The organism is Citrobacter sp. LJND-P06 (assembly GCF_058188415.1).
This window is the reverse complement of the sequence record NZ_CP187317.1, coordinates 4430880-4488550: the sequence shown is the minus strand read 5'-3', so window position 1 is coordinate 4488550 and position 57671 is coordinate 4430880. Positions and strand designations below refer to the sequence as shown.

Below are 57671 nucleotides of genomic sequence, written 5' to 3'. Positions count from 1 at the left end.
TGGCGGATTGTGATGAGCGCGCATTGGTGTATTGGCGACAATAGGTTGTATTCACTCCCCAGCCCTGAAGCTCGCTGATAAGCGTTTTTCCACAGCTATCGTCGCCCAGTCGCCCAATGAAGTCGACTTCAATCCCGAGCCTGGCAATCGCAACCGCCGCAGTCGCTGCTGGCCCACCTCCTGTCTCAAGATATTGACTTGACTGATACTTACCACCTCCATCAGGCAAAGTGTTCAGAGAATAAATGCGATCCTGAACGGCGATTCCGACGCAAGCAATTCTGGTCATATGTGTTTGGTCCTGTGTGAAGTTGTCTTGTTTTGTTCATTTTAATGACATAAATGATCAAATTAGTGACGCACCTCTAGTTCTTAGTCATAAATTACAAATATGCTCAAAAACAGACGAAAATGACTTTTTATTTGTAATTATTTTGTCAACCAGAGACAGGAGATCGTTCATGACCACCATTGCATTCCTGGGATTGGGCCAGATGGGTAGCCCAATGGCCAGTAATCTGTTGCAAAAGGGGCATGCTTTACGCGTATTTGACGTTAATCAGCAGGCCGTCAATGAGTTAGTCCTACAAGGGGCAACCGCTGCTCAAACACCTGCTGAAGCAGCTAAAGGTGCAGAGTTCATCATCACCATGCTGCCAAATGGCGACATTGTTCGGCAGGTGATGTTGGGCGATTCCGGGGTGCATGAAACAGTATCCCATGATGCGTTAGTTATCGATATGTCCACCATCCACCCCCTCCAGACGGATGCGCTGATCAGTGAGTTGAAAGTGAAAGGCATCAGCATGATGGATGCCCCGGTCGGCAGAACTTCAGTAAATGCTATTGATGGCACATTACTGATTCTTGCGGGCGGTACGCCTGAGCAAGTCGAACAGGCGCGTCCAATTCTGATGTGTATGGGGAATGAATTGGTAGAAGCAGGCGGCCCGGGAATGGGGATCCGTGTGAAGCTGATTAACAACTACATGAGTATTGCGCTGAACGCGCTGTCGGCAGAAGCCGCAGTCCTTTGTGAGTCTCTGGGTCTTAGCCTGGATGTGGCGATTAAGGTCATGAGTGGAACTGCCGCAGGCAAGGGACACTTTACGACAACCTGGCCTGGGAAAGTGCTGAAGGGGGATCTGTCTCCGGCATTTATGGTGGACCTCGCACTGAAAGATCTGCGCATTGCCGTTGATGTTGCACACCAGACCGGCGCGCCGTTGAACATGGGTATTGCGGCAGAAGCCTACTACACCACGGCCAGCGAAAACGGCAGAGGGCGCCAGGACTGGAGTGCGTTGTTATCTCAGGTTCGCCAGCAGGCTGGCCGTCCGGATTCACTTTAAATTTAAAACATTCACAGGAGTTACTATGTCTTCCCAAAATACCCCGTACACGCTGAAAGATATTTCTCGCCCAGGTGGTGGATTCGCTATGCTGGCCGTTGATCAACGTGAAGCCATGCGTCTGATGTTCGCCGCGTCCGGACACCCAAAACCCGTTGCCGATAGCGTGTTAACTGACTTTAAAGTCGCCGCAACACAGATCCTTTCTCCTTATGCTTCGGCGGTTCTGGCAGATAAACAGTTTTGTCTTGATGAAATTGTCTCTCAGGGAGCCGTGGCGGATTCATGCGGCCTGATCGTTGCTGCTGACCACTTTGTGCCTGGCAATGGCATTCCGGTTGATAGTGTTGAAATCGACAAAACGGTTGATCCGCATCAGGCGCGTCAGATGGGCGCAAAAGCGATGAAACTGTTGGTGCTGTGGCGGGAAGATGAGCCAGCAGAAGTGCGTCTGGCGATGGTCGAAGAATTTGTAGAGCGCTGCCGTAGCGCCGGGTTGGTGAGCATTATTGAACCTGTAGTGCGCCCGCCTCGGAAGGGTTGGGAATTTGACAAAGAAGCTGCCATTGTTGCGGCGGCTGCAGAGCTTGGCGGTACGGGCGCCGATCTCTACAAGGCAGAAATGCCATTAGGTGGTAAAGGCGATGAACAGACGTTACTGGCTGCGTGCCAGAAACTTAACGACCAGATGAAGATGCCCTGGGTCATTCTCTCATCTGGCGTTGATGCGGATGTCTTCGGGCGTGCGGTTCGCATTGCCATGAAAGCTGGCGCTTCAGGATTCCTGGCCGGGCGTGCCGTGTGGGCTTCTGTCGTCGGGGCGAAAGATCCGCAAACGATGTTGCGTGATGTTTCCGTTCCACGTCTTCAACGCCTGGCGGAAATTGTTGATGAAGGTATCGCGCAACGCTAATCACCCAATCATAACGATTCTGGAGAATAACAATGGATAAAATTACCCAGGTTTTATTTTCTGATATTGGAAAAGTCACCACCCAGTACGTGGAAGTGCCGCACCAGGAACTGAAACCACATGAAGTCCGCATTGCTCCTGTGTTTTATGGAATATGCGGCTCTGATCTGCACGTCCTGAAAGGGGGGCATCCATTCGCGAAACCTCCTGTTGTGCCAGGGCATGAAATTGCGGCACGCGTAACGGAGGTGGGGAGCGAAGTGACCCACATTCACGCGGGCGACCATGTTGTTGTCGATCCGATTATGGCCTGCATGGAGTGCCGTGCATGTAAGGCGGGGCGCTTTAATCTCTGTGAACCACCTCAGGTTGCAGGCTTTCGTGCACCAGGATTTGCCCGTTCACAGCATATCGTCCCTGCCCGGAACTGCCACGTTGCCCCCGCGTCTTTACCGCTGAAAGTTCTGGCCTTTGCTGAACCGGCAGCCTGCGCGCGTCATTGTGTAAACCGTATGCCGCAAGCCTCGCTGGAGAGCGTGTTAGTCATCGGGGCCGGAACCATTGGACTCTCTATTGTTCAGGCATTGCGCATTATGGGTGCGGGAAAAATTACCGTTATCGAACCCGATGAAGCCAAACGCGCGCTGGCATTAAAGCTCGGCGCCGCAGATGTCTGGGCACCAGGCGAGCTTGATGCGGATGTTCGTTTCACGGGCGCAATTGATGTGGTTGCGGCTCAAGCCACGATTAACGATGCATTCATGCGCGTGTATGCGGGCGGTACGGTGGTGTGTATGGGCGTGCCGAGTGGGCCTCGCGAAATCCCACTTCCGATGATGCAACGCTTTGAACGTGATTTGCTCAATTCCGGCATGTATATACCAGAGGATTTTGATGCCGTTATTGAGTGGTTGGCGGATGGTCGGTTTGATACCAGTGAACTGGTCACCGATTTGTTCCCTGTCGATGATGCGGCGAAGGCATTTGAACGCGCGCAGCAAAATGACTCAATAAAAGTCATGCTGCAGTTCGCTGAAGATTGATGGTGTAAACCTCTGTCTGGCGCTGCGTAACAGCAGCGCCACCCTACAACAATGAAGAAGGACACTGCGATGAGTCAAATCACCAGTCCTGCACCATACTCAATCGGTCGTCCACAGGATGTGATTGATATTGTAAATAAAAACTCAGCAGTTAATACCAGCATCGGTGTTATTTTTATCGCATTGGGTGGCATTCTAATTGATGCGTATCAGGCTGCGATGGTGGGTTTTGGTAATAAGTACATTGCAGCCGAGTTTGGTATTTCTCCGGGTCTGGCGGCGACAGTTAACGCTTCCGTGTTAGTGGCCGCACTGATTGGCGGGCTATTAGCGAACCGTGTCATTAACCGCTTTGGTCAAAAGCGTGCATTTATCATCGGAATGGGGTTGTGCACGATCGGGGCAGCTTCCGTCGCCATTGCGCCTAATATCTGGTGGGTGCTGGTATGCCGTGTCGTGATGGGCTTTGGGTTAGGTATTGATTTCCCACTGGCCACAAACGCTGTGGCAGAATTACGGGGATCAACATCGAAGAAGACCGGCTCGTCAGTTAACCTTTGGCAAATGGCCTGGTATGTTTCAACCACCGTTGTTTACCTCGTTCTGCTTCCGTTGCTTCTTTCTGGTATTGCTGAAGAACAACTTTGGCGCTACGGAATTTTCGCGGGTGCCATCTTTGCCGTCATTATCATGATCCTGCGTTACTTTTTTATCGGTGAATCTGCGATGTGGGCTGCAAGGGTCGGTCGCTATGAAGAAGCCTGCGGGATTCTGGAAAAACGCTATGGCGTTAAAGCTCAGGTTGCTAAGTTATCGAAATCAGATGCTACCTCTGCTGAAAAACCAGAAAGTAAATTTCGTGGCGGTTATGGCATCTTGTTCAATTCGCGCTACCGTAAACGCACCATTCTTGGCTGTGTCGTGGCAACCATGCAGGCCTGGCAATATAACGCCGTGGGCGTTTATTTGCCGCTGACACTGGCGGGAATACTGAGTGGGGGATTAACCGGCGCATTAACGGGTTCCGCGGTAGTGAACGCACTTTGTGGGGTCACCGGCGGCTTAATCGGCTCGCTCATTCTCCAGCGATTGGGAACACGTCTCCAGTCCATGTATGGATTTGCGTTAGTGACCGTGGCGCTGCTGGCGTTAGGTGCCCTGGCAACCACAAGTCCCTGGCTTTCCTTAAGTCTGCTGGGCACGATTATATTCTTCCACTCTGCCGGTCCTGGCGGATTAGGAATGACCATTGCAACACTCTCTTACCCACCCACTATACGACCCACTGGTGTCGGGTTTGCGCGTGCCATCATGCGTACAGGAGCCATTGCCGGGCTTATCTTCTGGCCTATGTTATGGGGGGCGTTGAAGACTGAGGCGTTTTACTGGCTGGCGATTGTCCCTTTCCTTGGATTCCTTACCTGTGTGTTGATTAAGTGGGAACCGCTGGGAGCGAATGTCGATGCTGAGGATGAACAGGTATTAGCGGAGTTGGAAAAATAATCACAATGCGCGTCGGCTTCTGCCGACGCGCTGATTCATAAAACGCTATACCCATAAAGTGGTTTCGTTCTGCAGCTTTCTCGCCGAGATGGAGAGGAAAATTATGTCTGAAAAATTACCTGGATCGAGTGAAGGGCTATCCGGCAAAGCCATGAGACGTGTCGTCATGGGAAGCTTCGCTGGTGCGTTGATGGAGTGGTATGATTTTTTTATTTTCGGAACAGCAGCAGGACTGGTTTTTGCTCCTCTGTTCTTCCCTGACAGCGATCCCTTTATTGGTCTGATTGCCGCCTTTGCTACCTTTGGCGTGGGCTTTTTAACCCGCCCGTTGGGTGGCATCGTTTTTGGCCATTTTGGTGATAAAGTCGGGCGAAAAATAACGCTGATCTGGACTCTGGGTATTGTTGGGACTTCAACCTTTTTAATCGGTTTTATTCCAACATATCAGGAGATTGGCATTTGGGCTCCGCTCATTCTGATGGTACTTCGCCTGATACAAGGATTTGGCCTTGGCGGAGAATACGGCGGTGCGGCGTTGATGACGATAGAGTCTGCGCCGGAGGAAAAACGTGGATTTTTGGGCTCGTTGCCGCAAACGGCAGCTTCAGTGGGCATTATGCTGGCTACAGGGGTTTTTGCGCTCTGTAATCATTTTCTGACCCAGGAACAATTTCTTTCCTGGGGATGGCGTATTCCATTTTGGTTATCTGCTGTGATGCTGATTGTCGGTATGTTTATACGATTGCATACCGAAGAAACCCTGGATTTTCAAAAACAAAAATCGGTTGAGACACACGATAAAGCACCATTGCCGCTGATTGAACTCTTCCGCAAGCACCCGCGTAATATTCTACTTGCAGTGGGAGCGCGGTTAGCAGAAAGTGTTTCATCAAATATTATTAATGCTTTTGGCATTGTTTATATTTCCAGCCAACTGGCGTTATCAAGGGATGTACCATTAACAGGTATGCTTATCGCTTCAGCGATTGGTATTTTTTGTTGCCCTTTGGTTGGATGGCTTTCCGACCGGGTTGGTCAGCGTAAATTATATTTGTTCGGTGCTGGTTTTTGCATCCTGTTTGCATTTCCATTTTTCTTACTGCTGGATACAAAAAGTACACTCATTATTTGGTGCAGTATGATCCTGGGCTATAACTTTGGCCCAACGATGATGTTCGCCGTGCAACCTACACTGTTCACCCGCATGTTTGGTACCCGGGTTCGCTATACGGGTCTTTCTTTTGCCTACCAATTTTCCGCAATTCTTGGCGGCTTAAGCCCACTTATCGCATCAAGCCTACTCGCGCTAGGCGGAGGTGAGCCATGGTATGTGGCATTGTTCCTTTTTGGTATTTCAATCCTCTCATTTATTTGCGTCTGGCTTATCGAACCACATTCACACGATAACCCCGATGTGAAAAAACAATTAAAACCTTACCGATATATCAGGGAGTAACGACATGAATGAGCACCAGCAAGCGCTACAACACGCTTTTGACGCCACCTGGCCCGGCCCTATGGGCGATCCCGTACACCTGGAAAATAAACATATTTGCCTGCGGATTTATCCCCATGATGGGGCAAGGATAACGTCATTACAGGCATTCGGTTTTGAGGTTTTGCGACAGTGGGAACCACAACGCAAAGCATTCCAGTATGGGTGCTTTCCGATGGTGCCCTGGGCTGGACGTCTCGGGTATGCGACATTGAACGTTAACGATCAACGTTATGCCTTACCCGCGAATAAACCGCCTCATGCACTGCACGGTATGGCATGCTACTCATCATGGGAAATCGTCGAGCATAAAACGGATACGCTGATGCTGCGAATGCCGCTTGGTTCTCCATGGCCCTGGTCGGGTGAGGTTCTGCAAATACTGACGCTTAAAGAGAATTCGCTGGTCTTACGCCTTGAGATCCACTCAATGGCGGAATCCTTCCCTGCATCTGCGGGCTGGCATCCATGGTTTGTCAAACAGTTGAATCAACAGAATAGCGACGGTCAATTACAGGTCGTTTTTGATGCGGACTGGCAGGAAGAAGCGGGAAGTGACGAGCTGCCGACAGGCAGAAGAACGTCGCCTCAGCCAGGGCCGTGGGACGACTGTTTTGGTTTTTCTGCCGGGTTAGATGTCAAATTGCAATGGCCAGGAAAATTGAGTTTGAACATGACATCGGCTGCACAAAGCCTGGTAGTCTTTGATAAACAGCCCGATGCGACATGCGTTAATCCGCTCACCCAGGCGCCGAATGCGATTAACCTCACTCCGCAGTTTGTCACGATGGATGCTCCTCTGGTCATTGAATCATGTTGGCAGTTTACTCAATTGGCTTAACGTATCTCATTGAAATAAAAAGAGACTGAACGTAAGCTTGTTATTCTCAGCACACTCCATGGCAGTGCATATTTTATGTCTATGTCCTGGTGGTGTTTCATAAAAGAACCGTCTGCAAAGGCGGTTCCCTTCACATTTTTTATAAATAGATAATCTTCCTGGTATTTCTTGTAAAATTCCTAAGGGAATTATTCTGCGTTCATATGTGTATTTCATCTCCGTTGTTTTATAAGCTTTTTATTAGTCAGAAACACAATTATGTATCTTACATAATTTTCCTATAAGAATAATGCAAATATATAAACGGCAATTTTAAATTTGTCATTTTATTGTTACTGACTATTTATTGACTTATTTCATGGCTAATAGTATTTAGTAAAAAGCTTAAAGCATTTATCGATATGGCTGATTCTTCATTTATTTAAAAATGAACAGGCATTCTATTGTTTAAAGATTTTTTGGCTTTCAATAGCTTTCGATGCTTATTGCCAGGACGTTGTCGCTGGAAATTATTCAACAGGATGTAATATATGAGAATACGACTCTCACCGCTGGCGCTGGCCGTTTCACTGGGCCTCAGCACTATTTCCGCCGTCTCGTTTGCAGAAGATGACGGGGTCTACAATGGTTTCGTCTACTGGAATGAAAATTTTGGCGATCGTTATACGATTAATGGCGCCGATAAAAGTGGATACCAGGGATCCGCCATCTATAAAAACAAAGACAATGGTACACCCGGCGATATCAGTACCGGTATGATTTTTGGCGACAATCTGACAGCGACGACCAACGGTTTTCTTCGTTCCGGGCAAGATGTGGTCATGACCAAAGCGGGCGATAATATTCAGGGTTCCATTGTTATTGGTCATAATGCGACGCTAACCGCAAAAACAAGCTCCAGTGACGGAATTAACGTTGGTTACTCCAATGGGTCTATTCAGGTCATTGTCGGCGATCACCTGACCATAAACGCTGCGGGTATGGGGGTGAGAGCAAACCTTGGGCAATCGGATAACGTTAATAACGTTATTGTCATCGGCGACAATGCCCAAATTACGACGACCGGGTATGGGGCCAACGACAGCGATGGCAATGGCTATGGTGTTTACGCCGGAAACCGTGAAAGAACGACAACCGCGACGGATGCCGAAAACTCCCTGCAAAAGGGGAGCGCTAAAGTCATCATTGGCCGCGACAGTATGATTACGACCTCTGGCACGTCGTCCCACGCTGTGTTTGCCAACAAAGGGGGTCAGGTCATCCTCGGTGATAATGCCACGATAAGAACGAATAATAAGTCGACCTCTGCAACGGCAATCGCCAATGGCATTAATGCAGAAGCCGGTAAACAGGTGAATACCGAAGGTGGCAAAATCTCGTTGTTAGGCGGGGTTAATGTCTCCACTGCTAAAGCGACAGCCTGGGCTATCTCGTCGACCGGTTTAGGTTCAGAGGTGCGTTCCTGGAACCCTGATGCCAGTACTGACACCGCTGGACTGTTTGCCATTGAAGGCAATATTCGGGCAGATAATCAGGGTGTTATTGCGCTGAATATGATTGACGATTTGCGCGAAGTTGATGGTGAAACTGTCTTGCAGCCCAGCGTCTTTAATGGCAATGCGATGGCGACAAATCAGGGGGTTATCACGCTTTCCCTGCGTGACCAGACTCAGATGACGGGTGACGCCAATGCGGCTTCGTCAGGGATTGTGAATTTGGCGCTTACCGACGCCGCAATGCTTGATGGCAGCGTGAACGCCAGCGACAACGGGACGGTGAACCTGGCACTCGCGAGCAGCAGCCGATTTACGGGAACGGCAGATACGAGTACCAGCACAGGTATCGTCAATACAACGCTCAGTGATGATGCTATCTGGTCGATGACCGGCGATTCAGTCGTCACTACACTGGCACTTAATGACCGCTCCACGTTGCGATTCAGCGCACCTGACGAAGGCGCTCCTTTGGCACCCAAGACACTGATTGTTGAAGGTAATTATACGGGTAATGGCGGGACGCTGGTACTCAACACTGTGCTTGAAGGCGATGAATCCTTAACCGATAAACTGATCGTAAAAGGGGATACTGCCGGTAATACCCATGTCGGTATTAACAATATCGGGGGGATGGGCGATCTGACCCTTAATGGTATTGAGATTGTGCAGGTTGAGGGTAACTCCAGCGGTACTTTTGCCAAAGCCGGGCGTATCGTGGCGGGTGGCTATGATTATGATGTGGTGAAGAATGCCAGTAACTGGTATCTCACCAGCCAATTGAGTCCGGTCGATCCTGACCCGGAACCCGACCCAGAGCCAGGCGATCCCGATCCGGTCGATCCTCCAGCGCCACCGGGGCCTGTTGATCCCGTTGATCCGCCAGCACCGCCGGGGCCGGTTGACCCTGTTGATCCGCCTGCGCCTCCAGGCCCGGTCGACCCGGTGGAACCACCAACACCTCCGGCCCCCGAGCCCGGTGAACATCAGTATCGCCCGGAATTTGGTACCTATCTGGCGAACAACTATGCGGCCAATACCCTGTTTATCACCCGATTGCATGACCGTCTGGGAGAAACGCAATATACGGACATGCTGACAGGCGAACGGAAAGTGACCAGCCTGTGGCTGCGCAACGAAGGGGGGCATACCCGCTTTACTGATGGCAGCAACCAGTTGAAAACCAAAGCGAACCGCTATGTGATGCAGATAGGGGGTGACCTGGCGCAATGGAGCAGTGATGGTCTGGATCGCTGGCATCTTGGCGTAATGGCGGGTTATGCCAATCAGAAAAGTAAAACGCAAAACACATACACCGGGTATGCATCCCGCGGTCATGTGAATGGCTACAGTGCAGGTCTGTACGCAACCTGGTATGCAAACGAAGCGGATAAAACAGGAACCTATCTGGACAGTTGGATTTTGTACAACTGGTTTGATAACACCGTGAGCGGCGATCATCTGGCCAGCGAGAAATACAAATCAGACGGTATTACGGCCTCTATTGAAGGCGGTTACAGCTTCCTGGTAGGGGAAAGTGAGCGTGCAAGTTACTGGATCCAACCCAAAGCACAGGCTATCTGGATGGACGTGCAGGCCGATTCGCACCGCGAAAGCAACGGCACTCAGGTGAAAGACACAACAGACGGCAACCTGATGACCCGACTCGGCGTGCGTGCATACCTGAAAGGTCATAACGCGATTGACGATGATAAAAACCGTGAGTTCCAGCCGTTTGTAGAAGCGAACTGGATCCACAATACCCACAACCAGAGTGTCCGGATGGGGGCCATTCAGGATGAAATCAGCGGCACTAAAAATATCGGCGAATTGAAAGTCGGGGTTGAAGGGCAAATTAACCCGCGCCTGCAGGTGTGGGGCAACGTCGCACAGCAGGTTGGCGACAACAGTTATAGCGATACTGCGGCTATGTTAGGTGTTAAGTACAGTTTCTAAACGCGACACCAGGGAAAACAAGGCGATGCATAGCATCGCCTTTTTCAGATATGACCGTTACCGGTTTCACGATGTGACACATAGTCAAACCTCTCCTTTCCCGCTACAGTTATTCATCCACGGCTAGCAAGGAGAAGAACATGCTCTATATCTTTGACTTAGGTAATGTGATTGTCGATATCGACTTCAACCGCGTGTTAGGCACCTGGAGCGATCTGAGCCGTGTCCCGCTGGCGTCGTTGAAGCACAGTTTTACGATGGGAGAGGCCTTTCGCCAGCATGAAAGGGGTGAAATAACCGATGAGGCTTTCGCCGAGGCGATTTGTCATGAAATGGCGCTGCCGCTGAGTTACGAACAATTTTCTCATGGCTGGCAGGCCATTTTTGTCGGTATTCGCCCTGACGTGATTGGCATTATGCAAAAGCTGCGTGAGCAAGGGCATCGCGTTGTCGTTCTTTCTAACACCAACAGATTGCATACTACATTCTGGCCGGACGAATACCCGGAAGTTCGCCAGGCCGCCGACCATATTTATCTTTCCCAGGAACTGGGAATGCGTAAACCGGAAGCGCGTATTTACCAGCATGTCCTGCAGACAGAAGGTTTTTCTGCGGATGATGCCGTCTTTTTTGATGATAACGGCGATAATATAGAAGGGGCTAATCAGTTGGGGATCACCAGCATCAGGGTGACCGACAAAACAACCATCCCGGACTATTTCGCGAAGTTGTTATGCTAAAAAACGTTCACCAAAAAGCCAGGCATCATACGCGTCCAATATGGGCCTGGCTTAAGTTATTGTGGCAGCGCATTGATGAGGACAATATGACGACCCTGGCCGGGAATCTTGCCTACGTCTCATTGCTCTCATTAGTGCCCTTCATTGCTGTTGTTTTTGCCCTTTTCGCTGCATTTCCCATGTTTTCTGACGTGAGTCTTCAACTGCGTCACTTTATCTTCTCCAACTTTCTCCCCGCGACGGGGGATGTCATTCAGCGTTATATCGAACAGTTTGTCGCCAATTCCAACAAGATGACGGTGGTGGGCGCCTGCGGGCTGATCGTGACGGCGTTGTTACTGATGTATGCTGTTGATAGTGCGTTAAATGCCATCTGGCGCAGCAAGCGCACGCGTCCAAAAGTCTACTCTTTCGCCGTTTACTGGATGATTTTGACGCTGGGCCCGCTGCTGGCAGGCGCCAGCCTTGCGATCAGCTCATATCTACTCTCCCTTCGCTGGGCCAGTGAACTCAATAGCGTTATCGATGATGTGCTGCGCATTTTTCCGCTTTTGCTTTCCTGGATCTCGTTCTGGTTGCTGTATAGCGTTGTCCCCACCATCCGCGTTCCAAACCGGGATGCGATAGTCGGGGCGTTTGTCGCCGCCATCCTGTTTGAAGCAGGGAAGAAAGGATTTGCGCTCTACATCACCATGTTCCCCTCTTATCAGCTCATTTACGGCGTACTGGCGGTGATCCCAATTTTGTTTGTCTGGGTTTACTGGACGTGGTGTATCGTCTTGCTTGGGGCAGAAATAACTGTCACTCTCGGGGAATACCGCAAACTCAAACTAGCCGCAGAACAAGAAGAAGCAGACCAACCATGATTGCATTAATTCAGCGCGTAACCCGTGCCAGCGTCACCGTGGAGGGAGAGGTGACGGGTGAAATTGGCCCAGGACTTTTAGTGTTATTGGGTGTCGAAAAGGATGATGACGAACAGAAAGCGAACCGCTTGTGCGAACGCGTACTGGGCTATCGAATTTTTAGCGATGCCGAAGGCAAAATGAACCTGAACGTGCAGCAGTCAGGAGGCAGCGTGCTGGTGGTTTCACAGTTTACGCTGGCCGCTGATACCGAACGCGGTATGCGACCGAGCTTCTCAAAGGGTGCCGCGCCGGATCGCGCAGAAGCGCTATATGAATACTTTGTTGAGCGTTGCCGCCAACAGGAAATGAACACGCAAACCGGGCGTTTCGCTGCCGATATGCAGGTTTCGCTGGTTAATGATGGCCCCGTGACGTTCTGGTTACAGGTATGAACCAGCTTCCGGTGTGGCCGCGGGTAACAAGAGAGAGTACAGCTATGTATCACCTTCGAGTACCGCAAACAGAAGAAGAATTAGAGCGTTACTATCAGTTTCGCTGGGAAATGCTGCGTAAACCTCTGCATCAGCCAAAAGGCTCAGAACGAGATGCCTGGGATGCCATGGCGCATCATCAGATGGTCGTGGACGAAGAGGGGAATCTGGTCGCTGTTGGCAGGTTGTATATCAATGCCGACAACGAAGCCTCTATCCGCTTTATGGCCGTTGATCCTGCGGTGCAGGAGAAGGGGCTGGGAACATTGATGGCGATGACCCTGGAATCCGTGGCGCGCCAGGAAGGGGTAAAGCGCGTTACGTGTAGCGCCCGTGAAGACGCGGTCGAGTTTTTCGCCAAACTGGGTTTTGTGAATCAGGGCGAAATTACCACGCCGCAAACCACACCGGTTCGACACTTTTTAATGATTAAGCCTGTTGCCACACTGGATGACATTCTGCACCGCGGCGACTGGTGTGGGCAGCTACAGCGCGCCTGGTACGAACACATCCCTCTGAGTGAGAAAATGGGGGTGCGAATTCAGCAGTACACCGGGCAAAAATTTATCACCACCATGCCTGAAATGGGCAACCAGAACCCGCATAAAACCTTATTTGCCGGAAGCCTTTTCTCTCTGGCAACGCTGACGGGGTGGGGACTTATCTGGTTAATGCTGCGCGAACGCCATCTTGGTGGCACGATTATTCTTGCTGATGCCCATATTCGCTACAGCAAGCCCATCAGCGGAAAACCGAGCGCCGTCGCTGATTTAGGCTCGTTGAGCGGCGATCTGGATCGTCTGGCAAGAGGCCGCAAAGCGCGGGTTCAGATGCAGGTGGAACTCTTCGGTGATGACGTGCCGGGCGTGGTGTTCGAAGGCACTTACATTGTGCTTCCCGCAAAGCCGTTTGGTGCGTATGAAGAGGGCGGTAACGAGGAAGAGTAGGGGTTAGCTAATCGGGTTCGTGTGTTGGTGTTGTTACGGATGATAAAAACCCCATCATCCGTCTGCCGATAAAATAGGGCACGTGAGCGATAGTCATGTTGGCTAACCCCCTTCACTGGCATCGGAATCATCGCGGTCAGTGTCGACCATTCTGCTCATGAGTCGGTCGGGGTGATCGCTCATGGTGATATGGGTTGTTCCGGGCATCAACTCATCCTGGCGTGTTATCTATTAACACCCGATGGCAATGCAAAATGACACGGGGAGTATGACCTTCCCGCCTTCCATGCTACATCCCGTACGACTTCCCGTGCTGCCAGGCTGAACCCTCCCAACTGAAGGCAGGTACATCTCATAACCGCTAAGCAGCGTATCGCGGGTGATGATGTAGTCCGGTCATACTTTGCTGTATGGATGTACAGTTTTATACGCTCACTTTTGGCGGATGGGAATAGGGAAGGCAGGGAAATATGAATTCTGGAAAGATGCTCGCAAAAGTAAAAATACCCCTACAAACACTCTATTTTTAATAATATCCCGGGTGTAAATTGCTCATACCTTAACCTGCGGTGATATACTGGAAATATATATGAGCATAATGATTGGACTGGATATGGGCAGAATTTTACTCGATTTATCAGATGACGTTATTAAACGGCTGGATGACCTGAAGGTACAGCGCAATCTTCCTCGCGCGGAACTGTTGCGGGAAGCGGTCGAGCAGTATCTGGAAAGACAAGATCAGGCAGAAACAACGATTTCTAATGCACTCGGCCTGTGGCAAGGCTGCGAAGAAGATGGCGTTGAATATCAGCGCAAACTTCGCGAGGAGTGGTAATGGCTAAAGGATCGGCACTTTTTGACACCAATATTTTAATCGATTTGTTTAGCGGACGGGGAGAAGCAAAGCAGGCGCTGGATGCATGGCCGCCACAGAACGCGATAAGCCTCATCACCTGGATGGAAGTACTGGTTGGTGCCAGGAAATACAATCAGGAACATCGCACGCGGGTTGCGATGAACGCATTTAACATCATTGGAGTTTCGCAGGAGATCGCTGAGCGAAGCGTTGCCTTGCGTCAAGAGTATGCGATGAAGCTTCCGGATGCGATCATTCTGGCGACGGCACAGATTCACCGCCTTGAACTGGTTACGCGTAATACGAAGGATTTTGCGGGAATACCTGGCGTCGTGACGCCCTATGAACTGTAACTCGGGCGACTTACGCCGCCCGGTAATACAATGGAACTTATTCCCCCTCTCCTGGGAACAGGAACGGGTTGATGGAACTGCGGGCAAAGCCCTCTTGCTCCATACGTGCGTCCAGTATCAGTGAGGCGAGGTCGTCGGCAACGGCTTCTACTTTAGGGTCTTTTTCCTGATAGAGAATCTTCAGGTAAGTGCCGCAGTCACCGCAGCTTTCCGCTTTAACCGCTGACTGCTCGTTATCGAGAGACCAGTAGTGCAAATCGCGACTCTGTTCGCAGTTGCTGCATTTCACGCGTACCACGTGCCACTCGGTTTCGCACAGGTTGCAGTGCAGGTAACGCAGCCCTTGGGTCGTGCCAATTTGCACCACGCTGGAGACCGGCATTGAGCCGCACACCGGGCAGAACTGGCGTTGCTCGCCATATTCCGCACGGGCTTTCCCCGGAATCAGGCTCGCCATCTGCGCCCAGTAGAGCGACAACGCGGCCCAGATAAACGGCGCTTTATCGCTGCTCACTAACGAGAAGTCAGAGGCAAACAGCGCGCTGGCCATCATTTCCAGTTCCTGAGATGACGCTTTCTCCAGATTCTCAATCACTGCCAGTGCCGGGCCGCTCATTTCGGGTTTCAGCTCGGCAATCAGTGAAAGCAGGAGTTTCTGCCAGTGTTTATCACGCGGTAAAACGTGAATATCCAGCGGCGGCTTACCCTGCTCATTTGCCTCTTTGATGCGCGCGGTGAGATCTATCTCTAGCGGATGATCGTACAGCACCACTTCCTGGGCATGTGCGATCAGCGCGGCGAAGCGCAGGTAATCGCCCAGCGGGTTATTCTCAGCCAGCTCGCGCAGACGTTCAGCGCGGCGGTTATATACATTTTTGAGCCTGGGGAATAACAACGGCGGAATCATATCCGCCGTGCGTTTTTCGCTCGAACCCAGCTCATCTTGCGGGATTATGCGAATACTCATTCAGATGACTTTTCCTGTTTCTGGCGAACTTCACGGTACCAGCGCGGGTGATGTTTCTTCGCCCACGATTTGGTAACCCATCCTTCCACCATCGCGGTAATGGTGCCTTTCACCCAAAGGGCGGCGTAAATATGCACCATGATAACCACAATTAACGCCACTGCGGCAAATGAATGCAGCATTAACGCGAATCGGATCACCGGGATTGAGAAAGCAGGCGCAAAGTACGGACGCCAGATGATCACACCGCTCACCAGCAACAGCACCAGGAAGATAATCGCCGCCCAGAAAACGCATTTCTGACCGAAGTTATACCGTCCGGTGTCACCTACTTCCTCGTTGACGACGATCTTACGAATATTCTTCGCCCAAAAGATATCATCCCGATTGATTAGATTGTGGTGCCAGTAACGGAAAAACATGATGATGAACGAGGCAAACATGATTACGCCAACAAACGGGTGCAGAATTCGCGCCAGTTGTGGAGTGCCCATAATTTGCATCAGCCAGTTGAAGGAGGGGAAGAAGAACCCCAGCCCGCTCACCGCCGCCAGGATGAAGCAGAAGGCGGTGACCCAGTGGTTGATACGTTCCGGCGCGGAGTAGCGCACGATGGTGTCACGTCGTTTCATTTGCGCACCTCGTCATTCTCTTCGTGCAGATTGTCATCTTCCTCTTCCGTACGGTTCGGGCCGACGCCAACGTAGTGGAAGATACTGGCTGCAAAGGTCGCGGCAAAGCCGACCGCTGCGAGAGGTTTCCAGATGCCTTTCCAGAATTTCACGGTCGCGCTGATTTCCGGGTTCTCCGGCAGACCGTGGTACAGATTCGGCTTGTCGGCATGGTGCAGCACGTACATTACGTGCGTACCGCCAACGCCCGCCGGATCGTACAGACCCGCATTGTCGTAGCCACGCGTTTTCAGTTCCGCCACGCGTTCGCCCGCCAGCGTTTTCATATCCTCTTTGGTACCAAAGTGAATGGCACCCGTCGGACATGTTTTCACGCAGGCCGGTTCTTGCCCGACGTTCACACGATCAACACACAGCGTACATTTGTAGACGCGGTTGTCTTCTGGATTCAGTCGCGGCACGTTGAACGGGCAGCCGGCAATACAGTAGCCGCAGCCTATGCACTGCTCAGACTGGAAGTCGACGATGCCGTTGGCGTACTGAATGATCGCGCCTTCCGCCGGGCACGCCTTCAGGCAGCCCGGATCGGCACAGTGCATACAGCCGTCTTTGCGGATCAGCCATTCCAGTTTGTCGTCCTGCTCCACTTCCGAGAAGCGCATCACCGTCCAGGATTTGGCGGTTAAATCCGCCGGGTTGTCATACACCCCGACGTTGCTACCGATTTCATCACGAATATCGTTCCACTCAGAACAGGCCACCTGACAGGCTTTACAGCCGATACAGGTGGTGACGTCGATAAGCTTCGCCACCTCTTCCTGATGGTCCCGCGCCTGAGGCGCGGGGGTGAAACCGTTAGTCGCGGAACGACGGATGATGTCTTGAGATTGGTAAGCCATATCGTCTCCGTTATACCTTTTCCACGTTCACCAGGAAGGACTTAAATTCCGGCGTCTGCGTGTTCGCATCACCGACGAATGGCGTCAACGTATTGGCGATAAAGCCTTTCTTCGCCACGCCTTCGTAGCCCCAGTGGATAGGAATACCGATGGTATCGATATCCTTGCCGTTCGCTTTCAGCGTGCGAATACGCTTGGTCACTACCGCCTTGGCTTTGATATAGCCACGGTTGGAAGAGACTTTCACCGTATCGCCATGGGCGATGCCGAGTTTATTCGCCAGCTTCTCGCCGATCTCCACGAACTGTTCCGGCTGCGCGATAGCGTTAAGCAGCGCATGCTTGGTCCAGTAGTGGAAGTGCTCGGTCAGACGATACGTGGTTCCGACGTACGGGAATTTATCGGCTTTGCCCAGCGCCTCTTCGTCGCCTTTGAAGATACGGGCGGCAGGGTTGGAGATAACGTTCGGGTGCAGCGGGTTAGTACCCAGCGGCGTTTCAAACGGCTCGTAGTGTTCCGGGAACGGCCCTTCCGCCATCTTATCGATAGCAAACAGGCGTCCCATCCCTTCCGGCTGCATGATAAACGGCCCGACATTGCTGCCAGGTGCTGCGGCGCTGTAGTCCGGAATATCCATCCCGCTCCATTTTGCGCCATCCCATTTCAGGATTTGGCGTTTTGGATCCCACGGGTTGCCCTGCGGGTCAGCGGAAGCACGGTTATACAGAATGCGGCGGTTGAGTGGCCATGCCCACGCCCAGCCCAGCGTATTGCCAAGGCCTGACGGGTCGGCGTTATCACGACGCGCCATCTGGTTGCCTTCCGGCGTCCAGCTACCGGCGAAGATCCAGCATCCGCTGGAGGTGGTGCCGTCGTCACGCAGTTGCGCGAACGAACTGAGCTGTTGGCCTTTCTTGACGATCACAGCGCCCGTTGCCGGGTCGATGATATCGGCCAGCGCTTTACCGTTACTCTCCATCGCCACTTCTTCCGAAGCCGGCTCATGTGGTGTGGAGTAGTTCCAGCTCATGCTCAGCACTTGTTCCGGGTTGGCGCCACCCTGTTCGGCATACATCTTGCGCAGACGCAGGAAGATACCGGCAAGAATTTCGCCATCAGTGACCGCATTCCCCGGGGCATCGGCACCTTTCCAGTGCCACTGCAGCCAGCGACCGGAGTTCACGATAGAACCGTTCTCTTCGGCAAAGCAGGTGGACGGCAGACGGAACACTTCGGTCTGGATTTTTGACGGATCAACGTCGTTCGACTCACCGTGGTTTTGCCAGAAGGTCGAGGTTTCCGTATTGAGCGGGTCGATGGTCACCAGGAACTTCAGTTTGGAGAGCGACGCCACCACTTTGTTTTTGTTCGGGAATGAAGCAACCGGGTTAAAGCCCTGGCAGATATAGCCATTCACTTTGCCCTGGCTCATCATCTCGAAATACTGCAGGACGTCGTAGCCTTTGTCCCACTTCGGCAACCAGTCAAAGCCCCAGCTATTTTCGGCTGTCGCTTTATCACCAAAGAAAGCCTTCATCATTGAGACGAAGAATTTCGGGTAGTTGCCCCAGTAGTTAACCTGACCTTCCAGCAGCGGTTTTGGCGTGCTGGCGGCAAGGTAGGTTTGCAGGTCAGTTTGCTTCTCGCTTGGCAGCGTCATGTAGCCCGGCAGGCTCTGAGATAACAGGCCAAGGTCGGTCAGCCCCTGAATGTTGGAGTGACCGCGCAGGGCGTTAACGCCGCCGCCGGCCATTCCCATGTTGCCGAGCAGCAACTGGATCATCGCCATGGTGCGGATGTTCTGCGCGCCAACGGAGTGCTGTGTCCAGCCGAGGGCATACAGGAACGAGGCGGTTTTGTCTTTTGCGCTGGTTTCTGCGATGTACTCACAGACCTTCAGGAAGTCGGCTTTCGGCGTACCACAGATGTTTTCCACCACGTCCGGCGTGTAGCGGGAGATGTGCTGTTTCAGCAGGTTCCATACGCAGCGCGGGTGTTGCAGGGTGGTATCGCGTTTAGCGAAGCCGTTTTCGTCCAGCTCGTAGTTCCAGCTGGTTTTGTCGTACTTGCGTTTGTCCGCGTCATAGCCGGTAAACAGGCCATCTTCAAAGCCAAAATCTTCACGCACGATCAGGCTGGCGTTGGTATAGGCTTCGGTATATTCGCGGTTGAATTTTTCGTTGTTCAGCAGGTACAGCATGACGCCTGACAAGAAGGCAATGTCAGTACCGGAACGGATTGGCGCATAGAAATCGGCCACCGACGCTGTACGCGTGAAACGAGGATCAATCACAATCAGCTTCGCGCCGTTGTGAATTTTGGCTTCCATCGCCCAGCGGAACCCTACAGGGTGAGCTTCAGCGGCATTACCGCCCATCACCACGATCAGGTTGGCGTTCTTGATGTCGACCCAGTGGTTGGTCATCGCACCGCGGCCAAATGTTGGAGCAAGACTTGCTACCGTTGGTCCGTGTCAGACGCGCGCCTGGTTGTCGACCGCGAGCATACCCAGCGCGCGGGAGAATTTTTGTGTTAAATAGCCGGTTTCGTTACTGGAAGCGGATGCGCACAGCATCCCGGTGGAGAGCCAGCGGTTAACGGTAACGCCTTCGGCGTTTTGTGCAACGTAGTTGGCGTCGCGGTCTTCTTTCATCAGTTTGGCGATGCGGTCAAATGCCTCATCCCAACTGATTTGTTGCCACTTATCAGAGCCAGGGGCACGGTATTCCGGAAACTTCAGGCGGCTTTCTGAGTGGATGAAGTCCACCAGACCAGCCCCTTTCGGGCAGAGCGCCCCGCGGTTTACCGGATGGTCAGGATCGCCTTCGATGTGGAAGATAGATGCTTTGGCGTTTTTAGCTCCATCGCCGAGACTGTACATTAACAGCCCACAGCCGACGGAACAGTAAGTGCAGGTGTTACGGGTTTCGCGGGTGCGCAGCAGTTTATATTGCCGTGTTTCCGCGAGCGCTACGCCGGGCGCGAAGCCCAGTGCCGCTGCCGTGGTGCCTGCCATACCGCCAGCGCAGATCTTAAAGAACTGCCTTCTGCTGACCTGCATGGTTCGCTCCTTGTTTCGACATTGTCACTTCCCTTTTACATTTGTATCCAGATGCGCGGGGAGTGGTTGTTATTTTTCTTTACGGATATGCCCGTAAAGGTCCAGAATTGGGGTAATTTCCCTCCATCCAGGAGGGGTTTGTAAAGAATACCACATTGTTGGTATGCGTGTTCTTATACGGTTAAAAGAAAGTGAATAAGATACATCCCGAAGAAGCCAAAAGTGTGATAAATGTCACAGGATCTCGTCAGGTGACCTTATGGAAACGTGAGGATTTACACCATCCCCGGCCAGATGAGGTCGCTGAAGAAGTGCCCGTCGCGTTGGTATACAACGGGATTTCTCACGTCGTGATGATGGCGTCGCCTAAAGATCTTGAGCACTTCGCAATGGGATTTTCGCTTTCCGAAGGCATTATCGACCACCCGCGCGATATTTATGGGATCGAGGTTGTGCCTTCCTGTAACGGTCTTGAAGTCCGGGTCGAACTCTCCAGTCGGCGCTTCATGGGGCTGAAAGAGCGTCGACGAGCGTTGGCCGGAAGAACCGGCTGTGGAGTGTGTGGCGTTGAGCAACTCAACGACATCGGTAAACCCGTTCAACCCCTGCCATTTACCCAGACGTTTGACCTTGCGAACCTTGATGGTGCCCTCAGGCATCTGAGCGATTTTCAGCCGATTGGGCAACTCACCGGGTGTACGCACGCCGCGGCATGGGTTCTGCCCTCTGGTCATCTGGCCGGGGGACATGAGGATGTGGGTCGCCACGTTGCACTGGATAAACTGCTGGGTCGGCGTGGCAGGGAAGATGACACCTGGCGACGCGGTGCCGCACTGGTTTCCAGTCGCGCCAGCTATGAGATGGTGCAAAAGTCAGCGATGTGCGGCGTTGAGATCCTGTTCGCGGTTTCCGCCGCCACTACGCTTGCGATTGAAGTCGCTGAGCGCTGTAATCTGACGCTGGTGGGTTTTTGCAAACCGGGCAGAGCGACGATTTATACCCATCCGGAGCGTCTGATCGCGGAATAAATAATATTCAATTAATTTGAATAAGAATGGCAAATCCTTCCGCTTTTAGTTGTTTGAGTAACCGCCTATTATTTATCACATCAAGGCATGGCGCCTTACTCATACAGCTAAGTTAAAGGGTTTACATCATGAAAAGCATCAAAACTTTTGTCGCAGTCATCGCTCTCGCTACCTCTTTCGGTTCTTTCGCTGCCCAGTCTATTACCGCGACAGGCTCGACGCTGGAAAGCGCTGAAGCAAAAATCGCAGCCCAGGCAGAACGCGCAGGTGCCAGCGATTACAAAATCACTCAGGCTTACACCGGTAACCGCGTGCATATGACCGCTGAACTGCTGAAATAAGCCGAAGCATGTGTTGAAAGAGCGCCCCTGAGGCGCTTTTTTCGTTTCTGCGTTTACTGTTTTAATAGACCGATAAACGCCTCATACCCACTTAATCCGCAAATGGTTTCGGCGGGATGGCGGCACAGCACGCTGGCCAGATAGCTAAAGATTTTTAGCTCATGACGCGCATCGGCGGCGGCGCAGGCGATCAGTACATGGCTCACGGGGTCGTTATTGACCTGAATGGCGTGCTCGAGGGTAATAAAGAATCCGCGAAAACGCCGTTTTTGCTCGCTCCAGCAATGGGGGATCGCCAGATGATTGACAATCAGGTTCTCACCTTCGCCTTCACGGGCGCAGATGCGTTGTGCTTCATCGTCGGTAATCTGGTTTTGCGCCACCAGCCGGTGACAAATCTGGCGGGTGATGTTGAGCCAGCCTTCATCGGGGGCATTTGAATAGTGGAAACTGCCTGATGCAGAAAAGAAACGTTCTGGCTGCTGGCGAATAAAGGCGGTGGCGAGAAAGTGTTTGATTTGTTCAGTGCCAGCGGAGGAAACGATATTTTTGATGGTCAGGACATTTTTTAATGAATCATCCAGTAAATAATGGCTGTTATTGACGATCAACAGCGGTTCGACCTCCTGGATTATTGCATGCACATCAGCAAGGGTTCGCGCAATCATCACCCGACAATTCAATACGTCACGCTCAATGGCCTGCTGGTTAATGGTGGCAACCGCATTTTGATCGGATAACAGAATGATGGGCTGGCGCTCATTTTGATGCCGCTCCAGCGCACAGGCAAAATAGAGCCCGATCAGGTCGCTGTCGAACAACGGGATAGCCACTTGTTCACGCAACAGCGCAATGAAGCGCAGGCTCATATCGAATGCGGCGGGCCAGGCGGCTTTCAGGTTGTTCATGCTGCCCTGGCGATGTTCCGATACCCACTGGGGCGCTGAAATGCATCTTCGCAGGTGGCCGGTAATGTTCTCGACCAGTTGCGTATCAATGATGTTCAACGCGGCGACGCCGGGGATGCATTGTAGCAATGCGCATACGGCATCAGTGGAGATGGTCATTGCCTGTTGTTGCTGTGTTTCCAGCAATCCGGTAAGTGTGTTGAAGGCGCTCTCGCCGAGATAAATCCCGCCCTGTTCCACGACGTTTTTCAGCGCAGTCTGCTGATATTCCGGCCAGGCACTGGTGAGCTGATTGCGAAGGGCGTAGACCGCCAGTATCAGGCTGGCGAGGTATTCCCCCGAGATCAGCGGAAACTCATCAAGCTGTTCACATGCGGTATTCAGTTGTTCGACGCTGTTGCGTGTAATACCGGGAAGTGGAATTAACAGCGGATCTTTTTTGAGCAGATTTGCCAGCAGGACAATGCGTTTTTCTTCTGGCTCATCAATGAAATGACCGACGCCTGGGCGACTGGAAAGACAAAATGCACGCTCATAGCGTTGCTTCAGCCGCGACAGACGGTCTGCAACCCAGGTTTCCGGCAAGTTAAGCGAAGAGGCCAACTGTACGCGGGGGGTAAAGGGGGTCAACAGCAGGAGCGCCAGCAATCGATCATCATTATCATGGCGCTGCAAAAGCTGGAAAAAGTTGCGCCTGTCGATGATATCCAGTTGATAGCCGGTACTACCGCCAGGCTGGATGCGAGCCTTACCGCTGAGGGTAAAGTTAATGTAATCAATATCGCGCAGGATGGTTCTGCCCGAAACGCCAGTTTGCTGCGCCAACGTATTTAGCGAGCAGGGCTGTTGTTCAAGAAGATCGACAAGCGTTAACTGGCGTTCACTGAGCATCAGGTCACCCGGCGAAAATCGGTGAACGCGTTGACCTTATCTGCCGTCAACGACGTCAGCAGTTCGCGCACTAGCGTAAACAGCGCATCATAATCCGCTGCGGAAATCATACCGCTGTTGGCGTGAAGGTAACGGGTGGGCAAACAGAGCGCCGCGACCGGGCGGCCACCGCCCATTACGTTATAGCGCCCGCCGTCCGTCGCCCCGGTTTTCATGGTGCAAAACTGTAAGGGGGCACCGCTGCTTTCCGCACACGCTTTTAACGCAGCGACCAGTTGCTGATTGGGGAAATAACGCTTATCGAACAGCATCAAACCTGGCCCCGCGCCCAGCTTCAATGGGTATTTTATGCTGTTGATACCGGGCACGTCGCCCGCGACCGCCGTATCCAGTACGATCACCAGGTCGGGTTTGATATGCTCCGCCGAGGTTTGCGCCCCGCGTAGCCCGACCTCTTCTTCAACGCTCCCGACGCCGTAAAGCGTAATCTCCGGGTTATCTACTGCCTGTAAAAGTTCCGCCATCAGGGCGCAGCCGACGCGATTATCCAGCGCTTTGCCGACAATTTTGTCTTCCCCCCAGCGGGCAAAGTTCGCTTCCGGACTAATGAAATCACCGATAGCGATATCCCGATTTTCTACCTCTTCACGGCTGTTCGCGCCAATATCAATGAACATCTCGTCAAATGACAGCGGCTGTTGTTTCTGCTTTTCCGTTAAGGCGTGTGGTGCAACGGAGCCGATAACACCGGGGATTTTACATCCTTTGCGGGTACGAACGGTGACGCGATGGTTCAGCATCGACTGATTCCACCAACCCCCAATCGTTGTGAAGCGCAAAAAACCGCTATCGTCGATATGCGTCACCATAAAGCCGACTTCGTCCATATGGCCGACTACCGCGACCTTCGGCCCGCGATGGCCTTTGCGGGCGACAACGCTGCCGAGGCCATCAAAGGTAATTTCATCCACGCAGGGTTCAAGCGTATTGATGAGAAGGGTGCGAACTTCCTGCTCATCGCCGCTGACGGCGCTGGCTTCGCATAACTGCTGAAGTAACTCAATGTTCATGAGCAAGCTCCTGCTGCGTGGCTTTACGTCTGAGCCACAATCCTTTCAGGATAATGATTAACGAAATGTTCAGCGCCAGGCCGATTGCCAGCACCAGATAAAATGACCCCACCGGAGACATCAGGCCGATCAGCGGGTCAAAAATACCTAACCCCGGCGCGAGACGTTTGATTCCGAAGGCGATCACCAGTATGCCGGTAATACCGCCGGAAAGTGTGTTGGCGGTGATCATCGGCAGCGGTGCGGCCAGCGCGTAGGGGATCGCCGGTTCAGTGGCGACGGTAGCGCCGACCACAATTGCGCTACTGGCGGCTTCTTTTTCCTGTTGGGTAAATAGCTTAGGCGCAATGTAAGTGGCAATGCCCGCCGCGACAGGCGGCATCAGCGCCACTACGCCGACGATGGCGTACCAGTCATAGATATGTTTTTCCAGCAGCGAGAAGCAGAAAAACCATGCGGTTTTGTTGATTGGCCCGCCCATATCAAATGCCAGCATCGCCCCAACGAGGAAAGCGGCCCCCATTTTCATGGAGGGCGGAATGGTATTGAGGAAGTGCAGCAGACCGCTCATCATGTCGGACATCACCGGGCCGATGACGTAATAGGTCAATACGCCAAACACCAGCAGAGTGACAAATGGGATCAGCATTGAGCCGAGCAGCGGCTGGAGCGCTTTGCCGAGCTTAACTTTGCGAAACCACAGCACGAAATAACCGATCGCCAGCCCCAGTACCACCGCGCCGAGAAATCCCGCGCCGGACTGGGTGCCGAGCAACCCTTTATCATTAGCCAGATAGCAGACCAGAAACGCCGGAGCAAAAGCGGGTTTATCGGCAATCGACCACGCGATGTACGCCCCCATAATCGGGATCATAAAGGTGAAACCCAGATAGCCGATGGATTCGACAATCCAGGTAAATGACGGCGCGCCTTTCGACATATCGGTATACGGTAAGCCGAACTGCACCAGCATATTGGCAATTGCCACCATAATACCGCCGCCGATAACAAACGGCAGTGCCGCCGAAACGCCTGCCATCAGGTGGCTCATTACGCTGCCCTGTTGGACATCCTGCTTGCCGAGTTTCACACCGCTATCTGCGGCAAAAAGCTGCGAATGAGACGGTAATTGCGTGAAAATCTGGTCGATATTTTTCAGTGCCTGGGAAATGGCAATTTCATACACTTTTTTCCCCGCGAAACGCGCCCGCTCTTCACCGCTTAAGCCTCTCCCGATGGCTAAAATCACGTAATCGGCGGCGGCGATCTCTTCGCCAGTCAGGCGATTTTCAACACCGCTTGCTCCCTGGGTTTCGACTCTCATGGTATGGCCGAGCGAACGCGCTTTTTGCTCCAGCGCTTCCGCCACCATATAGGTGTGGGCAATGCCCGCAGGGCAGTTGGTGATCGCCACTAAACGTAAGGATGACGCCATAGCCGCTTCCTTATGAAGTTAAGGTCTGATTTAACAGGGCAAGCACCTGGCTGGCGTCACCTTGCTTCAGTTGGTTAATGAAATCCTGATGGATGATTTTGCGACACAGCGTGCCGATGATTTTGACCTGGGCGTCTTCGCCGGTTTGCGGTACGCCGAGACAGATCCAGCAGTTGACGCCTTCGTCGTCGCTGGCCTTCCAGTCAACGCTGTGGGGTTTACGTGCAAACAGAACAAAGGGTTGCTTCACGCAGACGCTTTTCCCGTGAGGAACGGCGATACCCGATCCAAATCCGGTGGAGTGCAGTTTTTCTCGCATCAGTAGCGTTTGCAGAAATAGCGTGCGCTCCGTGATATAGCCATTTTTAAACGCCATTTCTGCCAGTTGCTTGAGAATGGAATAAGGGGTGTTGCCCTGAATATTCAGATCAATACAATTTGCGCTGAGTTCTGACATAGAGAGATTCCGTTAACTTCTTTTTTATAATGTTAACGGTGAACGGGCAATGAGATGAGCGGCAATATGTCTGAGGTCAGTGACATAATGCGTGCTAAGCAAGCCTGGTCTTTGTGCACGGGAGCACATTTTAACGAATGGCGATATTGCAATAGACTTTCTGAAGCGCGAATAAATGCGTCTTGAATTGCGTTTTGTTTTCGTGGGGAAGCCACTAATAAAAATAGCGGGAATAATTATGACGGTAAGCGGGTATTAATGCGTTGCGTCATTATACGTTCTTCATTGATTAGGTAGCGAGTACCCGGTGTAACGCTGCTTGCGACAAGACCAAAATAAATCGTGGTATTCTATATAATATTCTAATGAATTTGATCAGCCGTTTGAATTGCAGCGAAAATGATAAATACAAAAAATGATCGGTGGTTGTACCGCCATGAGCGCAATACAGAGATAGTCTAAAGCGCCCGTGGGCGCTTTTTTAGTTTATGCCCGCCAGTCTCAGCAATGCCGTGACCACGGCCGCCGCGATAATCACCACAATCAATGGCATCTTGCGCCAGGCTAAAAATACGGCAAAGGCGACGCCTAACACGCGCGCCATTCCGGCAAAATGGTCGCTTTCATAAAAGGTGGTCGCCAGCGCCACAGAAAACAGCAACACGGTGGCCGCGTCGGAAAGTAATGCCTGAGAACGCTCAGAAAGGGCTAAGCGACTCCCGAGTTTTGCCCCGCCGAGGCGCATCAAATAGGTGCCTGCCGATAAAATGGCGATACCGATAATAAACAGCGTCATGTTGCCCATTATTTTTTCCTCGTCAGTAAGCCAAGCAGGGAAAGCAGCACCGGCAGGCCGACCGGCGCAAAGGGAACGGCGGCGAGCGACACCACAGCACCGCTCAGGCCACGTACCAATGTGGTGCGATTTTTAAAGGCCGGGACAACCAGCGCCAGCAAAATGGCCGGGAATACGGCATCCAGCCCGATAGTTTCCGGATCTGGCAACATTTTGCCTACCACGGCGCCGAGCAGTGTACCCAGCGGCCACAGAATGGCGACGCCCATTCCGCACAGCCAGTAAGCGGCTTTACGCTTCTCCGGCGTTTTCTGCGACAGGCCGAACACCACACTTTCATCGTTCATAATATGGCAGCCGAGAAAGCTGGCCGCGCGGGTGCCGACCAGGTCGCGTACCGTCACGCCAAACGGGATATGACGGGCGTTTACCAACAAGCCTGCAGCGGCGGCGGCTAACGGATTTCCACCGCTGGCGATAATGCCAATGAACATAAATTCGGATGCGCCAGCCAGCACGGTGATGGAGAGCACAAACGGCACCCAGAGAGGGAAGCCGTAGGCCATCGCCAGCGAGCCGTAGGACATGCCGACAACCCCCACAGCCAGACAGACTAAAAATATCGCTTTGATCGTGTCCCCTTTGAGACAAGAGAGAAAGTGCTTCATGTTATTTAGCCATATCGAACGAGTTTCCATTATAATGAACGCAACAGATTTGTATTTCAAGACGAACGATTCGTTCGATATAAAAAACGCGGAGTCGTGTATGACACAACCCATCAGCGTGATTGCCAAAAGTCTGGTTCGCGAACGTCAGCGGACGGGGCTGTCGCTGGCAGAAATCGCCCGGCGGGCAGGGATCGCCAAGTCCACGCTTTCCCAACTTGAAGCGGGGAATGGTAATCCTAGCCTGGAAACGCTCTGGTCGCTCTGTGTTGCGCTGGATATTCCTTTTGCACGCTTACTTGAACCCCAGGTACAAAAAACGCAGGTGCTCCGTCGCGGAGAAGGGACGAAAGTCGTGGCAGAACTGGCGCACTATCAGGCTATTTTGCTGGCGAGTTGCCCACCTGGCGCTCGGCGTGACATCTATCTGCTGTTGACGCAACCTGGGGCGGATCGCATTTCACATCCGCATCCATCGGGCTCGGTTGAACACATTATTGTGACGAAAGGAAAAGCGCTGGTCGGTCTGACAGATGTGCCAGAAGAGTTAAACGAGGGGGATTATATTTGTTACCCCGCCGATCAGGATCATATTTTCAAAGCGCTGGAGCCGGACACTCAGGCGATTCTGGTGGCTGAGCAAAATTAAGTGTTCGTTGAATATCACGGCGTGGTGGTATAAATACCGCGCCGAATGATTATTTATAATTATTGCTTCACTCAAATTATATTTATTTGTTTTTGCGATATTTCGTTTATTTCAACCCTTTTGTTATATTCCTCACGAACTGCAAACTCCCTGTATTTACACTAAAAAATCACCATGCTACTACTTATTAGCCTGTAGCAGCACAGTCAATAATTGCGAGTTGTTTATATAATCAATTATAGCCGCTGTTAAATATAAAAACAAAATACATTCTATTTTTATATTCATTACGTGTATTTTTTAAAAAATACGCGGGTCATTCTTTATTTCAAGGAAAGTGAACAAATGAAGAAAACGACGCTAGCGTTAGCAATAGGTCTATTATGCGTGGCGCATAATGGGGTTGCTAAAGCGCAAAAAATGACGCTTGAGCAGCGGCTTGAGCAACTCGAAGCCAGACTGGAGGCCGCAGAAAATCGGGCGGCGAAGGCAGAAAGTCAGGTTCAGCAATTACAGGTTCAACAGGCGAGCGAAATTCGAGAAATTAAAGCCGTCCAGGGGAATACACCCGTCAACAGCCAGACGTCTTCTGAGGAGACGAAAAATAATGCAACCAGGCCTAATCTGCTCCTTTCCGGTTATGGCGATCTAAAAATCTACGGTGACGTAGAATTCAACATGGATGCAGAAAGTAAGCATGGCCTGTTGGCCATGACCAATGCCAATATGGGTAGTGATCCGACCAACGAAAAATGGAATGTTAATGGCCGAATTTTGCTGGGATTTGATGGCATGCGTAAGCTGAATAATGGTTATTATGCCGGATTCTCCGCTCAACCGTTGGGCGATCTGTCTGGCTCGGTGAATATCGATGACTCCGTTTTCTTCTTCGGCAAAGAGAATGACTGGAAAGTGAAGGTTGGACGCTTCGAAGCGTACGATATGTTCCCACTCAATCAGGATACCTTTGTTGAGCATTCGGGTAATACCGCCAACGATCTTTATGACGACGGCAGTGGCTATATCTACATGATGAAAGAGGGCCGTGGGCGCTCTGATGCTGGCGGCAACTTCCTGGTCAGTAAGCAAGTCGACAACTGGTACTTCGAATTAAACACCCTGCTGGAAGACGGTACTTCACTTTATAACGATGGCGATTTCCATGGTCGTGCAATGGAGCAGCAGAAAAACGTTGCCTATTTGCGTCCGGTTATCTCGTGGTCGCAGGATGCATTTTCAGTTGCTGCGGCGATGGAATCGAACGTGGTCAATAACGCTTACGGCTACACCAACGGCGACGGCAAGTTTGTCGATCAGTCCGACCGCACCGGTTACGGTCTGACAATGACGTGGAATGGCCTTAAGAATGATGCGGATAACGGCGTGGTGGTGAACCTGAATACTGCATATCTTAACGCCAGCAATGAACACGATTTTACCGCCGGGCTGAACGCGCTGTGGAAACGCTTTGAACTCGGTTATATCTATGCACATAACAAGATTGATGATTTTGAAGGGGTAGTCTGTGATGACGACTGCTGGATTAATAATGAAGGCACCTATGACATTCATACCTTCCACGCCTCATATCAGTTCGCTAACGTAATGAATATGCAAAACTTCAACATCTACCTTGGCGCGTATTATTCGATTCTGGATAGCGACGGTGATGGCACACACGGCGACGGTTCTGACGATCGCTACGGTGGCCGCGTTCGCTTTAAATACTTTTTCTAATCAAAATGACCCGGTGGCGTTTTCACCACCGGGTACACAACTTACTCCAGATAAAACACTTCTTTTATCTCTGTACTCAACGGACTGTTGTCTGAGTGAGTCGGCATCACTTCACGCATGTGTTTCCACCAACGCTGGCAGACGTCGGTACTGGCAACTGCATTCCAGCGCTCCTCTGACTCAATCTCGACGGTCGCAAACAGCAGGTTGCGTTCTTTATCGAGATAAATCGCGTAGTGATGCGCGCCGTGCGCTTTCAGCACCGCTTCCAGTTCCGGCCAGATGGGGTTATGACGGCGCTGATACTCTTCGTGCGTGTCGGCATACACCTGCATCACAAAGGCTTTGCGGATCATAACGCCTCCAGATACAGCTCACGAACCTCATCGCGGCTGGCGGTACGCGGGTTACACGGCGCGCACGGATCGGCCATGGCTTTGTCCAGCCAGCCTTCGATATCCTCTTTGGTCACACCTAACTGGCTGAAACCTGTCGGAATACCCACACGTTTGCTCAATGCGCGAATGGCGTTGATCGCTTCCATGCTTGCTGCTTCATCACTCATATTGCGCGTGTCGACACCCATCGCCTGCGCCACGCGGGCAAAACGCGCAATGGCATTTGGACGGTTAAAGTTCTCGATGATGGGCAGCAGAATGGCGTTGCAGACGCCGTGCGGCAGGTTGTGGGTGGCGCCCGGTTGGTGCGCCAGCGCATGAACCAGACCAAGACCGGCGCTGTTGAACGCCATGCCCGCCAGATACTGACCAAACGCCATTTGCTCACGCGCTTCGAGATTATGACCTTCGTCTACCGCTTTCGGCAGCCACAGGGCTATCAGGCGAATCGCTTCCAGCGCGTTGGCGTCGGTGAGCGGGTGCGCGCCAATGGAAACATAGGCTTCGATCGCGTGCGTCAGCGCATCCATACCGGTCGCGGCCGTCACGGATGCCGGGATTTCCAGCATGACGCTGGCGTCATCGACGGCAATGTCAGGAATGATGTTCGGGTCGATGATGACCTCTTTGACCTGACGCGCAGAATCGATGATCACCGCGTTACTGGTCATTTCCGCTGCGGTACCGGCAGTGGTATTAATCGCTACCAGCGGCACGCCTGCGTTTTTCACTTTTCCGACGCCGGAATAGGCTGTTGATGGGCCAGGGTTTGCGGTCAGAATTTTCACCGCTTTGGCGGTATCGATCGGACTGCCGCCGCCAAACGCGATGATGTAATCGCAGTTCGCGTCCTGGTATGCCGCATAGCCTTTTTGCACCAGCGCTTCGGTCGGGTTTGGGAACACCTCATCGAACAGATGGTAAGACATTTGATGCGCATCCAGCGCGGCAAACAGGCTATCCAGCAGACCCAGTTTGACCAGTTGACCATCGGTGACGATCAGCGCTTTACCCCATTGCTTATTCGCCACGAGGTTAACCATATCGCCAATTGCCCCTGCGCCATGCAGACTGATTTTCGGAAGTGCCAACATAAAGCTCATGATTACTCTCCTTAAATTATCGCTGTATGTCCGGCGGCAGTGTCCGTGTCGCCGGGTGCGGGCGGTGCTATTACAGCGCCAGAGCGCTGGCCAGCGGTGTCACGCCAAAACGTTTACCGAGCGCAATAAGCTCTTCACGCGTGATCGTTTGTTTCATGCCACCCATCGAATAGATTTTGACTAAAACTTCAGCAGATTTCTCTGCGGTATCTATCAAACCGAACGCGTCGTCCAGGGTAGGGCCACTGCCGAATACGCCGTGGAACGGCCACAGTACCAGCGAATGTTTCTGCATTTCGACCGCAGTCGCCTGGCCGATTTCGTCAGTACCCGGCACCATCCACGGCAGAATGCCGACGCCGTCCGGGAAGACCACCAGACACTCGGTGCTGCCTTCCCACAACTGGCGGGTAATGACGTCGGTGCGGTTTTCCAGCACGTAGGTCAGGGCAATCAGGTTGGTGGCGTGGCAGTGCATGATCACGCGGTCTGTGCCGCCGGTGGCCTTGATGCGCTCGCAGTGGGAAAGGAAGTGCGCCGGGAGTTCGGAGGTCGGCACCGCTTCGTGGGTTAAGCCCCACAGGATGTGATAGCCCGCGCCGTCGCTGTCGATTTTAACCACGCCGATGTTTGCCGCCGGGTCGAGTTGAACGTTGCGGAAGAATTTACCGGAACCGGTCACGATAAACGGGGTGTTTGCCAGTAACGGCATCGGCTGGCTCAGCGCGATATAGCGCGGTTTTGCGTGGAAATCACTCGCAAATGGCGCAATATCCGCTTCATCCAGACGCAGCGTCAGGTTGCCGCCGTTGCGCTCATCCCACCCTTTCAGCCAGGCGTCAGACGTGGCTTTGATCATTCCCTGGACGAACCAGGAATTCATAATGTTCTGCATGTTCGGTATTCCTGTCTATTTTGTTGCCCGAAATCGCTCGGGTCTTACGAATGCCGGATAGCGACGCGATGCGTCTTATCCGGCCTACAAACCCATTGCGCTCAGTTAGCCGCGTGTGCTCAGAATCTCTTTTTCGTACGCGCGCACGTTCTCCAGCCACTGGCTTCCCGCAGGCGTATCGTGACGCTGGCAATACATCTCCCACACGGCCTGCCACGGCAGGCATTTCTGCTCTTCAAGCAACGCCAGACGCGCGGTGTAATCGCCTTCCGCTTCCAGCTTACGCAGCTCGGCAGTCGGCTCCAGCAGGGCGCGCAGCAGCGCTTTCTTCATGTTGCGGGTGCCGATAACCCACGCGGCGATGCGGTTGATAGATGCGTCGAAGAAGTCGAGGCCGATATGCACACGGTCGAACAGATCGTTGCGCACAATTTCGCTGGCAATCGCCTGCGTTTCATCGTCCAGCAGCACCACGTGGTCGCTGTCCCAACGTACCGGGCGGCTCACGTGCAGCAACAGGCGCGGGACATACAGCATGGCGGAAGAGATTTTGTCGGAGATAACTTCAGTCGGGTGGAAGTGGCCCGCATCCAGACACAGCGCGGTCTGGCGGCTGGCGGCGTAGCCCATATAGAACTCATTGGAACCGACGGTGTAGCTTTCTGCGCCAATACCGAACAGCTTGCTCTCAACGGCATCAATGTGGTGCGCCGGGTCCAGTTTCTCGCTGATGACGTCATCCAGCGCATTCAGCAGACGCTGACGCGGTGCCAGACGGTCAACGGTGATGTCTTTCATGCCATCCGGGATCCAGATGTTCATCACCGACGGAGTGCCCAGTTGCTCACCGAAATAGGCGGAGATGCGGCGGCTGGCCTTGCAGTGATCGATCCAGAACTGACGGATTTTCGCGTCCGGGTGGGAAAGGGTGAACCCGTCGGCGCTCAGCGGATGCGAGAAACAGGACGGGTTAAAATCGAGACCCAACTGGTTGGCTTTCGCCCACTCCACCCAGTTTTTGAAGTGTTCTGGTTTTATCTGGTCGCGGGCAACCGGCGTGTCGGATTCCAGATAGATCGCGTGCAAATTCAGACGTTTCGGCCCTGGGATCAGGCTCAGCGCCTGCTCCAGATCGGCACGTAATTCGGTCGCGTTACGCGCTTTGCCCGGATAGTTACCCGTCGCCTGAATACCGCCGGTCAGGTTGCCTTCCGGGTTTTCAAAACCGGCGACGTCATCGCCCTGCCAGCAGTGCATAGAAACCGGCAGACGATCGAGCTGGCGCAGCGCCTCTTCGACATCGATACCTACCGCAGCAAAACGCTGTTTCGCCAGTTCCCAGGCTTGTTCAAGTTGAGTGGTCATGCGCAAAGCTCCTTTGTCTGTCGTGTGGATTGAAACTGCGCAACATGGCGGGCAATTTCGCTATCAGGATGAGGAATAAAGGTGGTGAGGTCGTAGTTGGCGCTCACCACCTGACGGAAATCATCAACGTTGGTCAGTTCGTCCAGTGTCATGAGCTGGATACCGATGTTGCCGAGCGTGGATGCCTCTACGGGGCCGGCCATCACACGGATACCGCAGGCGTCGGCGCACAGTTGGTTCAGTAATGCGTTCTGGCAACCGCCACCGACGATATGCAGGCTGGTGAAGGCTTCGCCGCGAAGGTCGGCCAGTTCCTGCAGGACGCGGGCGTACAGCAACGCCAGGCTGTCGAAAATACAGCGAGCCAGTTCGGCGTCTTGGGTGGGCACCGGTTGACCGGTTTCACGGCAGGCAGCCTGAATTTCCGCGCCCATATCGGCAGGGTTGATAAAGCGATCGTCATTGGGATTAATTACGAAACGGCAAGCGGGCAGCGCCTGCGTTTGCGCGATCAGCGCAGGCAGATCGGTAATCTGGCGTTCTTTCAGGACGCGCTGCAGCAGCCACAGTCCCATGATATTTTTCAGCACGCGGTAGCGTCCTTCCGCGCCGCCCTCGTTGGTAATATTGGCGCTCAGCGCGGCATCATTGGTATAAGGCGTTCTGCTCTCGAAGCCCATCAGCGACCAGGTACCGGAAGAGAGGTAGGCGCTGTTTTTTTCTGCCAGCGGAGAGGCAATCACCGCGCTGGCGGTATCGTGACTGGCGACGGCAACGACCGGGATCTGATTACCCTGCGGGCAAATCCAGTGACCGATGACATTGCCCGGATGCGTTGGCGTGCCGAACCAGGCGTGATTCGCGCCAGTCCACGCCAGCAGCGTGTCATCCCAGCCGTCGGTATGAATATTGACGAGCTGCGTGGTGGTGGCGTTGGTGTATTCCCAGTTCATTTTGCCGGTCAGGCAATAGGCGAAGTAATCAGGAATAAGCAGCGCGTGCGCCACCTGGGGGGTAAGCTCCGGTTGTTGTTCAACCAGCGCACGTAATTGATACAGCGTGTTAAACGGCAAAAACTGAATACCGCTGCGGCGATAGATTTCCGCTTTCCCGAGTTGCGCCTGCGCCTGTTGCATCACGCCTGTGGTGCGACTGTCACGGTAGGAAACGGGCAGGCCGACACGCTGACCGTGTTTATCCAGCAGCACATAGTCGACGCCCCAGGTATCAATCCCGATGCTGTCAATGCGGATGCCTTCATCGCAGACTTTCTCCAGCCCAAGACGAATGGCCCCTTCCAGACTGTCGATATCCCAGGCGTCGAAGCCGTCTGTTTTTTGCAGGCAATTCACGAAACGGTGGATTTCACGCAACGTCAGGGAGCGGTGTTCGCTGTCGTAACGCGCCAGCATAACGCGTCCACTGGATGCGCCGAGATCGACCGCGACACAATGGCGAAAAGTCATAATGAAGTCCTTCCAGGAGTAATGGCAATGAGTCTAAGAATCCCGGGGAAAAGGAACCTTCTCGCTACTGACAGCCAAAATTAGCCGCTGGCAAGAAAGCAAAGATGAACGTGATGGCGTTCACAGTTTCCAATCATGAGCCTGTTTTTGCCTGATGTGACGGCGTCCGCATTTAGCGAACTTTCCTGCTCTGTCTTGAAAAAATGACTGGATATGCGCGCTTTCGTGTCAAAACTTTAAGGTGAGGTGGCGACCCCTTAATTACTATTTCAGTCATGTTCCACTCCAAGTCAGGAAGCCATCATGACCCTATTGCACAGCGTGGATTTTTTTCCTTCAGGTAAGGTTCCTATCGCCATCGAACCCCGGCTTCCGCAGTCTGCGTTTCCTGAACACCATCATGATTTTCATGAAATCGTGATTGTTGAACATGGCACGGGAATTCATGTGTTCAACGGACAGCCGTATACCATCAGCGGCGGCACCGTCTGTTTTGTTCGCGATCATGACCGACACATGTATGAACATACTGACAATCTATGCCTGACCAACGTGCTCTATCGTTCGCCGGATGCGTTCCAGTTTCTGGCAGGGCTGAACCAGCTTTTACCGCAGGAACAGGATGGGCTGTATCCGTCCCACTGGCGGGTAAACCAGGGGGTGTTACAGCAGGTGCGCCAGTTGGTTGCTCAACTGGAACAACCCGATGGAGAGATGGACACGCCAGCGGTCGCCAACCGCGAAATCGTGTTTATGCAGTTGCTGGTATTGCTACGCAAAAGCAGTCTGATGGAAGGGGCGACGGATAATGATGCGCGGCTGAATCACCTGATGGCCTGGCTGGAAGATCACTTTGCCGAAGAGGTCTGCTGGGAAGCCGTGGCCGATCGGTTTTCGCTCTCACTACGTACCTTGCACCGTCAGTTGAAACAACAAACCGGGCTAACACCTCAGCGCTATTTGAACCGCCTGCGTTTAATTAAAGCGCGTCATCTGCTACGCCATAGCGACGACAGTGTTACCGATATCGCCTATCGCTGCGGATTCGGCGACAGTAACCACTTTTCGACGCTTTTTCGCCGCGAATTTGACTGGTCGCCGCGTGATATCCGCCAGGGGCGCGACGCATTGCTGCAGTAACGCCGATGCCACGTGAAGTATGACGGGTATATCAACGTTTTTTGCCGCCGCTTGACGCATACTACTGTGCTGTTATTGGTTGAGGTGATGTGGTGGCAAATCAGCTCGTTCTTCATAAAGCCGACTTTTTTGCAGGCGACGCGCAGGCTGTGGCTGTTGCCGACCGCTACCCGCAAAATGTCTTTGCGGAACATACCCATGAGTTTTGTGAACTGGTGCTGGTGTGGCGTGGCAACGGTTTGCATGTGCTTAATGAACGCCCCTACCGCATTACGCGCGGCGACCTGTTCTACATTCGCGCCGAAGATAAACACTCCTACACCTCCGTTAACGATCTGGTATTGCAGAACATTATCTACTGCCCGGAGCGGCTGAAGCTGAATCTATGCTGGGAAGAGGCAATACCTGGATTTAACGGCACCCAATGGCAGCCGCACTGGCGTCTGACCAGCGCCGGGATGACTCAGGCGCGGCAGGTTATCAGCCAGCTTGAGCATGAAAGCCAGCAGAGCTGCCCGTTGGCTAACGGTATGGCGGAGCTGCTGTTTGGGCAACTGGTGATGATCCTGCAGCGCCATCGCTATGCCACGGATAATCTGCCTGCTACCTCAAGTGAAACGCTGTTGGATAAACTGATCACCGCGCTGGCGGGCAGCCTTGAGCACCCGTTTTCGCTGGATGAATTTTGCGAGCGGGAAACCTGCAGTGAACGCGTGTTGCGCCAGCAGTTTCGCGCCCAAACCGGCATGACCATCAACCACTATTTGCGCCAGATTCGCGTCTGCCACGCGCAATATTTGCTCCAGCATAGCCGCCTGATGATCGGTGAGATTTCGATGCAATGTGGGTTTGAGGACAGTAACTATTTTTCCGTGGTGTTCACGCGGGAAACCGGGATGACGCCAAGCCAGTGGCGCCATCTCAGTCATCAAAGTGATTAACTCGCCATTCCCATTCCGACAATATTAGCAGCGATGATAATCACCACGCAGCCCAGGCTCAGCACACTCACAGGACGTCGACCGGCGTTTTTCCACTCTTTCAACACCAGCCCGACAATACCGCCGCACAGGACGTAGAAACTCATGTGCAGCATCCAACTGATGTAGTCATACTGCGCCGGAATGCGCGCGTGGCCCCAGGCGTAGAAGAAGAACTGCAAATACCACATCAGACCGCCAAGCGCTGACAGCAGCACGTTGGTGATGATCAGGGATTTTGCCAGCGAGAAGTCGGCGGTTATCGACAGACTCTTCACTTTTGCCAGACGAATAAAGCAGAAGCCCAGGTTGACCAGCGCGCCGCCACCCATAATCACCACGTAGCTGGGCAGGGCGACATACAACGGATCCACGCCAAGAGCAGCAGCGGCTTCATGCATCGGTTTGGCGGCATTCATTGCAAAGGACATGCCGGCCGAGAAGATCCCGCACATGACCGCCAGCAGCAGACCTTTTTTCAGGTTGAACTCTTCGGCTTTGATGCCCATTTTACGCTCTTTCAACTGCCCGGCACGGGTCACAATCCCCACGCCGATAAGCGCCACCAACACGCCAAGCAGCGTCATGCGTCCGCCTTCGGTGTTGATCAGGACATCGAAGTTACCGTTGAGAATGGGCGTCATCAGCGTACCGACAATCAGCGTAATGCCAATCGCGATACCAATCCCCATCGACATACCGAGATAGCGCATGGTCAGGCCGTAGTTAATATTGCCGATACCCCACATCGCGCCAAACAGGAAAACAGGTAATAAAGTAGAAAGGTTAAACGAGCTGTAGTAGGCCCAAAAATCGGGCAGCAGCATGGCGCTGATAGTCCACGGCAGGATAATCCAGGAGACAATCCCGCCAACCGACCACATCGTTTCCCATGACCACTGTTTTACTTGCTTAAACGGGGCATAGAAACAGGCTGCACTGGCCGCACCTATCAAATGCCAAAAAATACCCATCGTAATCGCGTTACTCATGAATTTATCCTCATCGTTTTTATTGTCGCGTTACCCCTTCGACGTGATGAGTGTAAAAATTGTGCAGATTCTTAACCTTCTTCCCGTTGCCGCTTTTTGTTCTCTTTGGCAATAGACGCGTTAAGCGGGTGATTTAGCTCACATCTTTGGTAAGTGGGGGCGGGGTTATATCCGTATGAAAAGTGCGGCATTGATAATCATTTTCAATATCATTTAATTAACTATAATGAACCAACTGCTTACGCGGCGTTAACACCCAGCCGCTCGATAATAATGGAGATGAATATGAGCTATACCCTGCCATCCCTGCCGTACGCTTACGATGCACTGGAACCGCACTTCGATAAGCAGACGATGGAAATTCACCACACCAAACACCATCAAGCCTACGTCAACAATGCCAATGCAGCGCTGGAAAGCCTGCCAGAATTCGCTGGCCTGTCTGCCGAAGAGCTGATCGCGAAACTGGATCAACTGCCAGCAGATAAGAAAACCGTACTGCGTAACAACGCGGGCGGTCACGCTAACCACAGCCTGTTCTGGAAAGGCCTGAAAATCGGCACGACCCTGCAGGGCGACCTGAAAGCCGCTATCGAACGTGACTTTGGTTCCGTTGATAACTTCAAAGCCGAGTTTGAGAAAGCCGCTGCCACCCGCTTTGGTTCTGGCTGGGCGTGGCTGGTGCTGAAAGGCGACAAACTGGCCGTGGTATCTACTGCGAACCAGGATTCCCCGCTGATGGGTGAAGCTGTCTCTGGCGCATCTGGCTTCCCGATCGTCGGTCTGGACGTGTGGGAACACGCTTACTACCTGAAATTCCAGAACCGCCGTCCGGACTACATTAAAGAGTTCTGGAACGTGGTGAACTGGGACGAAGCAGCCGCGCGTTTCGCCGCGAAAAAATAAGTCTGATTGTTGCCTGATGGCGGTAATGCCATCAGGCTGCATGACTTAACCTTTTGTTAAGAACACCTCATCAATCGTTCGGCAGTCTTTCTCACCCAGCTCACCGCCTGCATTGCGTGAAACCCCGGTGCAATAACCAAATTTACGTGATACCACGGTTTTAATCGTGGTGACAAAATCCTCACCGATGGCGTAAATGGACATATAGGTGCCGATCTTGTCTTGAATTTCACGCAACTTTTGCAAATCGCCCTGTTTAAACGCCTCACGCGCATCGACAAAAAGCTCAGGCATCACGTTGTTTAAGCCAGAAATGATCCCTGCGCCGCCTGCCATCAGGTTAGGGAGGTAATACTCGTCATAGCCGGAGAGGACGGCAAAGTCATCGCGCACGGCGCGGGTGGTCTGGATCATGCTGCGGGTGTGAGACTGGCAATCGACGGTATCCTTAATACCGGCAAAATGGGGGAACTCGGCAGCGAGCGTTGCGACCAGCTCAGGGGTTAAATCGCAGCCGGTGCGTGCCGGGAAATTGTAGGCGAACCATTTTCCGCGTAATGCGCCGCCAAGTTTGCGGAAATAGCTCAGGAGCTGTTTTGTTGTTTGTCCGTAATAGTACGGCGGCAATACCATCACCGCATCGTAACCCGCTTTGTCGGCTTCCTGTGCCATCTGTAAAACGTCGCTCATACAGGTGGAAGAGACGTTGGCGACCATCTTCAGGGAGCTCATTGATCGGGCTTCCCGGATCAGCATCAGCCGTTCTTCAAGGCTAAAAGAGGCAAATTCACCGATGCTGCCCATCAGCAAAATAACATCGATTTTGGCGTCGGTAAGGCGCTTGAGGTGATGCTTCAGACCTGAGAGATCGACGTTTCCATCATTATCCATCGGCGTAATGGAGGGACACCAGACACCAGCAAATTGCGATTGTACTGTCACGTTGTTGACTCCTGTTATGAAATGGCGTTTTAAAATCATCCTAATTGATAGCATGTCTGGCCATTCATCGTGTGAATCCGGCTCTCATTTTGAGCGCTGAGGTAAAATAAATATGCTCTAATGAGGATTATTTAGCGGGGAGAGGGAACAGATGCGATATCCAGTCGAGGTGTTTACAGGCAAGGTTCTGGACTATACGGGAAGCCGCCCCAGCGCCATTGCGAAGATTCAGGTGGATGGCGAACTGATGCTGACGGAACGGGGTCTGGAGGGTGATGAGCAGGCGGAGGCGAAAATCCACGGTGGGCCCGATCGCGCACTGTGTCATTACCCGCGGGAGCATTATCTGCACTGGGCCCGGGAATTCCCGGAACAGGCGGATCGGTTTGTCGCGCCCGCGTTTGGTGAAAACCTCTCAACCGACGGTCTGACTGAACAGAATGTCTATATTGGCGATATCTTCCAGTGGGGAGAGACGCTGATTCAGGTGACGCAACCGCGTTCGCCCTGCTTCAAACTCAATCACCATTTCGGCATCAGCGACATGGCAAGCCAGATGCAAAACGCCGGTAAAACGGGCTGGTTGTACAGCGTTATTGCGGCCGGGAAAGTCTCGGCGGATGCGCCGCTGGTTCTGGTGTCGCGCGTCAGTGACGTCACGGTGCAGGAGGCCATTGCGATTGCCTGGCATATGCCGTTTGATGATGCGCAGTATCACCGTTTGTTGTCGGCGGCAGGGTTATCAAAAAGCTGGACAAGAACGATGCAGAAGCGGCGCTTAAGCGGCAAGATCGAAGACAATTCGCGTCGTTTGTGGGGAAAATAAGCGCCGCCATCTGGCAACGGAAAAAATGCCTGATGGCGCTACGCTTATCAGGCCTACCGTTCGTGGGGATTTGTAGGCCGGATAAGGCGTTTACGCCGCCATCCGGCACAATCCGTTACGAACGTTTATACAACGGTAGCCAGATAACCAGCCGTAAACCGCCCAGTGGGCTGTCTTCCGCTTTGACCCAGCCACGGTGCTGCTGAATGGCGGTTTCCACAATCGCCAGACCCAGGCCGGTTCCGCCGGATTCGCGATCGCGCGCCTCGTCGGTACGGTAGAAGGGGCGGAAAATCTGTTCCCGATCTTCCGGGCTGACGCCTGGACCATCGTCGTCCACGGTAATCGTGATCCCGTCTTTGTCCACCGCGAAGCCGACTTCAATCTTCGTGTGTGAATAGCGCAGGGCGTTACGGACAATATTCTCCAGCGCACTTTCCAGCGCATTCGGGTTGCCATAGAGTGGCCACGGCCCCGGCGGGAAATTCACCGTCAACGATTTGCCCATCTGCTCGGCTTCGAAGGCGGCGTTATCCAGCACATCGCCCCACAGATGATTGGCTTTCATCGTTTCACTGACCAGCGCGTTTTTCTGCTGATTACGCGACATCACTAACAGGTCGTTGATCATGCTGTCGAGTCGGTGCGCTTCGGTTTCAATCCGCTCAAGCTCTTTACTCTCGCCGCTACGGCGACGCAGCAGGGCGGTGCCGAGTTGCAGGCGCGTCAGCGGGGTTCTCAGTTCGTGAGAGATGTCCGACAGCAGACGCTGTTGCGTGGTCATCATTCGCTCGAGCGCAGTCACCATTTGGTTAAAGCTGGCGCCAGCCGCGAGAAATTCCTGCGGGCCTGCTTCCAGTTCTGGATGTTGTCGTAAGTTACCCTGCGCCACTTCATCCGCCGCGTTTTTGAGCTTACGCGCCGGTTTCGCCAGGCTCCAGGCCAACCAGAGAAGCAGCGGGGTGCTGACCAGCATCGTCACAATCAGCAACAGCAGAGGGCGGTCAAACAGCAGATTAATAAAATCGGATTGCGAACTGCTGGCTGGGCGGATCAGATAGAGTTGGTAGTTATCTTCTCCATCTCTGACGGAGAACGGTCCCACCATCTCAACGCGACCATATTTTTTCTTCTGCGGATGATCGGCGTTATCCGCCTGACCAATAAAGTTACGAATGATCTGCATTTCGTTGCGTTCTGCGCCGATCACGCGTCCTTCAGTGGTGACAAGCAATAACCGCTGTCCAGGCGGCGCCCACTTGTCAATCGCCCGGAACAAGCGACGCCACCACATCAGGTCATTGGGTGGATCGTTCGCGAGTTCAGCTTCAACGTGTTGCTCAATCATCAACCCCTGGCGCTGTTCGCTGTCCAGTAGCTCGGTCATCTGGCGTGAGTCGAGCTTGGGTAACATCAGAACCAACATCAACACCAGTGCCAGCGTCAACCAGAAGATAGCAAAGATGCGGGCGGTAAGGCTCCCTATCATGAAGCGGAAACCATCAGATAGCCGCGACCGCGCAGGGTTTTAAACCACGGATGTCCATCTTTGCGTTCCGGCAGCTTGCGGCGCAGGTTCGAGATATGCATATCAATCGCGCGGTCAAATGGCGTCAGGCGTTTGCCCAGCACTTCCTGGCTTAAATGTTCACGCGAAACCACCTGGCCGAGATGCTGAGCCAGCAAATAGAGCAGGGTGAATTCGGTGCCGGTTAACTCCAGGGTTTGACCATCAAAGCTGGCTTCCTGGCGACCCGGATTGAGACTTAAGGCATCCACTTCCAGCGTTGGCGAGCCGTTGTCGCTGCTTTGCTGTTGTTCGCTCCAGTGGGAACGGCGCAGGATAGCGCGGATGCGCGCGACCAGTTCGCGGTCATTAAACGGTTTGGGTAAATAGTCGTCCGCGCCCAGCTCGAGGCCAAGTACGCGATCCAGTTCGCTGCCGCGCGCGGTCAGCATGATTACGGGGGTTTGGTGTGTCTGGCGAAGCGCTTTCAATGTATCGATACCGTTTTTCTTCGGCATCATGACATCGAGCAAAAGTAAATCAATGCTGTCGTCCAGAAGTTCAAGCGCCTGCTCCCCGTCATGGGCAACCAGCACATCGAAGCCTTCCATTTCGAGCAACTCCTTTAACAGGGAAGTCAGCTCTCGGTCATCATCAACTAATAGGATTTTATTCATTATTTAAATACCTCCGAGGCAGAAATTACGTCATCAGGAGTCGCGAATCTATGACTTTACGTTGTTTTACACCCCCTGACGCATGTTTGCAGCCCGAATCGTAAACTGTCTCTCGTTGAATCGCGACAGAAAAGATTTTGGGAGCAAGTGATGCGCAAAGTTACCGCTGCCGTCATGGCCTCAACGCTGGCACTCAGTTCTTTAAGCCACGCTGCTGAAGTCGTTACAGGCGATAACTGGCACCAGGGCGAAGGATCTACGCAGCGCAGTACGCAGAGCCATATGTTTGACGGCATAAGTTTAACCGAACATCAGCGTCAACAGATGAGAGATCTGATGCAGCAGGCAAGACACGAACAGCCTCCTGTTAATGTTAGCGAAGTGGAGACAATGCATCGCCTTGTCACCGCAGAAAAATTTGATGAAAGCGCTGTGCGCGCTCAGGCAGAAAAAATGGCACAAGAACAGGTTGCCCGCCAGGTCGAAATGGCCAGGGTTCGCAACCAGATGTATCGCCTGTTAACGCCGGAGCAGCAAGCGGTTTTAAATGAGAAACATCAGCAACGAATGGAGCAGTTGCGCGACGTGGCGCAATGGCAAAAAGGCTCATCGTTGAATTTATTGAGTAGTAGCAACTCACGTTCCCAGTAACAAACCCTGTTTTCCTTGCCATAGACACCATCCCTGTCTTCCCCCACATGATGTGGGGGTTTTTTTTGCCCTCATTTTGTCATCCGGTTATTGACTGACTGTTTTACGCCATCCGTTATACTACCGTCATGTCCTGGCAGGAGTATTTATGAATCAAACCTATGGACGGCTGGTAAGCCGGGCGGCAATCGCTGCGACAGTGATGGCGTCGTTGCTACTTTTAATCAAGATTTTTGCATGGTGGTACACCGGGTCGGTGAGTATTCTGGCGGCGCTGGTGGACTCGCTGGTGGATATCGCCGCGTCGTTAACGAATCTTTTGGTGGTGCGCTATTCGCTGCAACCCGCAGACGATGAACATACTTTCGGGCACGGCAAGGCCGAATCGTTGGCGGCGCTGGCGCAAAGTATGTTTATTTCGGGCTCTGCGCTGTTTTTATTTTTGACCGGCATCCAACACCTTATCCAACCCACGCCGATGAAAGATCCCGGCGTTGGCGTCGTGGTGACGGTTATCGCACTGGTCTGCACGATTATTCTGGTCACGTTTCAGCGCTGGGTCGTGCGCAGGACGCAAAGTCAGGCTGTGCGGGCAGATATGCTTCATTATCAGTCTGATGTTATGATGAACGGAGCGATTCTTGTAGCGCTTGGCCTCGCCTGGTATGGCTGGCATCGCGCAGACGCCTTGTTTGCGTTGGGAATCGGCATCTATATTCTATATAGCGCGTTACGAATGGGATATGAGGCGGTGCAATCGTTGTTGGATCGCGCATTGCCCGACAACGAACGTCAGGAAATTATTGGAATCGTGACATCATGGCCTGGCGTCAGCGGCGCTCACGATCTTCGCACACGGCAGTCAGGGCCGACTCGCTTTATTCAGATTCATTTGGAAATGGAAGATCATCTGCCTCTCGTTCAGGCCCATGTGGTGGCTGAACAGGTAGAGCAGGCGATTTTGCGGCGTTTTCCGGGCTCAGATGTCATTATCCATCAGGACCCGTGTTCCGTCGTACCCAGGGAAGGTAAAAGGTTTGAGCTTTCGTAATTCGTTGTAAAAAAAGTGAACCAGGCCAGCATTTTGTGTATAAATTACCGCCGTTTGGCCTGACCTGAATCAATTCAGCAGGAAGTGGTTGCTATACTATCTGCATAGGCGTTGGGTCGTGTCGATATGCAGAATCGGCTTCCGGCAACAGATTTCATTTTGCATTCCAAAGTTCAGAGGTAGTCATGATTAAGAAAATCGGTGTGTTGACAAGCGGCGGTGATGCGCCGGGCATGAACGCAGCAATCCGTGGCGTTGTGCGCGCAGCGTTGACGGAAGGGCTGGAAGTAATGGGCATTTATGACGGCTACCTGGGTCTGTATGAAGACCGTATGGTTCAGCTTGACCGTTACAGCGTGTCCGACATGATCAACCGTGGCGGCACCTTCCTCGGTTCCGCGCGTTTCCCGGAATTCCGCGATGAAAATGTGCGTGCAGTGGCTATCGAAAACCTGAAAAAACGGGGTATTGACGCGCTGGTGGTGATCGGCGGTGACGGTTCGTACATGGGTGCAAAACGCCTGACTGAAATGGGTTTCCCATGTATTGGTCTGCCAGGCACTATCGACAACGACATCAAAGGCACCGACTACACCATTGGTTACTTTACGGCGCTGGGGACGGTGGTTGAAGCGATTGACCGTCTGCGTGATACCTCCTCCTCTCACCAACGTATCTCTATCGTTGAAGTGATGGGGCGTTATTGTGGCGATCTGACCCTGGCGGCAGCGATCGCGGGCGGTTGTGAGTTTGTGGTGGTGCCGGAAGTGGAATTCAGCCGTGAAGATCTGGTCGCTGAAATCAAAGCCGGTATTGCGAAAGGCAAAAAACACGCCATCGTCGCTATCACTGAACACATGTGCGACGTTGACGAACTGGCGCATTTCATCGAGAAAGAAACCAAACGTGAAACCCGTGCAACCGTGCTGGGACACATTCAGCGTGGCGGTTCTCCGGTGCCTTACGACCGTATTCTGGCGTCCCGTATGGGGGCGTATGCCATTGAATTGCTCCAGGAAGGTTTCGGCGGTCGTTGCGTGGGTATTCAGAACGAACAACTGGTTCACCACGACATCATCGACGCTATCGAAAATATGAAGCGTCCATTCAAAGGTGACTGGCTGGACTGCGCGAAGAAACTGTACTGATCGCAGTTGCGGCTTATCCGGCCTACAAATGCAGTATGTAGGCCTGATAAGCGTAGCGCCATCAGGCATAAAGGCGGAGTGAATCCCGCCTTTTTTACGTTCATTCATATTCCCCGTAGTTATAGCAAATCTTTTTTTATTCTTTAATGTTTGAATTTCTTTCTGGCACGCTCTGATCATCACAACACAGCATAAGAGAGTTGGGCGATGAACAAATGGAGTGTGGGATTAACGTTGTTGCTGGCATCCACCAGCGTTCTGGCGAAGGATATTCAATTACTTAACGTTTCGTATGATCCAACGCGTGAGTTGTACGAGCAGTACAACAAAGCGTTTAGCGCACACTGGAAACAGCAAACGGGTGATAATGTGGTGACCCGCCAGTCGCATGGTGGTTCCGGTAAGCAAGCGACCTCCGTGATTAACGGCATTGAGGCGGATGTGGTGACCCTGGCGCTGGCCTACGATGTAGACGCCATTGCGGAACGTGGTCGTATTGATAAAAACTGGATCAAACGTCTGCCGGACAACTCTGCGCCTTACACCTCCACCATCGTCTTCCTGGTTCGCAAAGGGAATCCAAAGCAAATTCATGACTGGAACGATCTGGTAAAACCTGGCGTATCCGTCATTACGCCGAACCCGAAGAGCTCAGGCGGCGCACGCTGGAATTATCTGGCGGCGTGGGGTTATGCCCTGCACCACAACAACAACGACCAGGCGAAAGCCCAGGATTTCGTGAAGGCGCTGTTTAAGAATGTGGAAGTCCTCGATTCCGGCGCTCGTGGTTCCACCAACACCTTCGTAGAACGCGGGATTGGTGATGTCCTGATTGCCTGGGAGAACGAAGCGCTGCTGGCAACCCATGAACTCGGTAAAGACAAATTTGAGATTGTGACCCCGAGCGAGTCCATTCTGGCGGAACCGACCGTTTCGGTCGTCGATAAAGTGGCTGAGAAAAAAGGCACGACCGAGGTGGCGCAAGCCTATCTGAAGTACCTCTATTCGCCGGAAGGCCAGGAGATCGCAGCGAAAAACTACTATCGCCCGCGCAATCCTGATGTGGCGAAGAAATATGAAAGCGCCTTTCCGAAATTGAAACTCTTCACCATTGATGAGGCGTTCGGCGGCTGGACAAAAGCGCAAAAAGAGCACTTTGCAAACGGCGGAACCTTCGACCAAATCAGCAAACGCTAAGCCTTTCTATGACTCTCTGGCCCGGTAGCGCGACGCTATCGGGCTTTTTTATTTGTCATCATTTTGCGTTACTCTTGCACGTCAATGAGATACAGGAAACGCACAATGAAAAAAACAGGCTATCTTTCACTGGCGATTGTCGTCATCGCCGCCGCAACGGGTGTCGGCTACTGGAAGTTTTCAGGAAACCCGGATGCGCTACGGGAGAAAGTTCTGGAACAGTGCGTGCCAAATCAGCGCCAGCATCACAATCCGGCGCCCTGTACAGAAGTGACGCCGGAGGCCGGTTATGTGGTGTTTAAAGACAGAAATGGCCCTCTGCAATATCTGTTAATGCCAACTTACCGCATTAACGGCACGGAAAGTCCCTTATTGATGGAACCGTTTACCCCCAATTTCTTCTGGCTGGCCTGGCAGGCGCGTAGCTTTATGAGTCAAAAGTACGGACAGGAGATTCCTGACAGCGCCGTTTCATTAGCAATCAACTCACGCACCGGACGGACGCAAAACCATTTCCACATCCATATCTCCTGTTTGCGTAAGGACGTTAGAGCGCAACTTGATGACAATATGGCAAAAATTGGCACTCGCTGGTTGCCGCTCGCGGGTGGAATACGCGGGCACGAGTATCTGGCCCGTCGGGTCACCGAGAACGAACTGGCGCAACGCAGTCCCTTTATGATGCTGGCAGAAGAGGTGCCGGAAGCGCGCGATCATATGGGTAGCTACGCGCTGGCGATGGTACGCCAAAGCGATGACGCCTTTGTCTTGCTGGCGACGCAGCGCAATCTGTTGGCGTTCAACCTGGCGTCTGCTGAGGAAATTCAGGATCATCAATGTGATATTCTGAAGTAACCCACCATATCTGGCGTTTACTCTATCAGCCTGTCCCCGTATCCTTGTTGAAAAAAACAACAGGAGACAGGCATGTCACTCTGGTTTTCGCACCCTTTGTTCATCCCTTCACTGCTTGTCGGTCTTACCATTCTGCTCTGGGCGACGTCTCTGCTGCCGGAATTTATTACGGCGTTGTTGTTTTTTACCATTGCGATGGTGGCAAAGATTGCGCCGCCGGACGTTATCTTCGGCGGCTTTGCTTCTTCGGCATTCTGGCTGGTATTTAGCGGATTTGTATTGGGGATTGCGATCCGTAAAACGGGGCTGGCTGACCGGGCGGCGAGGGCATTGTCGGCAAGGCTAACCGACTCCTGGCCGTTGATGGTGGCGAGTGTAGTACTACTCAGTTATGCACTGGCGTTTGTTATGCCTTCCAACATGGGGCGTATCGCATTGCTGATGCCGATTGTGGCGGCGATGGCAAAACGCGCCGGAATTGCTGAGAATACGCGCGCCTGGTACGGTCTGGCGCTGGCGGTGGGTTTTGGCACCTTCCAGCTTTCTGCCACGATCCTCCCTGCTAACGTGCCTAACCTTGTCATGAGCGGCGCAACAGAAGGTTCGTATGGCATCCATTTGAATTATTTGCCGTATTTGTTGCTTCACACCCCCGTTCTCGGCTGGCTTAAAGGGGCGGCGCTGGTTCTCCTGATTTGCTGGCTGTTCCCGGGTAAGCCCCAGGTGTCAGACGATACCTCATCGCCTGCGCCCATGAGTCGCGATGAAAAGCGATTATCCTGGATGCTGGCAGTGGTGCTGGTGATGTGGGTCAGTGAAACCTGGCATGGCATTGGCCCGGCGTGGACTGGGCTGGCGGCGGCAGTCATTACCCTGTTACCGCGCGTAGGCTTTATCAATGGCGAGGAGTTTTCCAGTGGCGTGAATATCCGCACGTGCATCTATGTGGCGGGTATTCTGGGACTGGCAATTACCGTGACGCATACCGGGATTGGTAGCGCGGTCGGAGAGGCGCTGTTGCAGATTATGCCGCTGAACGCAGAAAACCCCTTCACCAACTTTGTCACGCTGACCGGGATCACCACCGTCCTCAACTTTATCATGACCGCCAATGGCGTTCCGGCGTTGTATACCACGCTGGCAGAGAGTTTTTCTGATGCGACCGGGTTCCCGTTGCTTTCGGTCATTATGATCCAGGTGCTGGGTTATTCCACGCCGCTACTGCCGTATCAGGCATCGCCGATTGTCGTGGCGATGGCGTTAGGGAAAGTACCGGCCAGAGCAGGGATGTTGCTGTGTCTGGCGCTGGCGCTGGTCACCTGGATGGTGTTGCTGCCGCTGGATTATCTGTGGTTTAGCGTGCTGGGAAAATTGTAACTGCGCAGCGTCACAAACCCGATATATTTTGAGCGGTCACCCCTTCTGTTTTGTGATGTAGCTGATTGTTTTATCAGCATAAATATCGGTTAATAGCCGTGAACACCCTCGTTCAGAGAAATTCAAGGATCAACTCATGGACCGGTTAACCCCCATTCGTCTCTGGCCTGCATTTCTTTCGGTTTTCATTACCCTGATGTTGTGGTTTGCTGTCCCCAACCCTTCCGGTGTGACGCCTGAAGCCTGGCATTTACTGGCATTATTTATAGGTACTATCGCGGCTATTATCGGTAAAGCCCTGCCTATTGGCGCTATCGCAATCATTGCGATTATGCTGGTGGCAATGACGGGCGTGACCAATCCAGGTAAACCCTCTGCGGCGCTTAATGATGCGCTGAGCGGCTTTTCTAACCAATTGATCTGGTTGATTGGTTTGTCGATTATGCTCTCGCAAAGTTTGTTGAAAACGGGGCTGGGGGCGCGTATCGGCTATGGATTTATCGCGTTGTTTGGTAAACGTACGCTGGGTATCGCCTGGGCATTGACGCTGGCTGAAACATTGATTGCGCCAGTGACCCCCAGTAACACCGCGCGCGGTGGCGGTATCATCCATCCGGTCATGCGTGCTATCGCGGAAAGCCTGGGGTCGCAACCGGGGAACAGCGAAAATGGCTCGACGGGCCGTTACCTGGCGCTGGTAAACTACAATATTAACCCCATCAGTTCGGCGATGTTTATCACCGCCACAGCACCTAACCCCCTGATTGTGAGCTTTTTAACCAAAGGCACCGAGGGGGTTTTGAACATGACCTGGGGGATGTGGGCGATTGCCGCGCTGCTCCCTGCGGTGGTGTCACTGGTGCTGATGCCGCTCGTCATCTGGTGGCTTTATCCTCCTGCCATTACCCGCACGCCGAATGCGCCGCAGTTCGCGCGACAAAAGCTGGAATCGCTTGGGCCGTTGTCGCTTGCCGAGAAAATTACGCTCGCCGTTTTTGCTCTGCTGCTGTGTTTGTGGGCGGGGATCCCGGCGCTCATTATGGGGAGTGGCTGGACAGTTAACCCAACCAGCGCCGCCTTAATTGGGCTCTCCATATTGCTTATCTCCGGGGTATTGAGCTGGGATGACATTCTTAAATGTCGCGGCGCCTGGGATACCGTCGTGTGGTTTGCGGCACTGGTGATGATGGCTGAATTTCTCAGCAAGCTGGGTCTGGTGAGTTGGTTAGCCGTGAGTGTGGGGAATACTATCGATCAGCTCGGCGTGCACTGGGGCGTCGCCACACTGTTACTGGTTCTGCTCTATGTTTACTCTCACTACTTTTTTGCCAGTACGACCGCGCATATTACGGCGATGTTTGCGGCGTTCTTCGCCGCAGGATTAGCGCTGGGCGCACCGCCTGCATTGCTGGGCTTAATGCTCGCTTTTTCCTCATCGCTGATGATGTCGTTAACGCATTATGGTACGGGCACCGCGCCAATCATATTTGGCTCGGGATACGTCACACTTGCGGAATGGTGGAAAACGGGACTGGTGATGAGCGTGGTAAACCTGACCGTCTGGGGGATTGTCGGTGCGGTCTGGTGGCGCTGGCTGGGATACTGGTAAATAACAAAGTGGCGGTAGATGACTCATCTACCGCCACCACAGCAATTACGCCTGTTTAGCCGCTTCTGCTGCTTTGACGATCACGGCGAAAGCATCAGCTTTCAGTGATGCGCCGCCAACCAGCGCGCCGTCGATGTCCGGCTGAGCGAACAGTTCTGCTGCGTTGGACGCGTTTACAGAACCGCCGTACTGGATGATAACCTGCTGTGCGATTGCTGCGTCAGCTTTAGCAATGTGGTCACGGATGAATTTGTGAACAGCCTGAGCCTGTGCCGGAGTCGCAGATTTGCCTGTACCGATCGCCCATACCGGTTCGTAAGCGATAACCACGCCTTCGAATGCGCTCGCGCCCTGCGTTTTCAGCACGGCGTCAATCTGACGTGCGCACACTTCTTCCGTTTTGCCTGCTTCGTTTTCTGCTTCGGTTTCACCGATGCACAGAACCGGGATCAGACCTTGCTCTTTCAGAACCGCGAATTTCTTAGCGATCAGTTCATCAGACTCTTTGTGATAAGTACGACGCTCTGAGTGACCGATGATGATGTACTTAGCACCGATATCTTTCAGCATTTCTGCTGAAGTTTCACCCGTGAACGCGCCAGACAGGTTCAGGTCAACGTTCTGCGCGCCCAGCATGATGTGGCTACCCGCTGCAGCGTGATTCGCCAGGTCGATATACATTTCCGGCGGCGCGATAGCAACGCCACAGCCCGCAACGCCAGCCAGCTCTTTGCGCAGGTTAGCAATCAGCTCGTTTACCATGTGGCGGCTGCCGTTCAGTTTCCAGTTACCCATCACTAAAGGATGTCGCATTTCAATTCTCCACGCTTTATCAGCGAATTAAGGAATATGGCCGCCCTTCAGGGCAGCATGGTCTGTGAAACAGTATAGAGATTCGTCGCTGGAAAGGCTTTGCTTTTTGTCATTTATTCGCCCCTTCCAGACCTTCAGATAGTGCCAGCTTAATCGGTTCAACAGCGAAGGTCAGTCCCTTTTCGCCGTTATCTGCGACAACATAGCGAATTGCGCCTTCGGTTTCAGCGTAGTAGCGCTTATTCTTGCCTGCAATAAGCAACCGCTGGAGTTTTTTCTGGCTTTGTTCCTTCGTCAGTAATGGCGCGACGCTACGAATGACGGCCGCCATATACTCCAGCGCTTTCGTCCTTGCCGCTTTTTGCTCAGGCCCTTGAATGGGGAGCCAGGTTATCTGCATACTTTTGATTTTTAACGTGCCGCGCTCGAGCGCCGTGGAGGCGTACAGGTTTTCGTTGATCTTGCTGGCGGCGCGCGTCAGATTGGCTTTGTCCCGACTGCTGTCGATAGCGCGAAATTCGTTCAGTGAAAGCTTAGGGTTTTGGCTGTTAAAGTTTTCGCGAAACTGGCTTATCGAGAGATCGAATGTCGGGGCGCCAGCCAGCAGATACGGCGCCGTCGTCGTCGAGGATTCTTCTGCCTGCACCGTTGTGCTTACGGAAATCACAGAAAACAATAGTAAAAACAGCGTACATCCTGGCTTCATCAATCTTACCTTTCGTTATGGCTGCTCACGATTAAAACGATAACTGTCTGGCTTGTCAAAAGGGTAAACTATGGGGCAGGGCAATAATAAAGGAACTTACATGACCATACAGCAGTGGTTATTCTCATTTAAAGGGCGTATCGGACGCCGTGACTTCTGGATTTGGATCGGGCTGTGGATTGTTGGCATGGTAGTTCTGTTCACTCTGGCCAGTAAACAATGGCTTGAGATTAAAACGGCGGCGTTTGCTCTGGTCTGTATGCTCTGGCCTACGGCGGCGATAACGGTAAAACGCCTGCATGACAGAGGGCGTTCAGGTCTGTGGGCGCTACTGATGATTCTGGCGTGGATGCTGCTGGCGGGCAACTGGGTGATGCTGCCGGGAGTGTGGCAGTGGGTCGTCGGACGTTTTGTCCCAACGGTTATCCTGGTCATGATGCTGGTAGACCTGGGCGCATTTGTCGGCACCCAGGGTGAGAATAAATTTGGCAACGATACGCAGGATGTGAAGTACAAGGCGTGATGTATCGCGTTGCCGAATGGCGGCATAAAAGGAGCCATTCGGCAAAAAATTACCAGTAGTGTTCTGCGGTCATATGGCCCGGTCGGCGGCGCAGGTGTTTGGTCATTTGCCGGGTTTCTTTCAGCAATTGCTGCGTGTCACGAACCATCTGCGGGTTACCGCAAAGCATGATGTGGCTGGTTTCTTTATCCATCGGCAGGCCAACCGCTTTTTCCAGCTCACCGCTTTCAATCAGCGCCGGTATACGCCCGGTTAGCGAACCCGCGATAGTTTCCCGGCTTACCACTGTTTGAATTCGTAATTTGCCTTCGTAGCGTGCTTGTAGCGCCAGCATGAGCGGCAAATAGCTTAAGTCGGCGGCGTAGCGCGCGGCATGCACCAGCACCAGATTTTTAAAACGATCGACGTCTTTACCCTGTTGCAGAATTGACAGGTAAGGGCCAATTGCCGTTCCCGTCGCCAGCATCCACAGCGTGTCGCAGTCGGGAACCTCATCCAGCACAAAAAAGCCTGCGGCTTCACTGACGACCTGGACGTCATCGCCGGGTTTCAGCGCTGCCAGACGTGGGCTCAGTTTACCGTCGGGAACGATAACCAGGTAAAATTCCAGGTCGGGGCTTTCGGGCGCGTTGACATAGGAATAGGCGCGCTGGACGCGCTCGCCGTCAATCTCCAGCCCGAGTTTGGTAAATTGACCCGCCGTGAAGGGATGAACCGGGGCGTGAACGGTCAGACTCAACAGCGCCTCAGTCCAGTACTGCACTTTAGTCACTTTGCCTGTTACCCACTCTGCCATGGTCTTCTCCTGTTCCTGTCAATAGTCCTATCTTCGTTCGTTGGTCGAAAGATTTCCAGCCCATATGGGCCGGAAGGCTCTATTGATCAAATGATACGTCATCTTTCACGCGGCCTCTTGGTTGGCGGTACTCGCGAAACCCAGTCACAGCGTTATCTCTGCGCCTGGGATTTTGCACGCTTGCCGCCACGACGTAACGTGAAGGAATTTGGTGTCAGATTTTAAAGGATATGCGCCTGTACGTCCGGGTCTTTGCGATCGAGGTAATGAATTGACTGGATGCGGCGAATGGTGCGTGATTTCCCGCGGATCAGCAGCGTTTCGGTGGTGGCGATGTTGCCTTTACGGCTGATCCCCTCCAGCAGGTCACCTTTGGTTATCCCGGTTGCGGAGAAGATGACGTTGTCGCTGCGCGCCATTTCGTCCAGACGCAGCGCTTTACCCGCTTCAATGCCCATGGCCTTGCAGCGCGCCAGTTCCTGCTCGCCAATGCGACGATTGTCTTCGCTGTCACCTTTGACATCATGACGTGCCAGCAGGCGGCCCTGCATATCGCCATCCAGCGCGCGGATCACGGCGGCAGACACAACACCTTCCGGCGCGCCGCCAATCCCGTACAGTACGTCGACTTCGCTGTCTGGCATACAGGTAAGAATAGAGGCGGCAACGTCGCCGTCAGGAATCGCAAATACGCGCACGCCCAGGGTCTGCATCTCTGCGATCACCTCATCATGGCGTGGTTTCGCCAGAATGGTGACGGTCAGTTCGCTCAGCGGTTTGTTGAGTGCTTTTGCCACGTTATTCAGGTTTTCCGCCAGCGGCAGGTTGATATCGATAGACCCTTTTGCGCCTGGACCCACGATCAGCTTTTCCATGTACATATCCGGCGCGTTCAGGAAGCAGCCCTTGTCGCCGACGGCCAGAACCGCCAGTGCGTTAGCCTGACCCATCGCCGTCATACGGGTGCCTTCGATAGGATCGACAGCAATGTCTACCGCGTCGCCGTCTCCGGTACCGACCTTTTCGCCGATAAACAGCATTGGCGCTTCATCGATCTCGCCTTCGCCGATGACAATCGTCCCGTCAATATTGACCTGGTTGAGCATAATGCGCATGGCGTTAACGGCCGCGCCGTCAGCAGTATTTTTATCGCCGCGCCCCAACCATTTGTAGCCAGCCAGCGCAGCCGCTTCGGTCACGCGGGAAAATTCGATGGCAAGTTCTCGTCTCATAGCAAACTCGTAGCAGAAAGAAATTGCGCGAAGTGTAGCACAGGGGAAGGGAGGGGATTATTGATGTATATGCGTGTGCAGCGTTGCCCCACGCGAAGGTTTTGCCGGACGGCGAAGCCGCCATCCGGCATGACAACATTACTCTTCGTGATCTTCCCACGCCAGGGCGCGTTTGACCGCTTTCTTCCAGCCGCTGTAACGGTAATTACGCTCGGTGGTTTCGATACCTGGGCGGAATTCACGTTCGATGACCGCTTTTTCCTGTAGCTCATCCAGATTTTGCCAGAAACCGACTGCCAGACCGGCCAGATAGGCGGCACCCAGCGCGGTGACTTCGCGTACTTCCGGGCGCTCAACGCGAGTGCCGAGAATGTCTGACTGGAACTGCATCAGGAAGTTGTTGGCAACAGCGCCGCCGTCCACGCGCAGGGCGTGCAGACGAATACCGGAGTCAGCCTGCATCGCTTCCAGCACGTCACGCGTCTGATAGGCAATGGATTCCAGGGTAGCACGGATGATGTGGTTAGAGTTCACGCCACGGGTCAGGCCAAAGATAGCGCCACGCGCATACGGGTCCCAGTAAGGGGCGCCCAGACCGGTAAAGGCCGGTACGACATACACGCCGTTGGTATCTTTCACTTTAGTCGCAAAGTATTCGGAGTCGAACGCGTCGCTGATGAGTTTCATCTCGTCGCGCAGCCACTGAATAGACGCGCCTGCCATGAACACGGCACCTTCCAGGGCATAGTTCACTTCGCCTGTCGGGCCGCAGGCAATGGTCGTTAGCAGACCGTTTTCGGATTTAACGGCTTTCTCTCCGGTATTCATCAGCATAAAGCAGCCGGTACCGTAGGTGTTTTTCGCCATCCCTTCTTTTACGCACAGTTGGCCGAACAGCGCGGCCTGCTGGTCACCTGCGATACCCGCGATGGGAATACGCGTGCCACCTTTACCGCCAATGTTCGTCTGGCCGTACACTTCAGAAGAGCGACGGACTTCCGGCAGCATGGCGCGCGGAATGTCCAGCGCGTCCAGCATCTTGTCATCCCAGTCCAGCGTGTGGATGTTGAACAGCATGGTACGTGAGGCGTTGGTGTAATCCGTCACGTGAACGCGTCCCTGAGTCATTTTCCAGATGAGCCAGGTATCCACGGTGCCAAACAGCAGTTCGCCGCGACGAGCGCGCTCACGTGAGCCTTCTACGTGATCGAGGATCCATTTCACTTTGGTGCCAGAGAAGTACGGGTCAATCACCAGACCGGTATTGTTGCGAACATACTCTTCCATGCCATCGCGCTTCAGGCGCTCGCAAATGTCGGCGGTACGACGACACTGCCAGACAATTGCGTTGTAGATTGGTTTACCGGTTTCACGTTCCCAGACGATAGTGGTTTCACGCTGGTTAGTGATACCGATGGCCGCAATCTGATCGGAATTGATGTCTGCTTTCGCCAGCACTTCTACCAGCGTAGAGCTTTGGGTGGCCCAGATTTCCATTGGGTCATGTTCTACCCAGCCCGCTTTTGGATAGATTTGCTCAAATTCGCGTTGCGAAACACTTATGATATTTGCATCGTGGTCCATTACGACCGCGCGAGAACTGGTAGTGCCCTGGTCGAGCGCAACAATATATTTTTTCTCAGTCATCATTTTTTCCCGTAGTCACATTACAGCGAAGCTTTTTGTTGTGAAGTTGTCGTGGCGTCTTTCTCTTCCACGACACAGGTATCGCAAGGTAAATGGCGGCCAATCAACTTGCGATAAGCGAACGCACCCAAAATGGCGCCCGCAATAGGGCCGAACAGCGGCACCAGGAAGTAAGGGATGTCTTTGCCACCGGTAAAGGCAATATTGCCCCAACCCGCGAGCCAGGCGAAAGCTTTCGGGCCGATGTCACGTGCCGGGTTCATCGCGAATCCGGTCAATGGGCCCATTGATGCACCGATAACCGCAATCAGTAAACCGATGAGCAGTGGCGCCAGCGGGCCGCGAGGCACACCGTTACCGTCATCAGTCAGTGCCAGAATGACCCCCATCAGAATAGCGGTAATCACCATTTCAACCGCGAAGGCCTGCACAAAATTGATATGTGGGTTTGGATAAGTAGAGAAAGTCCCTGCCAGATTGAGACTTTCGACGCTGC

The 57671-nt window shown here is 53.0% G+C and carries 55 protein-coding genes (2 of these 55 cut by a window edge); 29 read left to right on the top strand and 26 right to left on the bottom strand.

Going from position 1 to position 57671, the window contains the following annotated elements:
* A protein-coding gene (locus tag ACO7SM_RS21120; RefSeq protein WP_490469105.1) for a sugar kinase crosses the window boundary here: on the bottom strand, positions 1 to 289 show its start. 608 nt of this gene lie to the left of the window's left edge; the window shows 289 of its 897 coding nt (coding positions 1–289); it begins with the start codon at positions 287 to 289; the stop codon falls past the left edge of the window.
* A 172-nt stretch (positions 290 to 461) separates the two neighbouring features.
* Here ACO7SM_RS21120 and yihU point away from each other — a divergent pair, with 172 nt between their 5' ends.
* From yihU to ACO7SM_RS21055, 13 genes are all read left to right on the top strand, one after another.
* On the top strand, positions 462 to 1352 hold the full coding sequence (gene yihU, locus ACO7SM_RS21115; RefSeq protein ID WP_490469104.1) for a sulfolactaldehyde 3-reductase: 891 nt from the start codon (positions 462 to 464) through the stop codon (positions 1350 to 1352).
* 25 nt (positions 1353 to 1377) lie between these two features.
* Entirely contained in the window at positions 1378 to 2265 is an 888-nt protein-coding gene (locus tag ACO7SM_RS21110) for an aldolase (RefSeq protein ID WP_490469103.1), read from the top strand.
* Between the two features lie 32 nt (positions 2266 to 2297).
* Positions 2298 to 3308 carry a zinc-dependent alcohol dehydrogenase gene (locus tag ACO7SM_RS21105; protein WP_301702204.1) on the top strand — a complete coding sequence of 337 codons (1011 nt, stop codon included), beginning with the start codon at positions 2298 to 2300 and terminating at the stop codon, positions 3306 to 3308.
* Positions 3309 to 3377: 69 nt separating this feature from the next.
* Positions 3378 to 4811 carry an MFS transporter gene (locus ACO7SM_RS21100; RefSeq protein ID WP_490469102.1) on the top strand — a complete coding sequence of 478 codons (1434 nt, stop codon included), beginning with the start codon at positions 3378 to 3380 and terminating at the stop codon, positions 4809 to 4811.
* A 103-nt stretch (positions 4812 to 4914) separates the two neighbouring features.
* Positions 4915 to 6267 (top strand): MFS transporter, encoded by a 1353-nt coding sequence (locus ACO7SM_RS21095; RefSeq protein WP_490469101.1) that lies wholly within the window; start codon positions 4915 to 4917, stop codon positions 6265 to 6267.
* A 4-nt stretch (positions 6268 to 6271) separates the two neighbouring features.
* Positions 6272 to 7147, top strand: a complete 876-nt coding sequence (locus tag ACO7SM_RS21090) for an aldose epimerase family protein (RefSeq protein ID WP_490469100.1) — start codon at positions 6272 to 6274, stop codon at positions 7145 to 7147.
* A gap of 530 nt (positions 7148 to 7677) precedes the next feature.
* Positions 7678 to 10596: an autotransporter outer membrane beta-barrel domain-containing protein gene (locus ACO7SM_RS21085; RefSeq protein ID WP_490469099.1), complete on the top strand. Its 2919-nt coding sequence runs from the start codon at positions 7678 to 7680 to the stop codon at positions 10594 to 10596.
* A gap of 140 nt (positions 10597 to 10736) precedes the next feature.
* Complete coding sequence (gene yihX / locus ACO7SM_RS21080; RefSeq protein ID WP_490469098.1) at positions 10737 to 11336, top strand: glucose-1-phosphatase; 600 nt, start codon at positions 10737 to 10739, stop codon at positions 11334 to 11336.
* A complete protein-coding gene (locus tag ACO7SM_RS21075) occupies positions 11330 to 12202 on the top strand; it encodes a virulence factor BrkB family protein (protein WP_276293317.1) in 873 nt (290 codons plus the stop codon). Before yihX ends, ACO7SM_RS21075 begins: the two co-directional genes overlap by 7 nt.
* Positions 12199 to 12636 carry a D-aminoacyl-tRNA deacylase gene (gene dtd, locus ACO7SM_RS21070; protein ID WP_013099363.1) on the top strand — a complete coding sequence of 146 codons (438 nt, stop codon included), beginning with the start codon at positions 12199 to 12201 and terminating at the stop codon, positions 12634 to 12636. Before ACO7SM_RS21075 ends, dtd begins: the two co-directional genes overlap by 4 nt.
* A gap of 44 nt (positions 12637 to 12680) precedes the next feature.
* Positions 12681 to 13622, top strand: coding sequence for a fatty acid biosynthesis protein FabY (fabY, locus tag ACO7SM_RS21065; protein WP_490469097.1), 942 nt, complete (start codon positions 12681 to 12683; stop codon positions 13620 to 13622).
* A 595-nt stretch (positions 13623 to 14217) separates the two neighbouring features.
* Positions 14218 to 14460 carry a ribbon-helix-helix domain-containing protein gene (locus ACO7SM_RS21060; RefSeq protein ID WP_490470993.1) on the top strand — a complete coding sequence of 81 codons (243 nt, stop codon included), beginning with the start codon at positions 14218 to 14220 and terminating at the stop codon, positions 14458 to 14460.
* Complete coding sequence (locus ACO7SM_RS21055) at positions 14460 to 14834, top strand: type II toxin-antitoxin system VapC family toxin (RefSeq protein WP_490469096.1); 375 nt, start codon at positions 14460 to 14462, stop codon at positions 14832 to 14834. The genes ACO7SM_RS21060 and ACO7SM_RS21055 overlap by 1 nt, the downstream gene beginning before the upstream one ends.
* A 37-nt stretch (positions 14835 to 14871) precedes the next feature.
* Here the strand turns inward: ACO7SM_RS21055 and fdhE are convergent, their stop codons facing one another.
* The 4 genes from fdhE to fdnG are packed head-to-tail and all read right to left on the bottom strand — an operon-like array spanning position 14872 to position 20393.
* Positions 14872 to 15801 (bottom strand): formate dehydrogenase accessory protein FdhE, encoded by a 930-nt coding sequence (gene fdhE / locus ACO7SM_RS21050; protein WP_490469095.1) that lies wholly within the window; start codon positions 15799 to 15801, stop codon positions 14872 to 14874.
* A complete protein-coding gene (fdoI, locus tag ACO7SM_RS21045) occupies positions 15798 to 16433 on the bottom strand; it encodes a formate dehydrogenase cytochrome b556 subunit (protein WP_192613906.1) in 636 nt (211 codons plus the stop codon). Before fdoI ends, fdhE begins: the two co-directional genes overlap by 4 nt.
* Positions 16430 to 17332 carry a formate dehydrogenase subunit beta gene (fdxH, locus tag ACO7SM_RS21040; RefSeq protein WP_162381578.1) on the bottom strand — a complete coding sequence of 301 codons (903 nt, stop codon included), beginning with the start codon at positions 17330 to 17332 and terminating at the stop codon, positions 16430 to 16432. Before fdxH ends, fdoI begins: the two co-directional genes overlap by 4 nt.
* Positions 17333 to 17342: 10 nt before the next feature.
* Positions 17343 to 20393, bottom strand: a complete 3051-nt coding sequence (gene fdnG, locus ACO7SM_RS21035; RefSeq protein ID WP_490469094.1) for a formate dehydrogenase-N subunit alpha — start codon at positions 20391 to 20393, stop codon at positions 17343 to 17345.
* Between the two features lie 191 nt (positions 20394 to 20584).
* Here fdnG and fdhD point away from each other — a divergent pair, with 191 nt between their 5' ends.
* On the top strand, positions 20585 to 21421 hold the full coding sequence (gene fdhD / locus ACO7SM_RS21030; RefSeq protein ID WP_490469093.1) for a formate dehydrogenase accessory sulfurtransferase FdhD: 837 nt from the start codon (positions 20585 to 20587) through the stop codon (positions 21419 to 21421).
* A 128-nt stretch (positions 21422 to 21549) separates the two neighbouring features.
* Positions 21550 to 21762, top strand: a complete 213-nt coding sequence (locus ACO7SM_RS21025; RefSeq protein ID WP_490469092.1) for a YdgH/BhsA/McbA family protein — start codon at positions 21550 to 21552, stop codon at positions 21760 to 21762.
* A gap of 53 nt (positions 21763 to 21815) precedes the next feature.
* Here the strand turns inward: ACO7SM_RS21025 and ACO7SM_RS21020 are convergent, their stop codons facing one another.
* The 6 genes from ACO7SM_RS21020 to ACO7SM_RS20995 all read right to left on the bottom strand — a co-directional run bounded on the left by ACO7SM_RS21020 (position 21816) and on the right by ACO7SM_RS20995 (position 27987).
* Positions 21816 to 23561, bottom strand: coding sequence for a putative frv operon regulatory protein (locus tag ACO7SM_RS21020; RefSeq protein WP_490469091.1), 1746 nt, complete (start codon positions 23559 to 23561; stop codon positions 21816 to 21818).
* Positions 23561 to 24631 (bottom strand): aminopeptidase, encoded by a 1071-nt coding sequence (locus ACO7SM_RS21015; protein ID WP_490469090.1) that lies wholly within the window; start codon positions 24629 to 24631, stop codon positions 23561 to 23563. The genes ACO7SM_RS21020 and ACO7SM_RS21015 overlap by 1 nt, the downstream gene beginning before the upstream one ends.
* Entirely contained in the window at positions 24621 to 26066 is a 1446-nt protein-coding gene (locus ACO7SM_RS21010; protein WP_490469089.1) for a PTS fructose-like transporter subunit IIBC, read from the bottom strand. Before ACO7SM_RS21010 ends, ACO7SM_RS21015 begins: the two co-directional genes overlap by 11 nt.
* Before the next feature lie 10 nt (positions 26067 to 26076).
* Complete coding sequence (locus ACO7SM_RS21005; RefSeq protein ID WP_490469088.1) at positions 26077 to 26523, bottom strand: PTS fructose transporter subunit IIA; 447 nt, start codon at positions 26521 to 26523, stop codon at positions 26077 to 26079.
* Positions 26524 to 27004: 481 nt separating this feature from the next.
* Positions 27005 to 27328 carry an AzlD domain-containing protein gene (locus ACO7SM_RS21000; RefSeq protein WP_162381570.1) on the bottom strand — a complete coding sequence of 108 codons (324 nt, stop codon included), beginning with the start codon at positions 27326 to 27328 and terminating at the stop codon, positions 27005 to 27007.
* The gene (locus ACO7SM_RS20995) at positions 27328 to 27987 is read right to left on the bottom strand and encodes an AzlC family ABC transporter permease (protein WP_490469087.1); all 660 of its coding nucleotides are present in this window, start codon (positions 27985 to 27987) and stop codon (positions 27328 to 27330) included. The genes ACO7SM_RS21000 and ACO7SM_RS20995 overlap by 1 nt, the downstream gene beginning before the upstream one ends.
* Positions 27988 to 28087: 100 nt before the next feature.
* Between ACO7SM_RS20995 and ACO7SM_RS20990 the strand changes: the two genes are divergently transcribed.
* Positions 28088 to 28636, top strand: a complete 549-nt coding sequence (locus ACO7SM_RS20990; protein ID WP_490469086.1) for a helix-turn-helix domain-containing protein — start codon at positions 28088 to 28090, stop codon at positions 28634 to 28636.
* A gap of 345 nt (positions 28637 to 28981) precedes the next feature.
* On the top strand, positions 28982 to 30373 hold the full coding sequence (locus ACO7SM_RS20985; protein WP_490469085.1) for a carbohydrate porin: 1392 nt from the start codon (positions 28982 to 28984) through the stop codon (positions 30371 to 30373).
* Between the two features lie 41 nt (positions 30374 to 30414).
* Here ACO7SM_RS20985 and rhaM read toward each other — a convergent pair whose 3' ends face one another.
* The 5 genes from rhaM to rhaB form a co-directional block, all read right to left on the bottom strand.
* Positions 30415 to 30729, bottom strand: coding sequence for an L-rhamnose mutarotase (gene rhaM / locus ACO7SM_RS20980; RefSeq protein ID WP_490469084.1), 315 nt, complete (start codon positions 30727 to 30729; stop codon positions 30415 to 30417).
* Positions 30726 to 31874: a lactaldehyde reductase gene (gene fucO, locus ACO7SM_RS20975; protein WP_490469083.1), complete on the bottom strand. Its 1149-nt coding sequence runs from the start codon at positions 31872 to 31874 to the stop codon at positions 30726 to 30728. The genes rhaM and fucO overlap by 4 nt, the downstream gene beginning before the upstream one ends.
* Before the next feature lie 70 nt (positions 31875 to 31944).
* Positions 31945 to 32769 carry a rhamnulose-1-phosphate aldolase gene (gene rhaD, locus ACO7SM_RS20970; protein ID WP_490469082.1) on the bottom strand — a complete coding sequence of 275 codons (825 nt, stop codon included), beginning with the start codon at positions 32767 to 32769 and terminating at the stop codon, positions 31945 to 31947.
* A gap of 105 nt (positions 32770 to 32874) precedes the next feature.
* On the bottom strand, positions 32875 to 34134 hold the full coding sequence (rhaA, locus tag ACO7SM_RS20965; protein ID WP_490469081.1) for an L-rhamnose isomerase: 1260 nt from the start codon (positions 34132 to 34134) through the stop codon (positions 32875 to 32877).
* Positions 34131 to 35600, bottom strand: coding sequence for a rhamnulokinase (gene rhaB / locus ACO7SM_RS20960; protein ID WP_490469080.1), 1470 nt, complete (start codon positions 35598 to 35600; stop codon positions 34131 to 34133). Before rhaB ends, rhaA begins: the two co-directional genes overlap by 4 nt.
* Before the next feature lie 303 nt (positions 35601 to 35903).
* On the opposite strand from rhaB, the gene rhaS reads away from it, so the two are divergent.
* Entirely contained in the window at positions 35904 to 36740 is an 837-nt protein-coding gene (gene rhaS, locus ACO7SM_RS20955) for an HTH-type transcriptional activator RhaS (RefSeq protein WP_192613892.1), read from the top strand.
* A gap of 92 nt (positions 36741 to 36832) precedes the next feature.
* The gene (gene rhaR / locus ACO7SM_RS20950) at positions 36833 to 37681 is read left to right on the top strand and encodes an HTH-type transcriptional activator RhaR (protein WP_490469079.1); all 849 of its coding nucleotides are present in this window, start codon (positions 36833 to 36835) and stop codon (positions 37679 to 37681) included.
* On the opposite strand, the gene rhaT is transcribed toward rhaR, so the two are convergent.
* On the bottom strand, positions 37678 to 38712 hold the full coding sequence (gene rhaT, locus ACO7SM_RS20945) for an L-rhamnose/proton symporter RhaT (RefSeq protein WP_490469078.1): 1035 nt from the start codon (positions 38710 to 38712) through the stop codon (positions 37678 to 37680). The two genes, rhaR and rhaT, sit on opposite strands and share 4 nt — an antisense overlap.
* A gap of 285 nt (positions 38713 to 38997) precedes the next feature.
* Between rhaT and sodA the strand changes: the two genes are divergently transcribed.
* A complete protein-coding gene (sodA, locus tag ACO7SM_RS20940; RefSeq protein WP_192613889.1) occupies positions 38998 to 39618 on the top strand; it encodes a superoxide dismutase [Mn] in 621 nt (206 codons plus the stop codon).
* Between the two features lie 45 nt (positions 39619 to 39663).
* Here the strand turns inward: sodA and ACO7SM_RS20935 are convergent, their stop codons facing one another.
* A complete protein-coding gene (locus ACO7SM_RS20935) occupies positions 39664 to 40560 on the bottom strand; it encodes a dihydrodipicolinate synthase family protein (protein WP_490469077.1) in 897 nt (298 codons plus the stop codon).
* A 151-nt stretch (positions 40561 to 40711) separates the two neighbouring features.
* Here ACO7SM_RS20935 and yiiM point away from each other — a divergent pair, with 151 nt between their 5' ends.
* Positions 40712 to 41386: a 6-hydroxyaminopurine reductase gene (yiiM, locus tag ACO7SM_RS20930; protein ID WP_490469076.1), complete on the top strand. Its 675-nt coding sequence runs from the start codon at positions 40712 to 40714 to the stop codon at positions 41384 to 41386.
* A gap of 115 nt (positions 41387 to 41501) precedes the next feature.
* Here yiiM and cpxA read toward each other — a convergent pair whose 3' ends face one another.
* Both cpxA and cpxR read right to left on the bottom strand, forming a co-directional pair.
* Positions 41502 to 42875, bottom strand: coding sequence for an envelope stress sensor histidine kinase CpxA (gene cpxA, locus ACO7SM_RS20925; RefSeq protein ID WP_490469075.1), 1374 nt, complete (start codon positions 42873 to 42875; stop codon positions 41502 to 41504).
* Positions 42872 to 43570 (bottom strand): envelope stress response regulator transcription factor CpxR, encoded by a 699-nt coding sequence (cpxR, locus tag ACO7SM_RS20920; RefSeq protein WP_038635960.1) that lies wholly within the window; start codon positions 43568 to 43570, stop codon positions 42872 to 42874. Before cpxR ends, cpxA begins: the two co-directional genes overlap by 4 nt.
* A gap of 150 nt (positions 43571 to 43720) precedes the next feature.
* Between cpxR and cpxP the strand changes: the two genes are divergently transcribed.
* From cpxP to ACO7SM_RS20885, 7 genes are all read left to right on the top strand, one after another.
* On the top strand, positions 43721 to 44221 hold the full coding sequence (gene cpxP / locus ACO7SM_RS20915; protein ID WP_490469074.1) for a cell-envelope stress modulator CpxP: 501 nt from the start codon (positions 43721 to 43723) through the stop codon (positions 44219 to 44221).
* A gap of 148 nt (positions 44222 to 44369) precedes the next feature.
* Complete coding sequence (fieF, locus tag ACO7SM_RS20910) at positions 44370 to 45272, top strand: CDF family cation-efflux transporter FieF (RefSeq protein ID WP_490469073.1); 903 nt, start codon at positions 44370 to 44372, stop codon at positions 45270 to 45272.
* A gap of 185 nt (positions 45273 to 45457) precedes the next feature.
* Positions 45458 to 46420 carry a 6-phosphofructokinase gene (gene pfkA, locus ACO7SM_RS20905; protein ID WP_162379691.1) on the top strand — a complete coding sequence of 321 codons (963 nt, stop codon included), beginning with the start codon at positions 45458 to 45460 and terminating at the stop codon, positions 46418 to 46420.
* A gap of 207 nt (positions 46421 to 46627) precedes the next feature.
* Positions 46628 to 47617: a sulfate/thiosulfate ABC transporter substrate-binding protein Sbp gene (sbp, locus tag ACO7SM_RS20900; protein WP_490469072.1), complete on the top strand. Its 990-nt coding sequence runs from the start codon at positions 46628 to 46630 to the stop codon at positions 47615 to 47617.
* A 105-nt stretch (positions 47618 to 47722) separates the two neighbouring features.
* A complete protein-coding gene (locus ACO7SM_RS20895) occupies positions 47723 to 48472 on the top strand; it encodes a CDP-diacylglycerol diphosphatase (RefSeq protein WP_490469071.1) in 750 nt (249 codons plus the stop codon).
* A 72-nt stretch (positions 48473 to 48544) separates the two neighbouring features.
* Positions 48545 to 49849, top strand: coding sequence for an SLC13 family permease (locus ACO7SM_RS20890; protein WP_490469070.1), 1305 nt, complete (start codon positions 48545 to 48547; stop codon positions 49847 to 49849).
* Between the two features lie 136 nt (positions 49850 to 49985).
* Entirely contained in the window at positions 49986 to 51458 is a 1473-nt protein-coding gene (locus tag ACO7SM_RS20885; protein WP_490469069.1) for a DASS family sodium-coupled anion symporter, read from the top strand.
* 45 nt (positions 51459 to 51503) lie between these two features.
* Here ACO7SM_RS20885 and tpiA read toward each other — a convergent pair whose 3' ends face one another.
* Positions 51504 to 52271: a triose-phosphate isomerase gene (tpiA, locus tag ACO7SM_RS20880; protein WP_490469068.1), complete on the bottom strand. Its 768-nt coding sequence runs from the start codon at positions 52269 to 52271 to the stop codon at positions 51504 to 51506.
* 109 nt (positions 52272 to 52380) lie between these two features.
* Positions 52381 to 52977 carry a YiiQ family protein gene (locus ACO7SM_RS20875; RefSeq protein ID WP_490469067.1) on the bottom strand — a complete coding sequence of 199 codons (597 nt, stop codon included), beginning with the start codon at positions 52975 to 52977 and terminating at the stop codon, positions 52381 to 52383.
* A 100-nt stretch (positions 52978 to 53077) separates the two neighbouring features.
* Here ACO7SM_RS20875 and ACO7SM_RS20870 point away from each other — a divergent pair, with 100 nt between their 5' ends.
* Positions 53078 to 53500, top strand: coding sequence for a DUF805 domain-containing protein (locus ACO7SM_RS20870; protein WP_490469066.1), 423 nt, complete (start codon positions 53078 to 53080; stop codon positions 53498 to 53500).
* Positions 53501 to 53549: 49 nt separating this feature from the next.
* Here ACO7SM_RS20870 and fpr read toward each other — a convergent pair whose 3' ends face one another.
* The 4 genes from fpr to ACO7SM_RS20850 form a co-directional block, all read right to left on the bottom strand.
* A complete protein-coding gene (fpr, locus tag ACO7SM_RS20865; RefSeq protein WP_490469065.1) occupies positions 53550 to 54296 on the bottom strand; it encodes a ferredoxin--NADP(+) reductase in 747 nt (248 codons plus the stop codon).
* A 221-nt stretch (positions 54297 to 54517) separates the two neighbouring features.
* Positions 54518 to 55528, bottom strand: coding sequence for a class II fructose-bisphosphatase (glpX, locus tag ACO7SM_RS20860; protein ID WP_490469064.1), 1011 nt, complete (start codon positions 55526 to 55528; stop codon positions 54518 to 54520).
* A 138-nt stretch (positions 55529 to 55666) separates the two neighbouring features.
* Positions 55667 to 57175, bottom strand: coding sequence for a glycerol kinase GlpK (gene glpK, locus ACO7SM_RS20855; protein ID WP_203361346.1), 1509 nt, complete (start codon positions 57173 to 57175; stop codon positions 55667 to 55669).
* 20 nt (positions 57176 to 57195) lie between these two features.
* A protein-coding gene (locus ACO7SM_RS20850; protein WP_490469063.1) for an MIP/aquaporin family protein crosses the window boundary here: on the bottom strand, positions 57196 to 57671 show its 3' portion. The gene runs 370 nt beyond the window's last position; only the last 476 of its 846 coding nucleotides appear in the window; its start codon lies beyond the right edge, outside the window — the gene reads right to left on this strand; its stop codon occupies positions 57196 to 57198.

Excerpts from the sequence above, each read along its gene's own strand:
- yihU (WP_490469104.1), top strand. The coding sequence starts at position 462 with ATGACCACCATTGCATTCCTGGGATTGGGCCAGATGGGTAGCCCAATG.
- ACO7SM_RS21110 (WP_490469103.1), top strand. The coding sequence starts at position 1,378 with ATGTCTTCCCAAAATACCCCGTACACGCTGAAAGATATTTCTCGCCCA.
- ACO7SM_RS21105 (WP_301702204.1), top strand. The coding sequence starts at position 2,298 with ATGGATAAAATTACCCAGGTTTTATTTTCTGATATTGGAAAAGTCACC.
- ACO7SM_RS21100 (WP_490469102.1), top strand. The coding sequence starts at position 3,378 with ATGAGTCAAATCACCAGTCCTGCACCATACTCAATCGGTCGTCCACAG.
- ACO7SM_RS21095 (WP_490469101.1), top strand. The coding sequence starts at position 4,915 with ATGTCTGAAAAATTACCTGGATCGAGTGAAGGGCTATCCGGCAAAGCC.
- ACO7SM_RS21090 (WP_490469100.1), top strand. The coding sequence starts at position 6,272 with ATGAATGAGCACCAGCAAGCGCTACAACACGCTTTTGACGCCACCTGG.
- ACO7SM_RS21085 (WP_490469099.1), top strand. The coding sequence starts at position 7,678 with ATGAGAATACGACTCTCACCGCTGGCGCTGGCCGTTTCACTGGGCCTC.
- yihX (WP_490469098.1), top strand. The coding sequence starts at position 10,737 with ATGCTCTATATCTTTGACTTAGGTAATGTGATTGTCGATATCGACTTC.
- ACO7SM_RS21075 (WP_276293317.1), top strand. The coding sequence starts at position 11,330 with ATGCTAAAAAACGTTCACCAAAAAGCCAGGCATCATACGCGTCCAATA.
- dtd (WP_013099363.1), top strand. The coding sequence starts at position 12,199 with ATGATTGCATTAATTCAGCGCGTAACCCGTGCCAGCGTCACCGTGGAG.
- fabY (WP_490469097.1), top strand. The coding sequence starts at position 12,681 with ATGTATCACCTTCGAGTACCGCAAACAGAAGAAGAATTAGAGCGTTAC.
- ACO7SM_RS21055 (WP_490469096.1), top strand. The coding sequence starts at position 14,460 with ATGGCTAAAGGATCGGCACTTTTTGACACCAATATTTTAATCGATTTG.
- fdhE (WP_490469095.1), bottom strand. The coding sequence starts at position 15,801 with ATGAGTATTCGCATAATCCCGCAAGATGAGCTGGGTTCGAGCGAAAAA.
- fdoI (WP_192613906.1), bottom strand. The coding sequence starts at position 16,433 with ATGAAACGACGTGACACCATCGTGCGCTACTCCGCGCCGGAACGTATC.
- fdxH (WP_162381578.1), bottom strand. The coding sequence starts at position 17,332 with ATGGCTTACCAATCTCAAGACATCATCCGTCGTTCCGCGACTAACGGT.
- ACO7SM_RS21025 (WP_490469092.1), top strand. The coding sequence starts at position 21,550 with ATGAAAAGCATCAAAACTTTTGTCGCAGTCATCGCTCTCGCTACCTCT.
- ACO7SM_RS21020 (WP_490469091.1), bottom strand. The coding sequence starts at position 23,561 with ATGCTCAGTGAACGCCAGTTAACGCTTGTCGATCTTCTTGAACAACAG.
- ACO7SM_RS21015 (WP_490469090.1), bottom strand. The coding sequence starts at position 24,631 with ATGAACATTGAGTTACTTCAGCAGTTATGCGAAGCCAGCGCCGTCAGC.
- ACO7SM_RS21010 (WP_490469089.1), bottom strand. The coding sequence starts at position 26,066 with ATGGCGTCATCCTTACGTTTAGTGGCGATCACCAACTGCCCTGCGGGC.
- ACO7SM_RS21005 (WP_490469088.1), bottom strand. The coding sequence starts at position 26,523 with ATGTCAGAACTCAGCGCAAATTGTATTGATCTGAATATTCAGGGCAAC.
- ACO7SM_RS21000 (WP_162381570.1), bottom strand. The coding sequence starts at position 27,328 with ATGGGCAACATGACGCTGTTTATTATCGGTATCGCCATTTTATCGGCA.
- ACO7SM_RS20995 (WP_490469087.1), bottom strand. The coding sequence starts at position 27,987 with ATGAAGCACTTTCTCTCTTGTCTCAAAGGGGACACGATCAAAGCGATA.
- ACO7SM_RS20990 (WP_490469086.1), top strand. The coding sequence starts at position 28,088 with ATGACACAACCCATCAGCGTGATTGCCAAAAGTCTGGTTCGCGAACGT.
- ACO7SM_RS20985 (WP_490469085.1), top strand. The coding sequence starts at position 28,982 with ATGAAGAAAACGACGCTAGCGTTAGCAATAGGTCTATTATGCGTGGCG.
- rhaM (WP_490469084.1), bottom strand. The coding sequence starts at position 30,729 with ATGATCCGCAAAGCCTTTGTGATGCAGGTGTATGCCGACACGCACGAA.
- fucO (WP_490469083.1), bottom strand. The coding sequence starts at position 31,874 with ATGAGCTTTATGTTGGCACTTCCGAAAATCAGTCTGCATGGCGCAGGG.
- rhaD (WP_490469082.1), bottom strand. The coding sequence starts at position 32,769 with ATGCAGAACATTATGAATTCCTGGTTCGTCCAGGGAATGATCAAAGCC.
- rhaA (WP_490469081.1), bottom strand. The coding sequence starts at position 34,134 with ATGACCACTCAACTTGAACAAGCCTGGGAACTGGCGAAACAGCGTTTT.
- rhaB (WP_490469080.1), bottom strand. The coding sequence starts at position 35,600 with ATGACTTTTCGCCATTGTGTCGCGGTCGATCTCGGCGCATCCAGTGGA.
- rhaS (WP_192613892.1), top strand. The coding sequence starts at position 35,904 with ATGACCCTATTGCACAGCGTGGATTTTTTTCCTTCAGGTAAGGTTCCT.
- rhaT (WP_490469078.1), bottom strand. The coding sequence starts at position 38,712 with ATGAGTAACGCGATTACGATGGGTATTTTTTGGCATTTGATAGGTGCG.
- sodA (WP_192613889.1), top strand. The coding sequence starts at position 38,998 with ATGAGCTATACCCTGCCATCCCTGCCGTACGCTTACGATGCACTGGAA.
- yiiM (WP_490469076.1), top strand. The coding sequence starts at position 40,712 with ATGCGATATCCAGTCGAGGTGTTTACAGGCAAGGTTCTGGACTATACG.
- cpxA (WP_490469075.1), bottom strand. The coding sequence starts at position 42,875 with ATGATAGGGAGCCTTACCGCCCGCATCTTTGCTATCTTCTGGTTGACG.
- cpxR (WP_038635960.1), bottom strand. The coding sequence starts at position 43,570 with ATGAATAAAATCCTATTAGTTGATGATGACCGAGAGCTGACTTCCCTG.
- cpxP (WP_490469074.1), top strand. The coding sequence starts at position 43,721 with ATGCGCAAAGTTACCGCTGCCGTCATGGCCTCAACGCTGGCACTCAGT.
- fieF (WP_490469073.1), top strand. The coding sequence starts at position 44,370 with ATGAATCAAACCTATGGACGGCTGGTAAGCCGGGCGGCAATCGCTGCG.
- pfkA (WP_162379691.1), top strand. The coding sequence starts at position 45,458 with ATGATTAAGAAAATCGGTGTGTTGACAAGCGGCGGTGATGCGCCGGGC.
- sbp (WP_490469072.1), top strand. The coding sequence starts at position 46,628 with ATGAACAAATGGAGTGTGGGATTAACGTTGTTGCTGGCATCCACCAGC.
- ACO7SM_RS20895 (WP_490469071.1), top strand. The coding sequence starts at position 47,723 with ATGAAAAAAACAGGCTATCTTTCACTGGCGATTGTCGTCATCGCCGCC.
- ACO7SM_RS20890 (WP_490469070.1), top strand. The coding sequence starts at position 48,545 with ATGTCACTCTGGTTTTCGCACCCTTTGTTCATCCCTTCACTGCTTGTC.
- ACO7SM_RS20885 (WP_490469069.1), top strand. The coding sequence starts at position 49,986 with ATGGACCGGTTAACCCCCATTCGTCTCTGGCCTGCATTTCTTTCGGTT.
- tpiA (WP_490469068.1), bottom strand. The coding sequence starts at position 52,271 with ATGCGACATCCTTTAGTGATGGGTAACTGGAAACTGAACGGCAGCCGC.
- ACO7SM_RS20875 (WP_490469067.1), bottom strand. The coding sequence starts at position 52,977 with ATGAAGCCAGGATGTACGCTGTTTTTACTATTGTTTTCTGTGATTTCC.
- ACO7SM_RS20870 (WP_490469066.1), top strand. The coding sequence starts at position 53,078 with ATGACCATACAGCAGTGGTTATTCTCATTTAAAGGGCGTATCGGACGC.
- fpr (WP_490469065.1), bottom strand. The coding sequence starts at position 54,296 with ATGGCAGAGTGGGTAACAGGCAAAGTGACTAAAGTGCAGTACTGGACT.
- glpX (WP_490469064.1), bottom strand. The coding sequence starts at position 55,528 with ATGAGACGAGAACTTGCCATCGAATTTTCCCGCGTGACCGAAGCGGCT.
- glpK (WP_203361346.1), bottom strand. The coding sequence starts at position 57,175 with ATGACTGAGAAAAAATATATTGTTGCGCTCGACCAGGGCACTACCAGT.